Here is a 56,174-nt window from a genome sequence, read left to right on the forward strand (position 1 = left end):
AAACTGTGATAGTGGAAGAGTTAGAAGACCACTAATAGTAGTAAAAGACGGAACTCCATTAGTTACCAAAGAAGACGTTGAAAAATTAAAAAGAGGCGAGATGTCATTTAATGAACTCGTTGACCAAGGGAAAATAGAATTCTTAGACGCTGAAGAAGAGGAAAATTCATATATAGCATTAGATCCAGATAAATTAACTTCAGAACATACTCACTTAGAAATATGGTCTCCTGCAATATTAGGAATTACAGCGTCTATAGTCCCATATCCAGAACATAACCAGTCTCCTAGGAATACATACCAATCAGCCATGGCTAAACAAGCTCTAGGTCTATATGCTGCTAACTATCAGCTTAGGACAGATAGTAGAGCACATTTACTTCATTATCCTCAAAAACCTATAGTTCACACTAGAGCTCTTGAAGCTGTTGGATATAATGATAGACCAGCAGGAAGTAATGCTATATTAGCAGTAATGTCATTTACTGGATATAATATGGAAGATGCAATAATAATGAATAAATCTTCAGTAGAAAGAGGAATGTTCAGATCAACCTTCTTTAGATTGTATTCAGCGGAAGAAATTAAATATCCTGGTGGCCAAGAGGATAAAATTGAAAAGCCAGAAGAAGGATTAAAGGGCTATAAGGGGAAAGAGTATTATGAGCTGTTAGACGATAATGGAATAGTGCCTCCTGAAGTTGAGGTTAAAGGCGGAGATGTACTAATAGGTAAAGTAAGTCCACCTAGATTTTTGCAAGAATTTAAAGAACTTTCACCAGAGCAAGCTAAGAGGGATACGTCAATAATAGCTAGACATGGAGAAAAAGGAATAGTTGATTTAGTATTAGTTACCGAAACTGCAGATGGAAATAGACTTGTAAAAGTTAGAGTTAGAGATCCAAGAATACCAGAATTAGGAGATAAGTTTGCAACTAGACATGGGCAAAAAGGAGTTATAGGAATGTTAATATCGCAACCAGACATGCCATATACAGTAAAAGGAGTAGTTCCTGATATAATTTTGAATCCTCATTCTTTACCATCTAGAATGACGTTAGGCCAGATTATGGAAGCATTAGCAGGAAAATATGCCGCATTATCTGGGCACGTAGTAGATGCTACGCCTTTCTACAGCAAGCCAATAGATGAGTTACAGAATGAGATACTTAAATATGGATATTTAAAGGATGGATCTGAAGTTGTATATGATGGAAGAACTGGACAGAAGATAAAAGGCAGAATCTTATTCGGTATAGTTTATTATCAGAAACTTCATCATATGGTTGCTGATAAAATGCATGGAAGAGCTAGAGGTCCAGTTCAAATACTAACTAGACAGCCTACTGAAGGAAGAGCTAGAGAAGGCGGATTAAGATTTGGAGAAATGGAAAGAGACTGCCTAATAGGTTATGGAGCCGCTATGGTAATAAAGGATAGACTATTAGATAACTCAGACAAAGCCACAGTGTATGTCTGTGAACAATGTGGATATATAGGTTGGTATGATAGAAATAAAAATAAGCTAGTATGTCCAATTCATGGCGACAAGACAAACTTGTATCCAGTTACAATTTCATATGCTTTTAAGCTCTTATTGCAAGAGCTTATGAGCATGGTAATCTCTCCTAGGTTAATTCTAGGGGATAAAGTAGATATTAATGGTGATCATAATGAGTGAAAAAATAATAAAAGGTATAAAATTTGGTATTTTATCTCCTGACGAAATAAGAAGAATGTCAGTAACGGCAATAATCACACCAGATGTCTATGACGAGGACGGTACTCCGATAGAAGGAAGCGTAATGGATCCTAGATTAGGAGTTATAGAGCCCGGACAGAGGTGTCCTACATGTGGGAATATGATAGGTAGCTGTCCAGGACATTTTGGTCATATAGAATTAGTTAGACCTGTTCTGCATGTTGGTTATGTAAAACATATTTATGATCTTCTTAGGGCCACATGCAGACGTTGCGGAAGAATAAAAATGAGTGAAGATGAGATAGAAAGATATTCTAGAATTTATGCAGCTATTAAAAAAAGATGGCCGTCTGCTGGTAAAAGAGTTATTGATTATGTTAAGAAAACATCTATGAAGGCTGCTGTATGTCCACACTGTGGAGAAAAACAGCTTAAAATAAAGCTTGAAAAACCTTATAATTTTTATGAAGAAAGGAAGGAAGGAGTTGTTAGACTAACTCCAGTAGATATTAGAGATAGATTAGAAAGAATACCAGATTCTGACGTGGAATTACTAGGTTATGATAGACAATCTAGTAGACCAGAATGGATGATTCTTACAGTCCTACCAGTGCCTCCAATAACTATAAGACCTTCTATAATGATAGAAAGCGGAATAAGAGCTGAAGATGATTTAACTCATAAATTAGTAGATATAGTAAGAATAAATGAAAGATTAAAAGAGAGTATAGATGCAGGTGCACCTCAGTTAATAGTAGAAGATTTATGGGATTTATTACAGTATCATGTTGCTACATATTTTGATAATGAGATTCCTGGACTTCCTACTTCTAAGCATAGATCTGGAAGACCATTAAGAACATTAGCACAAAGGCTAAAAGGAAAGGAAGGAAGATTTAGAGGTAACTTATCGGGTAAAAGAGTTGACTTCTCTGCAAGAACAGTAATTTCACCAGATCCAAATATTAGTATAGACGAAGTAGGAGTTCCAGTGGATATTGCCCAAATATTAACAGTTCCAGAAAAGGTAACTAAATGGAATATTGATAGATTAAGAGAATATGTCATTAACGGTCCAGACAAATGGCCAGGGGCTAACTATGTTATAAGATCTGACGGTAGGAGAATAGATTTAAGGTATGTTAAAGACAGAAAAGAATTTGCGTCTACATTAGCGCCAGGTTTTACAGTAGAAAGACATTTAATTGATGGAGACGTTGTAATTTTTAATAGACAGCCTTCTCTACATAGGATATCTATGATGGGACATAAGGTTAGAGTACTTCCAGGTAGAACGTTTAGGTTAAATCTTTTAGTGTGTCCACCATACAACGCAGACTTCGATGGAGACGAAATGAATTTACATATTCCACAATCAGAAGAAGCTATTGCTGAAGCTAGAGAAATAATGATAGTTCATCGTAATATACTAACGCCTAGATATGGGGGGCCTATAATAGGTTCAGCACAAGACTACATAAGCGGAGCATATTTGCTTACAGTAAAAACTACATTAATAAGCGAAGAAGAAGTAGAGACTATACTTGGCGTAGCCGATATTCATAAAGAACTGGGAGAGCCGGCTATTCTAGCTCCAAAAAGAATGTACACAGGAAAACAGATCTTAAGTTTATTCTTACCCGAAGATTTCAATTTTCATGGTCAAGCCAATATATCCAGTGGTCCAAGAGCATGTAAAGACGAGGATTGTCCACATGACTCCTTTGTTGTAATAAAAGAAGGTAAACTCTTAGAAGGTGTATTTGATAAGAAAGCATTAGGAAACCAACAGCCTGAAAGCATTCTACATTGGCTTATACGAGAATATTCAGAGGATTATGCGTTATGGTTAATGGATAATATCTTTAAAGTATTTGTTAGATATATTGAGTTGCATGGACTTACGATGACATTAGACGATGTTACAATTCCACAAGAGGCTGTGCAAAAAATAGCTGAAAGATCTAAACAAGCTAATGAGGAAGTTTCACAACTTATTGAAAAATACAATAAAGGTGAATTGGAGCCGATTCCTGGTAGAACGATAGAAGAAAGCCTAGAGAATTATATATTGGATTCCTTAGATAAGTTAAGAAACGACGCTGGAGAAATAGCTACATCATACTTAGATCCATTTAATAATGCTTACATTATGGCAAGAACAGGAGCTAGAGGTAGCGTACTTAATATAACGCAAATGGCAGCAATGCTAGGTCAACAATCAGTAAGAGGAGAAAGAATATCTAGAGGATATTATAGAAGGACTTTGCCTCATTTCAAACAAGGCGATATATCTCCAGAAGCTAGAGGTTTCGTATATTCCTCGTTTAGAATTGGGTTAAATCCTATAGAAGTGTTCTTCCACGCTGCAGCAGGTAGAGAAGGTCTAGTAGATACTGCAGTAAGGACGTCTCAAAGTGGATATATGCAAAGGAGACTAGTTAATGCACTGTCAGATTTAAGAGTTGAATATGATGGTACTATAAGGACATTATATGGCGAGATGATCCAGGCATTATACGGTGGTGATGGAGTGCATCCAATGTATAGTGCTCATGGTAAGACAGTAGACGTAGATAGAATTTTGGAACGCGTAGTTGGTTGGAAGAGGTGATTATGTATGATTCAAAAAGATGTAGAACAATATATGGACGAACAATTATCTAAAATAAAAGATATTGTTCCGAGTACAGTAGTAGATAAGTTAAAGAAGAGTATAGAGAACTATCCAGTAGAAATTACAAAAGACGAAATAGATAAGATAATAGAGCTAGCAATAGCAGATTATAAGAACTCTCTTATAAATCCGGGTGAAGCGATAGGCGTAGTAGCAGCTCAGTCAATAGGCGAGCCAGGTACTCAGATGACATTGAGAACTTTCCACTTTGCAGGCGTTAGAGAGCTTAACGTAACTCTAGGATTACCTAGATTAATAGAGATAGTAGATGCAAGGAAGACTCCTTCAACTCCCATGATGACTATTTATTTAGATGAAGAATATAGAACAGACAAGAGTAAGGCTCTTGACATAGCTAGAAAACTTGAATATACTAAAATTGAAAGTGTAGTAGACTCAACTAGTATTGATGTAGCATCGATGTCAATAATAATTCATTTTGACGAAGATATGTTAAACGACAAAGGTGTAACAATAGATGATGTAGAAAAAGCAATTAAGAAGTTAAAATTAGGCGATTATGTAATAGACAAGCCAGACGAATTAACTTTGTCCATTTCTTTCCAAAATCTAGATAATATAACAAGTTTGTTTAAAGCTAGAGAAAGAATTTTAGGAACTAAAATTAAGGGAGTTAAAGGAATAAAGAGAGCTATAGTTCAAAAACGTGGAGATGAATATGTAATAATAACTGATGGATCTAATTTAGAAGGTATCCTAGGTATAAAAGGTATAGACGTAAGTAAGATTGAGACCAATAATCTTCATGAGGTTGAAAATGTGCTAGGAATAGAAGCTGCAAGAGAACTGATAACAAAAGAAATAAAGAAAGTTTTAGATGAACAAGGTTTAGACGTTGATTTTAGACATATAGAATTAGTGGCAGACATAATGACCAGAACTGGAGAAGTTAGACAAATAGGAAGGCACGGTGTTACTGGCGAGAAAACTAGTGTATTAGCTAGAGCAGCATTTGAAGTTACAGTAAAGCATTTGCTGGACTCCTCAGCTAGAGGAGATTTGGAAGAGTTTAGAGGAGTAGTAGAAAATATTATTATTGGGCAACCCATTAAACTAGGAACTGGAATGGTAGAGCTCTTGATGAAACCCGCGTTAAGGTGATAATATGTCTCAAAATATAACTTTTGAAACAGAATTAAAAAATCTTTTAAAATCAGGTAAAGTTATTTTTGGAAGTAAAAAAACATTAAAGAAACTAAAACTTGGTAAAGTTAAAGCAATTATAGTAGCATCTACATTAAAGGGCGATATTATGAATGATATAATACATTATGCTAAAGTTTCTAGCATACCTATATACAAATATCCAGGCAGTGGATGGGACTTAGGTACATTAGCTGGTAAGCCTTTTATGATTTCTACAATAGGTGTTGAAGATCCAGGAAATTCAAGAATACTTGATATAGCAAAGCTAGTAAGTTAAGGTGGTAATATTTGCCTGAAATTAAACTTACTCAAGAAGAAATGAATTATATGTCACTTTTTCAAGATGTTACTAAAGTTACAGTAAGGGATTGTATTATAGATACTGAAAATAATAGAATAATATTTTTAGTCGATCCTCAATTTATGGGAATTGCTATAGGAAAAAGTGGCTTAAATGTAAGAAAATTAAGGAAAATTATAGGTAAAGATGTAGAAATAGTAGCATATAGCGAAAATTTAGAAGATATGGTAAAAAATTTAATGGCTCCTGCTAGAGTTAGAAGCGTAAAAATAGTAGATAGTGATTCGAAAAAATCAGTATATATTACTGTAGATCCACAAGACAAAGGTTTAGCAATAGGTAAAAGTGGTAAAAATGTTACTAGGGCTAAATTAATTTTAAAAAGATATATGGATATAGACTCTGTAGTTATAGTTTAAGAGGGTGTAAAATTGTCAGGAAAATCTCCTAAAGGTTTATTTGCAGCCAGGAAACTAAAGCTTAAAAGATTAAAGTTTAGATGGAGTCAAAGAACTTTCAAAACTAGGGTACTACAGCTTAAGAAACGTTTCGATCCGTTAGAAGGATCCCCTATGGCTAGGGGAATAGTTCTTGAAAAAGTAGGTATAGAATCTAGGCAGCCTAATTCTGCAGTAAGAAAATGCGTAAGAGTTCAACTAGTTAAAAATGGTAGAGTAGTTACGGCATTTGTACCCGGAGACGGTGGTGTTAACTTCATAGACGAGCACGACGAAGTAGTAATAGCAGGAATAGGTGGAACGTTAGGTAGATCAATGGGTGACTTACCCGGAGTTAGATTTAAGGTTGTAATGGTTAACGGAGTTTCCTTGGACGCTTTATATAAAGGAAAGAAAACAAAGCCGGTAAGATAGGCTATTTCTTTTGTTGTTCCCTGTCTTTTTCTTGGTCTTCAACAAGCTTTTTCTTTACAAATATTGGTTTATTTGATACTAGCGCGAGATATATTGCATGGCTAGGTATCATTCTCTTTTGAATAATTACTCCATCAAATTTCAACTCTATAGTAGCTATATATACTGTATCCATTATATCGTCTATAATAACTTTATTTATATGCTTACTAAGTTCCTCGGTAACCTCAGGTACAAAAGAGATTACGTCATATATTGTTTCTCTTTTATCTAAAGATATATTCTCTTCAGTTTGTTTCTTAATCTTGTTTATCGCTAGTACGACCTCCGCTGGAACATAAAATAGATCAAATTCCCTACCATCTTCTAAATAACATACTATTACAGATATTCCATTGATAGGATAAAAGAAAGCATCTACATTATTGACCTTTACGTACTCATTTTGTTCTGACATCAATATATTATATTCCCTTAAAAACTAATAAACCCTATATGAATAGATATATAATCTACTTCTACTTATGTGATTCGAATAGTTATGGAGTATGATCTGAGTCAATTAGATATAAAAATATTTGGAAAATGGAATACCAAAGTTGAAGTAAGAGATCCTAGTTTAAAAAAATATATTTCACTAATTCCAGTTTATTTACCTCATTCTGGAGGAAGACATGAACATAGAAGATTTGGTAAATCAAGACTTAACGTTGTTGAAAGACTAATTGATGAGCTAATGAGACCAGGAAGAAATAAGGGAAAGAAAATGCTTGCGTATAATATAGTAAAAGCATCATTTGAAATAATTTTCGCTAGAACTGGACAAAATCCTTTACAAATCCTAGTTAAAGCTATTGAGAATGTAGCTCCTAGAGAAGAAGTTACAAGAATTATGTATGGAGGTATAGTATATTACGTTGCAGTAGACGTTTCACCAGAAAGAAGAGTAGACTTAGCTTTAAGACATTTAGTAGAAGGTGCTAGAGCTGCCTCATTTAACAATCCAAAGCCTATAGATGAATCCTTGGCAGAAGAGATAATTGCAGCATCTTCATTAGATACTAAAAGCTATGCATTAAGGAAAAAAGAAGAAATGGAAAGGATAGCTCTAAGCTCAAGATAAATAGCTAAACTTTTATTAACGCAATACATTAAAATGCGTTGAGGAGTGTGTAATAAAAATGTCTCAGAAGCCACACTTGAATCTAATAGTTATAGGGCACGTAGACCACGGTAAGAGTACTTTAGTAGGAAGATTATTAATGGATAGAGGATTCCTAGACGAAAAGACTGTAAAAGAAGCAGAAGAAGCTGCCAAAAAGCTAGGTAAAGAATCAGAAAAATATGCATTTCTATTAGACAGATTAAAAGAAGAAAGAGAAAGAGGAGTAACAATAAACTTAACATTCATGAAATTCGAAACTCAGAAATACTTCTTTACTATAATTGATGCTCCCGGTCATAGAGACTTTGTAAAGAACATGATTACTGGAGCTAGTCAAGCCGATGCTGCAATACTTGCCGTATCAGCAAAGAAAGGTGAATTCGAAGCAGGAATGAGTGCAGAAGGGCAAAGCAGGGAACACATAATATTAGCTAGAACTATGGGAATAGACCAAATAATAGTTGCCGTAACTAAAATGGATTTGACTGATCCCCCATACGATGAAAAAAGATTCAAGGAGGTTACAGATGTAGTAACTAAATTTATGAAGAGCTTTGGGTTCGATATGAGTAAGGTTAAATTTGTCCCAGTGGTTTCTCCGACAGGAGAAAACATAACACATAGGTCAGAGAACATGAAATGGTATAACGGTCCAACACTAGAGGAAGCACTAAATATGTTAGTAGTACCTCCTAAGCCTATAGACAAACCATTAAGGATACCTATTCAAGAAGTATACACAATTTCTGGAGTAGGTACAGTACCAGTAGGCAGAGTAGAAAGTGGAGTTCTAAAAGTTGGAGACAAAATAGTATTTATGCCAGCAGGTAAATCAGCAGAAGTAAGGTCAATTGAAACTCACCACACTAAAATGGAAAAAGCCGAGCCTGGCGATAACATAGGATTTAACGTTAGAGGTATAGAAAAGAAAGACGTAAAAAGAGGTGATGTAGCAGGACATACCACGAATCCGCCAACTGTTGCAGACGAATTTACAGCAAGAATAATAGTTATATGGCATCCAACAGCTTTAGCAGTAGGATATACTCCAGTTTTGCACTTACATACAGCTAGCATAGCTTGCAGAGTATCTGAAATAGTATCTAGATTAGATCCTAAGACAGGTAAAGAGGCAGAAAAGAACCCACAATTTGTAAAACAAGGAGACGCTGCGATAGTAAAGTTCAAGCCAATAAGGCCATTATGTGTAGAGAAATATAACGACTTTCCACCCTTAGGAAGATTTGCAATGAGAGATATGGGAAAAACTGTTGGCGTTGGAGTAGTAACTGACGTTAAGCCCACAAAGATAGAAATTAAATAATTTTTTATGGTGTTTTTATGCCTACAAAAGCTAGAATTAGACTTTGGAGCAGTAATGTCAATGACCTTACTTATGTAATAAATCAGATAAGAGCTATTGTAGATAAGACTGGAATAAGTATGAGAGGCCCAATACCTTTGCCTACAAGAAGACTAGAAGTACCTATTATGAAATTACCTCATGGTGAAGGAAGGAAAAAATGGGAAAAATGGGAAATGTCTATTCATAAGAGAGTTATTGATATTTCCGCTGATGAAAGAGTAATGAGACAATTAATGAGAGTTAGAGTTCCAGAAGATGTTTACATAGAGATAGAACTTGTATAACTTTAAATATGAAGTTTTTTAAATAATTTCGAGTGCCGGGGTGCCCGAGTGGACTAAGGGGCTGGCCTGGAGACTAAAATCCAGCTAGCCAGTGGGGGTAATCCCTGCGCGGGTTCAAATCCCGTCCCCGGCGTAATAAATTGAAAAATTATTTTGTTTGGTAATATTTTATTTTTAGAGAATATAGAGCGTGAGAATATTTAATACTTGAAGATTATTCTTCTTCTGAATCTTCACCTTGAGGACAGGGATAAAGATTATACCTACTACAATAATTGCCCATCTTATTCAACAAGTACATCTTAATCTCATTCTTCTCTCCGGTAGCATTAACAGTAGCCATCAAATAATTAAGATCCTCACTACATTGTTGTACATAAATAATCTTCTCGTTCCTAGTCAAATTAGGCAAAGAATCTATATAAGAAGACACTATTCCAAGAACTTCATCATAAATCTCCTTCAACTTCTTCACGTACACCTCACTATCCCTAATTATCTGATCAACATCTTGCGTAGCTTGTTGCTATTGCTGGGTATATTTGTATTTCATTGTTCTTGTATTCCCATCCTGCTCTTCCTAGTAGGCATTTTGTTTGTTGGTTTAGTTCTTGTAGTTCTTCTTGTGATATTTTCCCGTATTGTTTGTTTACTAGTGCTGTTCTTATCTTGTCTTCGTCTTCTTGTGTTATCTCGTCTTTTAGTTGTTGTTGTAGATAGTAGTATTCTTCTGATGTTTGTGTTATTTGTTCTTCTGTATTTGTATAAGTTCTTGTTGTGACACATGTAATATTCTTTATGATGTTTTTTTAAATGTTTTCAATAGATATATATGTTGTCTTATATCCTTCCATTACCTAATTTTTTAGTAAGCCCCAATGCTCTTTATAATCATGAACAGAATCTATTATTACTTAATAATCACTATAAACTCTTTTATTTTCTGATTTTTCTCAGTTAGCTTTACTATATACTTTCTAAGGTATTAAAGGCAAGATGGTACTGTAAATCTTATAATAAATTATGCATTATAAGCTAGCATATGAATAATGATCTTGGTCTTTAGATTCTAATAAAATATAAAATTATTCAATGATTCATATATATTTAGAATATTAAAATAATATATATACTAAATTATTCAAGTAGTCAGAAATTATTTAATTTATATGTAGATAATAGAAAAATTTAAGATAAGGAAAATCCATAAAGGCTGTGTTGACTAGTTAATTTTCTTATAGACTTTCTACGAAAATCCTTTGCAGTATTACGTATCGTTAAAAATAATTTAATATAATAGAAGATAAGTAAAATTATTTACTGTAAAGCCTAAAATACTATCATCTAAAATAGATAAAATTTATTTCATTACATATTAGAATGAAAATATTTAAGTAAGAGAAATTTCCGTAAAAACTACTATTCAGGTCTAAAGAGAAGCAAGAATAAGAAGTAATAATGACGTTACGATTTAGAATTTTTATTCAGTAAACTGGAGAGGTTATTCTAGACTACATCTTTAATAACCTCTTTGAGAAGTTTATACAAATGAGAATTGTTGAGGATAAGTATGGTAATAGGTTTCTAGAGATTGAGAATAAAATAGGGCTAAGGAAAACGCTAATGACCGTAAACCGTCTTATGAGACTCAATCTCCCAAATGAAAACTATACAGTTTTTTGAATCAACACTGTAAAGTATCCTTATATCTCCAGTTACTTCTATGGAAAACATAGAATTTTCATATATATCTTTTTTTCCAACTTCTTCTTGGGATATTTGAAAGGGTTTTCTTGGAACAACTCCAATTTCTCTAAAATTAGTATAAGCAATTTATCACTAAATTCATCAGTAGCGAATTCTACGAATGACAGTTTACGAGTTCTCTTTCGTTTAAACAATTTCTTGATTCCTCCACACTCGTAAATTCTTCTTATCAACCTAGAGAGCCTCTTAGCTCCTATTTAGTATTAGCTTCCTCTGTTGTTCGTCCAGTTTAGAAATGCCAATTGGCGTATAGTTCTACCATACTTATAAGAAAGTGGCGCTGTTCCAAAAATAAGGATGTCTGTTCCATTTACGCCTTTATATAGGGAACATAAATATCTTAAATTTTACGTAAAATTAGCGCCGCAGCCGGGATTTGAACCCGGGTCAAGGGCTCGACAGGCCCTCATCCTAGACCGGGCTAGACTACTGCGGCATATGAATATTATTACAATCACTATTTAAAGTTTACGCAAATTTAGGAGTTACATTGCTGTTATTAAGCCTTTATATACTTACCAAAAATACGTTATCCTTATAACTATTGGCTATGAGTCGATTTATTCTAGTATTTTGGTGCTTAAAACTAAAATAGATACCATTAGCACTTCCATAAAGTTATTATTTATTAAGCTATCGGAAACTTTTATATTAATGAGATAAAAACTAATTGGAAGTGCTACCATGAAAATTATATATTATCTGGATTCCAAAATGCAAGGGAAATTTACTTTAATATTGAAGTTCACTGTTAACATAGCTATTTGCACTATAGATAAGGCCTACTAGCTTGATTATTAGTGAAAGATTTTTCTGATTTTAACTTTAGATTCAGAATTTATCAAGCTATAACTGGTTTTAAGACTAAGAATAGATACTGAAAAGCATTCGACCTTCATTTCGAACACTATTATAGATTATCTACATGGTTTATCTGGTTTATATCCTTATACTTATCTTGGGATAATTGACCCAGACTTCCCATACGCGTCGGTTTACGGATACCCAGAACAGTTATTCTTAGGAATTGAAAAGATAGTTACGATAAACCCTTTCTACACTTCAATCTACAAGTTAAGCAACATAATATATCCAGAGGTTTATAATTATTTATCTGGGAGATTGTTCTATATTAATAGTGCTTCTGTTGGTTGTCCTGTTTTTATGAGTGCTTTTGATCATAATGCTGATGATGATTGTACTTATCTTGGTCTTGTTGGTCTTGTTAGTGGTGTTTTGAATAGTTTTGAGAATAATAAGGACGATGTTTATCTTGGTATTTATTATTTGCCTGTTGTTCTTCCTCCTAATAGTTTTAGCGTGAAGGACGTTCTTGATTACGCTAGGATGTTTTGTAGTAATGGCGTTTGTCAGGATTCTGCTTTCTCGTACTTGTTGGATAGGGTTAGGAGTGCTAATAGGGCTATGTCTTCTTTGATATCTGCTGGTGTTCTTTCTGGGATAGCTTTTGCGGCTGTTCTTGTTGTTGATTGGTATGATGTTGATCAGATAATTAGGGATAGTGAGGTGTACGTGAAGAAGTTGAAGGAGATTTATGATGAAGTTCTTGGAATAGTGTCTTCTTATATAGATTCTTTGCCTAATTTGACTAGGAACGAGAAGATTATTTATGTACAACAATGTAGTGAGGATCTTAATTATTTGATGGCTACTGTTAATGCTACCGGAGAGAAGAATGAGATTAAGATGTACTTGTTGAATAAGATGGGCAATTATTGTAGTAGGTATAATCTTTATCCCTGTCCTCAAGGTGAAGATTCAGAAGAAGAATAATCTTCAAGTATTAAATATTCTCACGCTCTATATTCTCTAAAAATAAAATATTACCAAACAAAATAATTTTTCAATTTATTACGCCGGGGACGGGATTTGAACCCGCGCAGGGATTACCCCTACTGGCTTTCTAGTAGGCTCTCAAGGCCAGCCCCTTAGTCCACTCGGGCACCCCGGCAAATTCTGTATTAGTCGTAATAGTATAATAATTTAACCTTTATCAGGCTATCTTCTTATCATGATTATAGAATATCCTTTTTGGTTCTTTATTATCTGTATGTTGGAGAAATATTTTCCGAATATCTTTATCACGTTATTCTCTCCTTTATATACTACTAATTCTATATATCCATCTTCAAGTTTTTCGTTACTTTGTTCGGCTAGTTTTTCTAGGAAATCTACTCCTTTAGACAATGGGGGATTTGAGAATATTGCATTAACTTTTTCTGGAAGATTATCTAGAACGTCACTTTTTAGTACTGTTATTATATTATTCAAATTATATCTTTCTACATTATATTTAGCCGTTTTTACTGCTATTGGGTTTATATCTAGCATGTATATTTTTAGGTTATTGTTTTTTAACGCTATATAAATGCCTATTGGTCCATAGCCACAGCCTACGTCGGCTACTTTACCTTTTTCTGGAATAGTTAAATTTTCTAGTAATATCCTTGTTCCTGTATCTAGTTTTCTTTTAGAGAATAAGCTAGTATGACTTACTAAGCTTAATGGTATGCCATTTACTACTTCATTGACTATAAAATAGCTCATTTCCAGCTTCTTGGGTATAAATCTTTTTGTATTAAAACTCTTTTTGGTTTTATTGCTTCTCCTTTTTCAAGACTAGATAGGTTTTTCGAATCTACTAAGGCTATACCTACCGCTACAGCTTCTCCCTTTAGCGTTAGTATACCTACTAAATCGCCTTTTTTAAAGTTTTGAAATGCCACTATTCCAGGTATCATTACTGATGCCCCATATGCTATAGCGTCAACAGCATTATCGTCTATTACTATTTTAGGAATTCCGCAAAATGCCATTTCCATTGGTATAAGTATTTTTCTTAAATCTTCTTCATCTTTACAGCTTTTCCACATGTATAATGCTTCCGAGACCTCTTGAAGCGTAACTAGATTTTTTTCTGTGAATATTCCTGATCTAATTCTTCTAAGTTCTCTCATATGCGCTCCACAACCTAGTAATATTCCTGCGTCGTGGCAGATTTTTCTCATATATGTTCCTGGCTCTGAAGATATTCTGAGTAGAGCCATTCTATTATAAGTTTCCAAGAGTTCTATTTCATTTACTGTTCTAAACCTTAATCTTCTTTTTACTGAAGATCTTACTGGGGGCCTTTGGTATATTTTTCCTTTAAATTTCTCTATAATGCTTTTTAAAAGATCTTTTTCAATATCACAATGAACTTGCATTACACATATGTATTCTTTTCCTGCTTCTGTAACATAATTCATAATTTTTGTAGCGTTCTCTAGACCTATAGGTAATACTCCGGTTACTTTGGGATAGCCCCGCCTTTTAAGGCTCTAGGGTCCCTCCATGACCTACTTTGTTAATGTTAAACATTTTTTTAACCCAGAATGCTACTTCATGGCTTGTAGGTCCGGGCGGTTTATCTAGGTTGATTATCGAGTTTTTTATTAATAAGTTGATATCTCTTTTATCTGGGTAAACGCCATATTTGTCTGATGTGGTTTCCTCTTTTTTTATTTCCCAAGAATTATTATAAGAACAAAATTCATCTATCTTATAAATAAAATTATAAAAATTCATTTAAATCACTGGTATTTTTATCTTTATTTTTTCTTTAACGAAGTCTGTTAGACCTGCCTCTTGAAGCTTTTTCTCTATTTCTTCGTCAGTTGCGCCTTTTTGTATATCTATCTTTTTATCTGTTGGTTCTAGATGGGCTATATTTAATCTTCTTCTTTTTATTCCTGAGACTTTCTTAGGTCCTGTAACTAAAACGAAGTTATCGTCTATTATATCTACTATTACACATTTACTTCCTGCTTCTCTACCTCTTGTTTTTACACATATTCTTCCTATTTCGATGACTGGCATTAATAACTACCTAAAAATCAAATTCTTGTCTATAATTTAAACTTACTGCCAGTATTTTCTATTTTTTAAGAACTTTTTCTCTACATTAAAGAGATTTTGGTAAAAAGACTCTTCTCCTTCACTAAGTTTACTTAGTGCTTTTCCTAGATTTGTAGAACCTACTCCTCTTGCAGATAGCGCTATTAATGCGTATTTTTTATACTGAGAGAAAAGAGATGCTATTATTTTTAGTTCTTTAAGCTTTTTCATTTCTGTTTTAGATAATTTTTTACCTCTAATATTTTTATTAATAATATCTATTGAATCTCTATCGTCTGGAAACGTTGCTGTAAGAAATACTGATTGGCATTTTTCACATTTCTCAGGGGAATACTCTATTGATACTTTTTTATTCCATCCGCATACCATACACAGAACTCTTACTTCTTTTGATAGTAATCTTCTCTTGAATACCTCTAGCATTACGGGTGCTTCTTCACTCTCTGTAATTAACAATCTGTCCAAAAATTCTTTAGCTAATGGAGAAGGAGAGGGAACTTCTACAATTTTCCAAGTATATTTTTTAATTTCTGTTAATACTGAAAGATCATGATTTTTAATCAACATTTCTCTTGCGGCTTCTTCGCCTACAATTGTATCTGAGAATTGTCTCAAAATTGCAGAGCTTATTATCTCTTTTGAATTAGAATCTATATTTCCAAATCTTTCTGCCTCTATGTATAACTTCCATTTAAATTGAGGAGATTCTTTTATAGCATCTATAACTATATTTCTTGCGTCGATCTGGCTTAGCTTATTAACGTAAGTTATTGTTTCTTCTATGTCTTTTTTTGAAATAGGCAATACTGATGCTATTACTATATTGTAGGGATCATTTCTAAAAGATGTCCTTATACCCTTGATTTTATTTAGGTAAAATGATAAAATCGATCCTAATGTATTATTTCCTTTACTTCCAAATGGGCTATGTACTACAATTAGTTCTCCATTTATGATCTCTACTAGGATATCATTATTAGATAATTCTGGATATCCTCTTTTTTTATATTCCTGAATTATATCATTTATTTCATCGAATTCATAATTTTTACCTTTTATTGCGTCTATTAGATAACTGTAAACCCTTTCTGAAACTTCTTTTTCTACTGGTATAGATTCTCCGAACCAGCTTGGTAATATTCCTCTTTTTAATTCCGCTCTATCCACAAATATTTTCCCATCTTCTATTGATACTACTTTCCATAGTTTTCCACCTAAGACAAATATGCTCTCTTCGTCTATCATAGCTACAAAATCTTCATCTAGTTTTCCAAGTTCTAGATTGTTTGCCATGTTTATAACTGAGTAACTTCTTATTGAATCTGGAATCATATTAGTGCCATAATAGTATTTCCATGCTCTATAAGAAGGCAAAAGCTGATTATCTTTTTCTTTGAGTATTCTAGAAGATTTTAAGAGCTGTACGACATTTTCTAACTCATCTTTGCTTAAATCTCTAAAATAAACACTATTTTTTAATATATCTAAAATATCTTCTTTATTTCTTACTCCTTCTAAAACCATTCCAGTTATTTCGTGAGCTATAACATCTAGTGCATTAAGTTCTATGTAGGGTTGTTCCAAATACCCCTCACGGGATAATTCTATAATGGATTTGCACTCAAAAATGTCATAAATATAGTTACTTGGTATAACTATTCCTTTAGATACTTTATTTAATGAATGACCACTTCTTCCTATTCTTTGTAATAATCTTGTAACTTCTTTAGGGGACATGTATTGTACTACTAAATTTATATTTCCTATATCTATTCCAAGTTCTAAACTTGAAGTAGCTATTATTGCGTCTAAATTTCCTTGTTTGAAATTGTTTTCTATGTTTATTCTTATATCTTTAGATAGAGATCCATGATGAGTAGCTACTTTTAGATTGTATAATGCTTGTAATTCGCTTGCTAGGAATTCTGCAGTTTCTCTTGTATTAGTGAAAATTATAATTGGTTTGTACGTTTCTATTATTTGCTTAAGCTTTTCGAGTCTAGATATTACATATGGATCCAGATTTAATTCAATAGCTTTTTTTGGAAAATCGTTTATATCTGGAATAATTAGATCAATATCGTACTCCTTTTTTAGATCAACCTTGGCTACTTCAACTTCTGCGTCACTTAAATATTTTTTAGCTAATTCTATATTTCCTATAGTTGCCGATAAACCAATCATTTGAATTTTATTTTTATTAAATTTTTTTAATCTAGAGATAACTACAGATAACTCGTATCCTCTTTTTTCGTCTAACATTTCTTGTAGTTCATCAATTATTATCCATTTAAGATTTGAAAGTAAATCTCTATATTTTTGATTTATTATTAGATACTGTAAACTTTCTGGTGTTGTTATAAGTAGGTCTGGAGGAGATTTCAGTATTTCCTTTCTTTTTCTTTCTGAGGTATCTCCATGTCTAGTTCCGATGGTTATACCCAGGGCATTTCCTAGATTTTTTAATCTTAGTTCTAAATCTCTGTTGAGTGCCTTTAAAGGTGTTATGTATAGTAGTGATATTTTTTCTGGTCTACTATTCCATATTTTGTAAAATAAAGGTATTATAGCAGCTTCGGTCTTACCTGATCCAGTAGGGGCTATAATTAGTGTATGTTTCCCAGAAATGATTTTAGGTATGGCTATACGCTGTATAGGAGTCAGTTTAGTATATCCTAAACTATACAATACTTTTCCGAAATCAGCTGCTGTGAGCATAAAGATATTTTAATTATAATTTTCACCGTTATAAAAGAATATGCAAGACTTCAGGCATGTTTTTATTATATTGCTTTCTATTGCAGAAGCTGTTCTATTATCTGTATATTTTAAATCAGACGTTATAACACTAGTAATAGAGAGAGACTTATTTATTTTGATAATAATATTTGTAAATTCAATATTGATATATCTACTTTTTTCGTCAATTGTTATGTCGATAGTATATTATTTCTCATTATATATTATCTTTATATTCATAAATATTAATTTATTATCTATCACATATTTTCTTTCCTATATTATTGGTGTTTCTTTTGCGTTATTTGGGTATTTCTTCATTAATAGATCGTTTAATGATAATTTTATTTTAAATCTAAGAAATTTCAAACCGCGTATTAATACATTTTCTATAATATTATCAGTTATTTTTGTTATTATTGTATCGCTTTTTGTTAAAAACCCACTAATTTTGATAGGATCTATATTAAATCTTCTAATATTGTCGATAAGTGGCGAGATAGTCTTATCGCCTTTAACTTTAGCTAGTTGGCTAGCAACTCCTTATTTGTTATCACAATTAGGTGAGATAAGAGTAAATAAAGGTTTATGCATAGGTAAGATTAATGGTATTTTAAGAAGATCTACGTTTGAATTAGGCAGAGTTAAAACAAATGCTAAATACAAATGGGCAAACATAAAGTCTGATTTTTGTATTGATCTAGATAATAGTAAGAACTATAATATGATTATCTTGGGTACAAGTGGATCTGGAAAATCTTCATTAGCAAAGACAATTGTTTCTAAACTTAATGTTAGTTATCTAATATTTGATATTCATGGCGAGTATTTTACTGAAGCAAAAAGAATAGATGCGTCTTTAATTTCTGTAAATCCGTTATCTCTATTTGGGCAATCTCCTAGGCAAAGAGCATTAGAAGTAGCATATATGTTAAAATCTATATTTAATCTTGGTAACCTTCAAGTAATAGATCTTTTTAACATTATTTTTGAAACATATGAGGAAAAAGGTATTTATGAAGAAGACAGCAGTTCTTGGAATAATACACCTCCTAATTTTAGAGATGTGATTTTATTGTTAGAAAGAAAAAAGAGGTATATAAATAACTCTACTGAGCTAAATAAAATACAATCGCTCGAGCCATATTTAAATTTCGTTTCTAATAGTATGTTTAATACAAATAGTATAAACTATAATGACATATTTGAAGATAATTACATTTTAGATTTATCAAAAATTACTATCCCAGAAATTAAATATATAGTAATAGAGACTATTTTGAGATCTTTAACGTCGTTTATGTATTCTACTGGAACTTCGAAATTAAGAAAGATGATAGTTATTGATGAGGCTCCATTTATTCTCTCTAAGGAAAGCGGACAGTTACTTGTGGAAAGATTGTTTGCTGAAGGAAGAAAATTTGGGATAGGATTTATTCTTATTTCTCAAACATCGGAATACGTTAAAAAATTGATATCAAACTCAGCATATTTATTTGCTCTTAATTTAGTAGAACCTGCTGATCTAGATTATGTATCAAAAATTATTAGCGGACCAGATCAAGATATATATAAATCTATCTATGACAGTTTACATAAGTTAGATAGAGGATTGATTATAACAAGAAATATATTGCAGGATGAAATATTTTTGGTTCGCATACAACAATAGGTGAAAATTATGTCAGATGAGTATAATAATGGAGAAGAGAATGAGGAGACAACTAGCGAGGAAAAAGAGCCAAGAGAAGAAGATTCTGAATTTCCTGCAGTATCTTTACAAGATATAGAGCTTCTTATGAAGAATACTGAAGTATGGTATGAATTACTTAATGGTAAAATATCATTGGACGACGCAAAAAAGCTTTTTGAACAGAATATTTCTTCTATGCCTTCTCAATCTGAAGGTAAAAAAGCTAAGAGAAAAGCTCCAGCAAAAAAGGTTAAAAAGGAAAAGGTAAAAAAGTGAATTAAATGTTTAAAGCAATTTATCCAAGTTCTAAGGATTTTTATTATTTGATTAATGCAATGAGTAAACTTTCTGATTCTATAATACTCAATTTTACTCAAGAAGGAATAATATCTAGATATTTAACCGATGATAAAGTACTTATGGGAGTTCTTAATATTCCAAAGGATAGTTTAGAAGAATATAGCATAGAAAAAGAGGTTTCTGTAAAACTTGACTTAACTAATATGAAGAAGATTTTAGGAAAAGCTAGATCTAGTAAGTCTAGACTAGAAATCACAGAGACTGATGCAGGAATTAAAATAGTTATAGTTGATGACAAAAGTGGAACTAGGAGTAATATTTATGTTAAAGGTGAAAAAGGCGAAATTCAGAACTTGAAAGAACCTAGCGTCTCTCTTACAGTTTCGGCTGCATTTTCTGGAGATATACTAAAAACTATAATAGATGACGCTGAGGAAATTTCGGAAGAAGCAGAATTTAGTGCAGAAGATGATTATATAAAAATTTATGTAGAAGAATCTGGTAAAACATATACTGCTTTTTTGAAAAATAGTAAACCTTTATCTAGTTTAGAAATAGAAAAACCATCTAAATCAATATATAGCTTAGAGGTATTAAAAACTGTAGCCTCTGCTGCCAATTTTTCAAGTAGCTTAAAGCTTAATTTCGGTACTAATTTGCCTATGAAAATTGAGGCATCTGGAGAAAAAGGTGCGTCCTTATTTTTCTGGGTAGCCCCTAGAATGTAAATCTAGAATATAAGATATTATATCCTCTTTTTATAATAGCTTGATAAAGATTATGGGATCTAAAAATTCCAGATCTTTCTCCTTCTATTATGATAAATCTTGCCGGTAATCCTTCATTTATATAATTTTTAAACAATATTCTCGAAATATTTGTAGTAGCTGCTTTAAGAATTTCCTTAGAATAGTTACTTAGAGGTTTTCTTATTCTAGTTATTAATAATGCTAATTCCATGTCTTTCCAAATATTCGGATCTATCCATGCACCGTTGTCAGTTCCTATAAGTAAATTAACTTTACTATCTATCATTTTATCTATTCTAGGTATCCCGTTAGAAAACCATAGATTACTTCTTGGACATGTTACTAAACTAATATTTCTATCTTTTAGTTCTAAGAAATCTTCTTCAAAAAGATGCGTACCATGGATAATAATTTTAGGTCTTATTACTTTCAAGATATATCCAAGGTCGTTTTGTAGGCCTTGTTTTAGAGTTTCTGAAATATGTATTGCTATAATTTTATCATGAAAAATATTGTTAATTTTAATTAAATCTGCTTTATTATATGTAGTTGAGCTTGATATCCCATATCCGTCAGAAAGTTCAAAAAGAGTTTTTAATCTTATCTTGCTTATTTTTTTATCTAGTCTGGATAATATAATATAATTTAATTCATTCGCCAATTCGTCTTTTATCTCTTTTGCTAGTTTGGCTCCAAATATATCCTGTTCTCTAAAATCCATAATAGTAAAGATACCAAATTTTTTTGAGTACTCAAGAAAATCTTTTATATATCTTTTAATATCTATAAATTTCAATTTATTAAAGAATTTATATTTTATACTTTTAGGATCACTAACTAAGTCTCCTATAGGTTTATCTATACCTATTTCAGGAAATGAAAAATCTCCAGCATGTACATGCGCATTTACAAGTGTCGGTATTAATATAGCATTTCTATAATCTTTCCCTTTAGAGTCAAAACCATTACCTATATGTACTATTTTATTATCTGAGATTTCTATATTTACATTTCTTTTTACTTGCAAATTTTTGCCTATTAATACGTAACCTAAATTGAATATTTCGGAACTATTCTCCATTTACAGTTCCTCAATTCTCGTATTTTCTCTAAAGCTTCAGTAGAATTCTTAATTGATATTCTAGCATTAGAACCTATTCCTATACCTACTTTTATGTCTTTCATATCTTCTACAATATTTAATATATTTTTGACATTGTTTTTATCGGTAAATGCTAATATGTTATCTCCTCCCAAATATTGTGAGATACCGCCTAACTCATATATTTTTTCGCTTAATATGCTATATAACTTATTTATATCTATGAATGCTTTATAAAACGAAATATCAGTAGATAACTTAGTAAAATTATCTATATCGAAATGACATGAGACTATTTGCTCATTATCATATTCGCCTATTCCAATATTTTCTGGTTCAGTATTTTTGATACATTCTGCAGCATTTTGTTGAGCTTCTATAAATGTGCGTCCATAACCTACGCATGCTCTAGGTCTTACTGGAGATAAACGTTTTATTTCATTAAATATGAACTTTATATGCGAATTTCTTATACCATCCACAAGAATTATAAAAAAATCATATCTTAATGGTAGTAGAAAAGCTCCAAGTTCTGCAGACAAAGTATTTATTTTATAAGCTAAGCTATGTTGCTCGTTTTGAATAATCCATTCTCTATCTAGTCCTAGACTTTCTGTCCAGTCTTTATATTTGTAAAGTTCTACAGCAAGAATTTTCACTCTATTATCACCGTGGATTCCGACGATATCATCTCCATTTTTTTCATTCTTTTTGCCATTTTTACTGAAGCTTCTACTGCTCTAGTTGAATATTCCTCTATTCTTTCTACAGCTTGTTCATGAGATACTCCTGGGCCTATTATACCTAATCCTATAGGCTTCTCATATTCTAGTTCTAAATCAGATATTAGCCTAGCTACTTGATTAGCTATTAACTCATCATGTTTTGTTTCTCCTTTAATTATTGCACCTAAGGCTACTACGCAGTCTATATAATCTTTTTTTAGCAATTGTTTTATTGCCAACGGTATTTCATAAGATCCAGGTACTTTAAGTATAACTTGAACTTTAGCTCCTAGAAATTCCGCATGAGAAATAGCTCTTTGTAGCATTAAATATGTTATATCATAGTTAAATTCTGCAATAACTATACCTACTCTAATCGATTGGACCTGCATCTTTATATCCCTGCCTCAAACCTTTTCCTGCAAAAGGAGTAAGCGAATTTTCTCCATCTCTTATTAACTTAACAAGATTTTTAGAGTGCTTAACTACCCTATCTATAGCTATTTCTTTCAACTTATCTATATCATCAGCCTCGTCCTCATGAATAGTTACATCTATAATATGTTTTGATGTTAATATCTGAACAGTTATTAGACCTATACTAGCAGCAAGATAGCTATATTTATCTAACATTGTCTTGCCAACCCAACCTAATGTTATAACACCATCGCATCCTTTCTCAATTAGCTTTTTAGCGGCTACTGGCGTATCTTTTATCCCAGGTACAGTATATCTTATAACTTCTGAGTCAAGGTCTTCTTTCTTTATTGTCTTTATTGCTATATTACCCATATCTATTCTAGAGAAAGTAGTATCTACTATTCCGTATTTTCTCATGCTATAACCTCATTTAATATTTCTTTACCTTCTATGAATAACAATCCGTTGTTTTTAGCAAATAGTAATGCTTTATTCTTCTTTAGACTAACTTTTTCGTCAAGCATTTCAGCAAAAGCTACGCTCTTTTCTAATCCTAAAAATGACATAAGCGTAGTAGATAGTTCTGTATGTCCTCTCCTTTTTGTTATATCTCTACTTATTAGAAAAGGTACATGACCAGGAGCATAGAAATAGGTATAAAAGTTCTCTTTAGCTTCTAGAGGATTCTCATTAATAGTTATTATTACTTTGTGTAATTCTTGAATAGTTTTAGCTCTATCGTAATCAGATATTCCAGTAGTAGTATTTACATGGTTAACCCATATAGAAAAAGCAGGTTCGTCTTTATATGATGGTATCTTCACTAATTTTTTATAAATTGTGTTATCTCTTAGTATATCTGTCTGAAATCTTAATCCTAAAATGTTGGCTTCTTTACTTCCAGTTGCGTAGCATATTAAACCTCCAGCACTTGTTCTAAGTGTATATATAGATTTCCAATTTATTGCACCAGCATAGAAAATCATATCAGTTTCTTCTTCTCTTCCATCAAAATCATAAATTAATATTGGAAGTCCAGATTCTAAATTTTTCCTTATTATTTCTTTGCTTATCATTAAGTAAATGATATGATAATAGTATATAAGCGTATTTACTTATTGTGTTTTCTATACCTTAATAGTAATGTACTGATAACCGATATTATTACTATAATAGCATACGGATAATAACTAGTTGTAGATATTTTATCTGAACTTTTTATATTAATAGTAGAATTCGGTATTGTAATCGACGAATTATATATCAATCTCACATTTATTAGAATTATAGCTATTTCCCTTGTGATATTATATATTATAATACGATACGAATTATTTGAATTAAAATTTAAATATAAAATATTATAAATTGCAGTGTTATTGATATAATATTTCTCTATATATAGATTAGAATCACTAACAAGAGTGTAATTATTTAATATTGACAATTGAATACCATTTATTGATTTATTAATTGAGATAGAGATATTATGTAAATATATTACTGTAATATTTATTTTATCAAAACAGTCAGTAGTTTGTTCAATAGTAAAAACGTAGTTATTAGACATGGAGTTGGTTACTATAGTGGAAACTAGTATTAGAGGTAAGAGTAATGATAGCATTAAAAACGTTACTTTATACATGCTTAATAATATAAATATGTGATTTTATAAGTAAGATAGTAATGTCTTCAGTAACACCAAATCCGTATAGTTGGAAATATGTGCTATTAAGCCAAGTTTATCTAATTGTAATCTCCGTAGTGTTAACATATTATCCGCAGTATTTCATAGAAGCTATAGTAACGTACTTTATCGTGATGATGGGTGTCATGTTTTACAGTATGTCAAAATCTAATCCTATGTTTAGAGACAGGAAACTGCTTTATGAAATAAATAATTCAAGGCTATTGTATGAGGAAAAAAATGCTTCAGAACTAATTAACAAGGATAAGGAATATACGGAGGAATATACTAAGTACGCTAAAAAAAGCTTTAGTATGTTAGGCATCTATTTAGTTTACATGATCGTATTATATTTTCTCTATACATATATTTCTAAAATAGCAATTTCCCAAGCAAGTTCGTTTGACAGATTATTAGTCTACTTAATATATTTTGAAGTCATTTATCTATTTGCGTTTTTTGTATTCAGGAAAATAGTGAAACCTGCAATGTTAAATATAATGGCACCATTTTCATATAAAATTACAGAAAAAGGCATAGTAGGTTCTGGTGGGATGTCTACATTTCTTCATGCTCGACATTTATTAGATGCCAACATTTCAGTGAACAGGGAAAAACATTATGTGGAAATAGATTCTGCTCAAGCCAAGTTACCATATAAGCTTAGGCTTTACTCTTCTGACGTTGATAAAGTTCTAGATTATATAGAGAGAATAAAAAGAATAGAACTTAGAAGACAGTCCTCTTCTCAACAGTAGAAAAATGTAAATGCGAGTATAAAGCGATAGTGTTATAATTATTTACTCCGTCTTTTTTATCTATAATTCCTTTGCCTTGATTATTTTCGAATAGAAAACTTTTTTCTCCAACTCTAATAGGCTGTGAGATATGAAATTCATGACCTCTTATTATGTCATTTTTATTTGCTATAAATGAGTCTCTTATTGCCCTTAGTTGAGTGTATCCAAGAGTTAATTTACCAGAAGTATTTATATCAATATCAAATATACCTATCATTTTGTATTTTCTATCGTTTTGTATGAGATTTTTTGATAAATACATTAAGCCACCACATTCTCCTAGTATAGGAGTTCCTTTTTCTGCCTCCTTTTTTAACCAGTTAGTTGTTATGGAAGATTCTAGTTCGTTTAAGTATAATTCTGGATATCCTCCTCCAAGATATATAAAATCAATATTCTCAATTTTTTCGTTATTTAGAGGACTAAAGAATTTAATATTATACATAGTATTTATTCTATCAATATTTTCTTGATAGTAAAAATTAAACGCCGCGTCATAAGCAATTGCTGCAATTTTCTTTCTGTAATTACTCGTATATTCATTATAATTACAATCTAATTCATTTGCATCGTTAGCTATTTGTAATAGAGCGTCTAAGTCAATATAATCTTGAATTAATTTAGATATATTATTAATTACTTTTTCTGCTTCTTTATAGCTCTCTATTGTGAAAAGACCTAGGTGTCTTGATGGTATTTCTAAATCTTTTGAATATGGTATATATCCTAAAACTTTTACTCCATCAATGGAGTTTTTACAGTATGAAAAATGTGTAGGAGAAGCTACTTTATTTAATATTACTCCTTTTATATTGGCATTTTTATATTCAATTAGTCCTTTAATTATAGCTCCTACAGTACTACTTAAATTATAGCAGTTAATTACTAGAATAATAGGGCTTTTTGTTACTTTAGATAGCTCGTATGTACTATATTCTGTATTTATGCCATCGTATAATCCCATTACTCCTTCTATGATGGAGATATCAAAGTTTTTTGAATATTTACATAAACTTCTTATCACATTGTCTTTTCCCATTATAAATAGATCTAAATTAATAGATGGAAAAGTAGTAGCTAATTTATGATATCCAATATCTATAAAATCTGGTCCAGCTTTAAATCCTCTTACCTTTAATTTTTTACTTAAAGCTTTCATTAATCCTGCAGAAACTAATGTTTTTCCTGAATCACTTCTATCAGACGCTATAATTATTCTAGGAGAATGCATTTCAATATTATTGATCTAGTCTTCTTAACTAATCTTTCTTTTATAGGACTACAAAAAAGATATATAATCTTTATAGTAGTTGCTAATAATGAAAGTCTCTTATGATGACGTGAGATACTTTAAAGCAATAATAGAAGCATTATCTAGACTTGTAGACGAGGCATCTTTTAAAATTAAACCAGATGGTATAGAGTTAGAAGCTATTGACAGGGCTCATATATCTTTAATTAAGATAAATTTACCAAAGGATGAATTCAAGGAGTATGATGTGCAGGAAGATATGAACTTTGGATTTAGTACACAGTACCTTTTAAAAGTACTTTCTACTTCAAAAAGGAAGGAAGAATTAGAAATAGAATCTCAAGACGTTTCTACGATAATAATTAGAATCAATGGTGAGTATCCTAGGGTATTTGAACTAAGAAATATGGAAGTCTCTCCACCAGAATTACCAGAGCTAAAAATAGAATTTGATGTTAAAGCTACATTAAAATCTGAGGCTTTTAGGAAGGCTGTAAGTGAGATTGCTACAGTAAGTGATGTTGTAGATATAATTGCGGACGAAAATGGGATTAAGGTTAAAAGTAAAGGAGAAGCTGAAGCTGAAGTAGAATTAAGTAAAGATTCTGGCAGTATACAAGATATTGAAATCTCCAAACCTATAGAATCAAGCTATTCTACAGACTATTTAAATGATATTTTAGTTCTTACTAAACTTTCAGGAAATACAAAAATGTCTTTTGCAGAACAGAAACCTTTACAGTTAGAGTTTAATACAGAATCTGGTGGTAGTGTAATATATCTATTAGCTCCTCAATTGGGGTGATAAAATTTAGAATTTCAATAGTAGGAAGTTATCCTAAGCCTATATCTTTAGGAAAAGTAATATCTAGATTTAGGTCTAATAAAATACCTAAAGAAAGATACGAGGATTATTTAAAAAAAGAGACATCTAAGTTTTTTCAGCTTGTTGGTTCTATTGGTGCTGAGTATACTACTGATGGAATGTTTAGGTGGGACGACATTGTTGATATAACATTTTCATATTTAACTGGCGCTGAAAAAGGGGATTTAATGAGATTTTATGATAACAATTTCTACTATCGTAGGCCTATAATTAAATCTAAATTAACATCAAATATGGAATATATTAATTATTTATCAATATCAAAAAATATATTAGTTGAATCAAAAATAAATACTAAACTTAAGGGAGTGTTCTTAGGTCCTTTAAGTTATTTGCGCTTTTCAGAAAATAATTATTATAAGAACGATGACGAATTATTAAGCGATTATGCAAGGGAGACTAACAAGGTAATTAGAGAAGCTCAGAATATTGTAGATGCTATAGAAGTTCATGAACCTGCTATTTTTGACAAAGGAATTAAGAAAGATTTGCTAGATCGTATTCCAAAAATATATGACGAATTATTAGAGAGTATTAAGATACAAAAGCATCTAATAACATATTTTGATATAAATACAAAAAGGTTAGATATTCTCTTTAATTTACCTGTTGATGTAATAGGCCTTGATATAATAGAAAACAAAAACAAAGTCGGAAATATATATAGAAACTTTAAGGATAAAAATGTATTTTTAGGCGTATTGAATACTAGAAATACAAAGCTCGAAAGACCCAGTAGCATAATTAGATTTGTCAGAAATGCGTATAATAAAGGGGCAAAAGATGTCCTTATTGGAAACGCAAGTTTAATGGATTTTATTCCAGAAATTATAGCAAAAAGGAAAATAAAATTATTAGGTAAGGTGAGGTCGACATATTATGGCTGAATTACCCATATTACCTACAACTGTTATAGGGAGTTATCCGAGACCTAAATGGTTAAGAGAAGCTATAAGACTAAATAAAGCAGGTAAATTAAGTGACGAAGAACTTACTGAAGCGTTCAATGATGCCGCTCTTTCAGTTCTTCATGACCATTATGTAGCAGGAATTGATGTACCAACTGATGGCGAAGTAAAGAGAGACGAGATGGTAGAGTACTTTGCAGAAAGATTAAAAGGGTTCAGATTTTATGGACCGGTTAGAGTTTGGGGTACAGCTTATTATGTAAAGCCTGCAGTAGTTTCTAAAATAGAATATCTAAGGCCTTTATTAGTTGATGAGTTTCTCTATACTAAATCAATTTCATATACCGACAATTTCAAAATAACAATAACCGGTCCCTATACTCTTGCATATTGGTCTTATAATGAATTTTATAGGACTAGAAAGGATTTAGTGTTTGATCTAGCTAAGGTCATTAATCAAGAATTACATAATCTAGTAAACGTTGGGGCAAAGATAATCCAGATAGATGAGCCAGCTATACATTCTACCAAAGAAGATATTGACTGGGCTATAGAAGCTGTTAATGAGTCACTAAAAGGTATTGATGCAAAATTAGTTATGCATATATGTTATGGCGATTATAGAATAATTGCTCCTTATTTAAACGAGTTTAATGTAGATCAAATAAATTTTGCCTTAAAAATATATGATTATAAATATTTGGATTTATTTAAGAAATACGATTATAATAAAGAAATAGGCGTAGGAGTTATCGATGTACATAACAGAAGAATTGAAAGTCCTGAAGAGGTAAAAAAAGATATACTGAGTGTAATAAATTACTTTGAACCGAATAAAATCTGGATTAATCCTGATTGTGGACTAAAATTATTACCTAGAAGTATAGCTTTTCAAAAAATGGTTTCAATGGTGAAAGGAACGCAAATGGTTAGGGAAGAACTTAAAAAGAAGGGATATACAGATACTATAAGTTTAAGGTGATTTTATGAATAAGAAACGTGCAAGGGGTAAATCTCACTCTACTAGGCCAGCTAGAGCTGGAGCACCTAAGTGGGTTAGATTTACTAGAGAAGAAGTAGAAATGCTTATTGAAGAGCTATACAAAAGAGGTTATTCTGCGAGCATGATTGGCGTAATATTAAGGGATCAGTATGGTATACCATTAGCAAAACAGATAACTGGTAAGAAAATAACTAAAACATTAGAAGAAAAAAATCTTGCACCTAAGATCCCTGAAGATTTATTTAATTTGATACGAAAAGCAGTAAATGTAAGGAGGCACTTAACTGAATATCCTGCCGATAAATTCTCTAAAAAAGGTTTAGAGGAAATAGAATCTAAAATAAGAAGATTAGTATACTATTATAAACAAACTGGTAAGTTACCATCTAATTGGGCATATGATCCAGCAACTGCAGAACTTTTAGTAACATCTTCGTCTTAGTTACATCCAACTTTTTTTAATTTCCCCTCTAGGGCTAGTTTGTAAGCTACTCTTGTTAAATGGTCAGCTTTTTTGTTCATTTCTCTAGGAATCCATTTTATCTCTATTCTTTTAAATGTTTTAATAACTTGATTTATCTGATCAAATAGTTTTACTAATCTATGCGATTTTATCTTATATATACCGTTTAGCTGATTTATCACTAATTGGCTATCTCCATATATTAATACTTCTTCGATTTTTAGTTCCCTAAGCTTAGTTAAAAGACATAGTAATCCTGTATACTCTGCAACGTTATTTGTGGCATCACTACTCCATGGTTCAGCAGCTAATCCAAAACCTTCAATATTATTATGATCAGTTTTTATATAATACCCATATGTAGCTATTCCGCCTGGATTTTTTGGTTCACACAATCCATCAAAATATCCTTCAATCAATTTTGCTCAACATTTGATACTTCTTCAATTCTTTCCTTAAGTATTTCTGCTACTCTATTGTCTATTCCTATAGGTTTAGCTATAATTATTTTTATTTTCTTATTTTTAGTTTGTATAAATCCGTTTTCGTCTACTCCTAATAATTTTGGAATGTCTCGTAAAAAATGTCTACCTGCAGCAAAAAGTAAAGGAACAGCTATTATTTCGTCTACTCCTTTATTTGCAAGATTTTCTGCACTTTCTCTTAATGTAGGTTGATTAAACTCTATAAATCCATATTCTACGTTATCAAAATATTTTAATAATAAGTCTTTATATTTTGTAGCAACGTCTGTCCATTCTTCTACTCTACTTCCATGTAAAACTAATAATACGCCTATCATAAGGTGTTTAATTAACTGCGAGTTTATATACTTGTGCTAACATTAGCATTTTGAGGTAGTTACAATTGCCAGATTTTAAGGTCGTTGTATCAGATCCAGAAGTAAAAAATGTAAAACAATTAAAGGTTAAGGTAAAGGCAGTAGATTCCATCCCGTCTATGGAAGGAGAGAAAGAAAACAGAACTTTACCTATGGCTAAATTAAGTTCAAAGCTAAAAGAGCAATTAGGATTAGAAAGCTTACTTACTTTGCAAGTTATAAAGCAAGAAGGAGATAAGAAGAATAAAATAAAAGTTCACTTTACTGTGCAAGTAGACGATTCCGCAGGCGATTATGTTCTAATAAGCAAATCCGCAGCCGAAAAATTTGGAAGCGAGGAATTTGAGGCTACGGCTTATAGAACTAAAGCTTTTCAGATCAATATAGATCAAAATAAGATAAACTTATTAGGTCTTAAACTAGGAGATACATTTACAATAAACATCAACGGTATTAATTTTAAGTTAAAAATAACTGGAGGTTCAGATAACACAGGATTTGCCATGAGAGCAGATGTATTAGGTGCAGCTAAAAGAAAGATATTTTTAGCAGGACCTCCAGGCTATAAACCATTAGAAGATGGAGAAAGAAGAAGAAAGATCGTTAGGGGTAATATGATAAGTAACGAGATAGTTCAGATTAATTCTATGATTATAAGGTGATTTTTTGCCCTGGCCAAAGGTTCAGCCTGACGTGAACATAGGTGTAGTAGGTCATGTAGATCATGGTAAGACAACTTTGGTTCAAGCTCTTACTGGTATTTGGACCTCAAAACATTCTGAAGAATTAAAAAGAGGTATGACAATTAAGCTTGGATATGCAGAGGCTAGTTTTGGGTATTGTAAGTCATGTAAAACGCCAGATGCCTATGTAAATGAAGAGTCTTGTAAACAATGCGGTAGTGATGAAGATCCTGAATTTATAAGACGAGTATCATTTCTAGACGCTCCAGGTCATGAAATTCTAATGGCTACTATGTTATCTGGAACGGCAATATTAGACGGTGCAATACTAGTTGTTGCTGCAAATGAACCATTTCCACAACCTCAAACGAGGGAGCATTTTGTTGCATTAGGAATTGTTGGAATTAAAAACTTAATTATAGTCCAAAATAAAATTGATGTAGTTAGTAAGGATCAAGCTATAGAACAATATAGGCAAATAAAAGATTTCATAAAAGGCACTTGGGCAGAGGGATCTCCTGTAGTTCCAGTAAGTGCGTTGCATAAAATAAACATAGACGCTCTAATAGAGGCATTAATAACTCACATAAAAGCTCCTCAAAGAGATCTTACTAAGACACCTATTATGCTCACTGTAAGAAGCTTTGATATAAATAAACCAGGTACCTTGTATAGTGAACTTAAAGGTGGAATTATAGGCGGGAGTATTGTACAAGGAGTATTTAAAATAGACGAGGAAATAAAAATATTACCAGGATTAAGAGTTGAAAACAAGGGGAAAGTATCGTATGAGCCCTTATACACTAAGATAGCATCATTAAGATTTGGAGATTTAGAAGTTAAAGAAGCTAGACCAGGAGGATTAGTAGCAGTAGGAACATACTTAGATCCGTCTATAACTAAAGCTGATACGCTAGTAGGTAATATAGTTGCAGATTCAAAAGCTAATGTTCCAGTTTTATGGAAATTAGATATTATTTACAATTTGCTTGAAAGAGTAGTAGGAAGTCAGCAGTTAATTAAAGTAGAACCTATTAGAAATAAGGAGACTCTTATGCTTACAATAGGATCATCTACTACTCTTGGAATAGTTACATCGTCTAAATCTGATGAGATTGAAGTAGAACTTAAGAGGCCAGTAGCTGTATGGGATAATAATGTAAGATTGGCTATTAGCAGGCAAGTAGGAGGAAGGTGGAGATTAGTAGGATGGGGGCAAGTTCAACTTTAGGAGTATTAGTAGATACAAACATTTTGCTATACGTATACGATAGAATAGACCCTTTTTGGAAGGTTATAAATTTCTTAGATTATAAACCAAGATTTTATGTTCATAAACAGGTTTTTAATGAATTGTCTACATTGGAAGGTAGAAATAGGAATTCGTTTGTAATGAATGCGAGAATCAGATTAGCTAGAACTTATCTTGATATTCATAAGAGTTTTTGGGAAGAAATAGATTGTTGTTCTGAATTAGAAACAGATAAGGCATTACTCTGTACAGCAAAAAAATATAATCTCTTAATCTTTACTAATGATAGGGAGTTAAAGAAGGAAGCATTAAAAATTGGTATAGGAATAATTTTCTTATTGGATAAAGGTAAAATTATAAAGTCTTTCTATCCAATCTAACTTGGTTTGCAATGTTTAAGCTTGTTAAGGCCAGAGGAGTAGTAAGAATTCCACCAGAGGATTTTGGACAAGAATTGGATCAAGTAGCTATAGAAATATTGAAAAAAGAATATCAAGAAAAATTATTTAAGGATCTAGGTTTAGTTTTAGCCGTATTAAGTGCAAAAGCAAGTGAAGAAGGTATGATAATTTTTGGTGATGGTGCTACATATCATGAAGTAGAATTTGAGCTATTAACATATGTTCCTGTAGTTCAAGAAATAGTAGAAGGAGAAGTGACACAAGTTGATAACTATGGACTATATGTGAATCTTGGTCCTATTGACGGATTAGTCCATATCTCACAGATTGGTGATGACAATTTTAAATTTGATCCTGTTAGAGGTATACTAGCTGGAGAAAAAACTAAAAAAATATATCAAAAGGGCGATATAGTAAGAGCAAGAATAGTAACTATTTCTTCAGCATCTGTAGGCAAATTACCTAGGATAGGATTAACTATGAGACAGCCTACTTTAGGTAAAATAGAGAAAAAGAAGTGAATAAGAATGGCTAACATATTAAAAGCTTGCAAAAATTGTAAAGCCTTAGTTCCAGAAGATCAAGACGTATGCCCTATATGCGGTGGATCAAGTTTTACCAATGATTGGGAAGGAATGGTAATAATAATAGATAATAATTCAGAGATAAGTGATTTAATAGGTGCAAAAAAACCTTGGAAATACGCGATAAATCTAAAGTGAATTTATGTTTTCAAGCACCTTCTTATTTAAGAAAGGAATTATCCAGACCATATGGAATTCTATTTACAAAAACTAATAGTTTAATAGATTATGTATCTAAAAAAAAAGAATTATTTCAGTAGGTGATGTAGTTACAGAAATTTTAATTCAAAATAACATTATGCCATTTCTTAGTATAATAGATGGTAAAACTAAAAGAATTGTAAAAACTAAAGAGAGTATTAAACCTACTTACTATATTAAAAACGAACCAGGTATACTTAGGATAGAGTCTATTGATTTAATAAATAGAGTATTAATGTCTACTTCATCTTCAGTAGTTTTTGTAGACGGTGAAGAAGATTTGTTTGTTATTCCCTTAGTTCTTGCAGGAGAAAAAGGAGATTTAGTAGTTTATGGCCAGCCTAACGCAGGCGCAGTAGTTTTAGAAGTATGCGAAGCTACTAAGTGGAGGGTTAATGATATTTTTAAAAAATTTCAATTAAAAAACTGTTAAAATCAGACCTGCGCGAGTTCTTCACCAATCAGCCCTTTCGAGCTTCGTCATCTTTACGCTCCATATTTACTAGCTCTATTAGAATAATTTAATAATAAATTCATTACATTTATTCCCATTATTTTTAAGCTACCTTTTTTAGCCTCTCGTTCATTGAAATCCTTTATATCATCTGCTATTATATTTTCTGGAACATAAATCATTATTGGTACAGGATCTCCAGAATGCTCTTTTAATTCCACTGGAGTAGCATGATCTCCAGTAAAGGCTATTACTATTTCTGAGCTATAATTATCCAGTATTTTACCTACCATATTATCTATTTTTTCTATAGCTTTTACTTTTTCTGTAACGTCTCCATCATGCGATGCAGCGTCTGTAGCTTTTATATGCAAAAATACTAGATCGTATTTATCGGATTTAAGGAAATTGATCACCTCGTTAGCTTTGGCATCATAATTAGTATCAATACCGCCTGTAGCACCTGGTGGAGTAATAGTCTCCATTCCTAATGATCTACAGATACCTTTAATTAATGGAGTTGCAGTAACTGCGGCTGTAGTTAACCCTGTATAATCCTTTATTTTGGGTAGTTCCCTATGTACGGCTACTCCTCTTAATAGAATAATATTAGCTGGTAACTTATTTTCTGATAATCTAAGTTTATTTATCTCAGAAGTAGATAAGACTTCATATATTTTTTTAGATAGTTTATTTACTATTTCAGCTGTTCTTGAGGATGCTGGAGAATTATCTAATGGTTTACTTTCTTTAATTTTTAATCCAGTTTCGTGCGGATCTGTATCTGATATCTTATCGCTTAGATTATCTCCAGATAAAACTACTGAAACTCTATGTTCAGTTCCTTTATAAAATCTAACTTTTACACCATCTATTTCTCCTATTTTAGAATTTAATTCATTTATTAGCTGTTCTGCTTCATCTATTTTCCTACCAGCTCTCCTATCTACTACTCTCATTTCATTATCAACTGTAGCAAAATTTCCTCTAAATGAAATGTCTCCTTCTGTCAATTCTGCGCCAGATCCTAATGCCTCAAAGCTTCCTCTTCCCCTATAATACTTATGAGGATCTATTCCAAATATTGCCATATGAGATGTATCGCTTCCAGGAATAATTCCTGGTGATATTGGATCCATTAAACCTACTAGTGAAGATTTTAATAGGCTTTTTATATTAGGTTTATCGGCAGTTTCTAGTGGAGTCTTATTGTTTAGACTCCTTACCTGTCTATCACCTAATCCGTCAGCTATTATTAGTAATATCTTATATTTTTTCATACTGCGACACTTCTTTTAAGCTCAGACGCCATTCTTTCGTATCTTTGTATATCAGCTTTACTAAGACTAGGAGTTACTACTTTTAATGCATCTTCGAAATCTTGCATTGTAACTTTAGCGTTAAGATTATTCATGCAATTTCTCATGAAGTTGTCATAGCATGTATTATTTCCCTTACATTCTGCCATGGCCTTATTATTGCACTCATTAGATAACTTTCTTAACATTATCATAGTAGCTTCTCTAACTAAAGCCTCGAGATCTGCTCCAGTATATCCTTCTGTTTTGTCAGATAATATATCAGCCATGCAATACTTTATTTTCTCATCTTTACACTTTTCATCTTTGCATTCATTTAATGCAAGGTTAATACATTGTTGCGTGCCTTCTATGGGTACTCCCCTCATGTGGATCATGAGTATCTCTTTTCTTGCTTCCTTGTCTGGTGGAGGTACATAAATTAGCCTATCAAATCTGCCAGGTCTTAGTAATGCTGGATCTAATATATCTGGTCTATTAGTTGCAGCTATTACTACTACTTTACTTAGCGGGGTAATACCATCCATTTCAGCTAGCATCTGATTTACAATCCTTTCAGTAACGCCACTATCATGAGAAAATCCCCTCATTGGAGCTATAGCATCTATTTCATCGAAGAATATTATAGTAGGTGCAGTTTGTCTAGCTCTTTTGAATATTTCTCTTATTGCTTTTTCGCTTTCTCCTACCCATTTGGATAGTACTTCTGGTCCTTTTACTGCTATGAAGTTTGCTCCGCTTTCTGTGGCAACTGCTTTGGCTAACATTGTTTTACCTGTTCCTGGTGGGCCAAATAATAGTATACCCTTTGGCGGTCTTATTCCAGTTTTTTCAAATATACCGGGATATCTCATGGGCCATTCTACGGCTTCTCTAAGTTGTTGTTTTACTAGATCTAGTCCACCTATATCTGTCCAGTGTACTGTAGGTACTTCTACATATACTTCTCTAAGTAATGTTGGTTGTACAGTTTTCATAGCTTCAGTAAAATCGTCCATGTTTACTTTCAATTCCTTTAATGTTTCAGGTGGTATTTGACCTATATCCAAGTTTATCTTCCCTGTATTATCCTTAAGGAATTTTCTTAATGCACTCATTGCTGCTTCTTTAGCTAAAGCTGCTAAGTCTGCACCAGTATATCCGTTAGTCATTTCAGCTATAGCATCCAAATTTACGTCATCAGAAAGGGGCATATTTCTCGTATGTACTTGTAATATTTCCTTTCTGGCCTTAGTGTCTGGTGGCCTTATCTCTATTTCTCTGTCAAATCTTCCCGGTCTTCTAAGAGCTGGATCTAGTGCATCAGGTCTATTAGTAGCACCTATTACTACTATTTTTCCTCTTCCTTTGATTCCATCCATTAATGTAAGCAATTGAGCTACTACTCTTTTTTCAACTTCTCCAGTAGTTTCCTCTCTCTTTGGCGCTATAGCGTCTAATTCATCAATAAACACTATAGACGGAGAATTTTTCTCAGCTTCTTCAAAAATTTCTCTTAGTCTTTGCTCACTTTCACCGTAAAACTTACTCATAATTTCTGGTCCATTTATTGTATAAAATGATGCACCTATTTCACTTGCAAGAGCCCTTGCTAGCAAGGTTTTACCTACACCTGGAGGTCCAAATAATAGTATTCCTTTAGGAGGCTCTATACCCAATCTTTGAAAAAGCTCTGGATGTTTCATTGGAAGCTCTACAATTTCTCTTATTTTTTCCTTAACATCTTCTAAATCTCCTATATCTTCCCAACTAACCTTTGGATAATTGCTAACTTCCTTTACTGGTTCTTCTTTGATTTCTATTTCTGTATTAGAACTTACATATACATTATTTGACGGTGATGTAGATGTTACTATTAATTCTATTTGTCCAGTGTAAATAGGTATAGGTATTACTTCGCCTTTGCTTAACGGTTTATACAATAAATAATCTTTTACGTAATCAACAAAAGACTGATCAAATCTAATTGGTTCAGTAGGAGCTAGAATAATTTTCTTTGCTTCGTCAACTTTAGCTTTTTTTACGCTAACTTCGTCGCCTATCGAGACACCTATTGCGCTTCTTACGTAACCGTCAATCCTAATTTCTCCATTACTTAAATCGTACGCTGGCATAGCTTGAAGCAAAGAAGAATTAGAGTTTCCTTTTACTTCTATATAATCTCCAGTTTCAATTCCTATTTTTCTCATGGAATCTTCTGAGATTCTGCCTATTTTTCTGCCTACATCTCTTTGTCTAGCTTCTAGAACCTTAAGTTTAAGCTCGGAGGACATGCTACATACTATTTATTTAAAACAAAAATAAGTCTTTGCTAGTAGCTAATATGCCTTAATTGTCAACATTTTCTATAACTTTTAATTTTTTATTGTTAATTTTTGATATATTGTCAAATTATTTCTAATATCTATAGTATATTTGTACTAATCAAAAGTTTATGGAATTAATTTTAAGTTTAATAGAATTTTTCAATAAGCTCGAGAGCAATCTTTTAAATAACTCTTTGCTCACAAAAGTAATAATGGCTTTAGATTACGATATCCCAAATATTATTTATATGAACTCTTGCCCTAATTGTGGTAGTAATATTTCATCATTAAGGTTATATAAGGGTTCTGCGTGTGAAAAATGTATAAAAGAGGATATTGTGTTTAATGATCTTAATAATCTTATACAATATCTCAATTCTAATAGTAATTTAGGACTATTAAAGGATTTTAAAAATATACTAGATAATTATAATAAAGTAGTAGTCTTATTTAATAAGATTCTTAATTCTCCTCCTTTGGGTCCTCAAAAATCATGGATCTTAAGAGCACTAAAAGGAGATAGTTTTGCCATTGTAGCACCGCCTGGCTTAGGTAAAACTACATTCGGTATTCTGATGTCGCTGTATTATTCCTCAAAAAATATTAAGTCTTTGATGGTCTTCCCTACTAGAACTTTGGTACAGCAAGTAACTCAAAGAATCCAACAAATGAGTAAAGATCTGGATAATGTACCAAAGCTTGCTTATTATTTATCTAATCTTACTCGTTCCCAGAAAGAGGAATTAAAAAAATCCCTAGACGCGTCAGATTTTGATATATTTGTAACTACATCAAGATATCTTATTAATAATATAGCCGATATTAATCCAGAACAATATGGATATCTATTTGTAGACGACGTTGACTCAGTTCTTAAATCCAGTAAAAGTTCCTCAACTATTCTTAAGCTTATGGGATTTAATGATACTGACATACAAAACGTTAAAGAACTTCTAAGAAAAGCAAGAAACGATGATACAGTATTTGAGGAAATTAAAAAAATAAGAGAAAAAAAGATCGGTAAAAAAATTGCTATTTTCTCATCTGCTACTATAACTAAGGGTAATCCTGTATTTTCCTCCCTTATGGGCTTTAAACCGGGCAGTGCTGTAATATACCTAAGGAATGTAATAGATTCCTATATCCAATCCAATGATATTATAAGCATTACAAAGTCAATAATAGATAGGTTAGGTTCTGGTGGATTAATATATGTTCCAATAGATAAGGGAACATCATTTGCAAAAGAACTAGCTACTGCGTTAGATGGTAATCTTAAAGTTGATGCGATATCTTCATCTTCTACTTCAAAATTAGAAAAATTTGAAAAAGGAGATATAGACATACTTATAGGTGTTGCAACACATTATGGTATACTAGTAAGGGGCATTGATATACCATGGAGAGTAAAGTACGCTGTATTTGCAGGTATTCCAAAATTTAGATTTAAAATTGGAGAAAAAATGCATCCGTTAGCTATGTTGCGAATGCTTACTTTAATTTCTTTGGTATTAAAGGATCCAGAAATCTCCAAAATATTAAGAATAGTAAAGTTTAGACTAAGAAATATATCACCGGCAGCACTTAATATTTTGGCAAAGAACGTTAAAGACGGTACACTTAATGATCAATACATGTTAAAGGCATACGAAATAGTTAATAAATATCTTAAAGATAAGGAATTATTGGAAAAAATATCAGAAATAGGAGAAATTTCTATTAATGGTGATTTCATATCTACTCCTGATTATTTAACATATATTCAAGCTAGTGGAAGAACCTCAAGAATATTTGGTGGAGAATTAACCACTGGTCTTTCCATATTAATTGTTGACGATACTAAATTATTTGATCTATTAAATAGAAGATTGTCTCTAGTGCTAGATGATATAAATTGGCATCAATTTGATATTGAAAATGATAAGATAGGAAACTTGGAAATAGATAAGATATTAGAGAAAATAAATTCTGAAAGAGATCAAATAAGGAAAATAAAAGAGAGCGGATTTTTGTCTGCAAGTTCTGTACAAAAAATAAAGACAGCATTATTCATCGTTGAGTCACCTAATAAAGCTAAAACAATATCTAGCTTTTTCTCTAGACCTAGTGTGAGAGAATTTGACGGATTAAGAGTCTATGAAACTGTAATAGGAGATAAAGTTCTTATGGTTACAGCTAGTGGAGGGCATATTTATGATCTTACAACAAAGGATATAGGCATACATGGAATAGAAGTAAAGAAAAATGGGAAACTTTCTTTTTATGCATATTATAATTCAATAAAACGTTGCTCTAATGGTCATCAATTTACCGAATATTCAGAAGATAACTCTTGTCCATTGTGTGGTAGCAAAAATGTCAGGGACAAAATGTCTACTCTAAATGCTTTAAGACAGTTAGCATTAGAAGCAGACGAAATATTTATAGGTACAGATCCTGATATAGAAGGAGAAAAAATAGCATGGGATATATTCTTAAATTTACGACCTTATAATTCCAATATATCTAGAGCAGAGTTTCACGAAGTTACAAGAAGGGCTATTATAGAGTCTTTAAATAATCCTAGAAAATTTTCTATACCGCTTCTTCAGTCTCAACTAGTTAGAAGAGTAGAGGATAGATGGATAGGCTTTAAACTGTCCAAAAAACTTCAGACAGAATTCTGGCCAATAGAATGTAAAAATCTGGGTAAACCCTGCGTTGAAAACAAGAATTTAAGTGCAGGAAGAGTTCAGACTCCAGTCTTAGGCTGGGTTATATCTAGATTTAATGAGTATAGTAAAACTAAAAAAACAGTATATGTTGTAAAATTTTTAGACAGTTTTACAATTTTAATACCGCGTCAATCTAAATTAAATAAAAATACAAAGCTAAAAATTGTGATAAATAATATAGCGGATTCTAAAGAATCTTTCGGACCATTACCTCCATATACTACAGATTCTATGCTTGCTGATGTATCTAACTTCTATGGAATTTCAGCTTCAGAAATTATGAGAATAGCTCAAGATCTCTTTGAAATGGGTCTAATAACATATCATAGAACAGACAGTACTAGAATATCTAACGTAGGAATAAGCATAGCAGAAACCTATCTTAAGCAGACTATAGGAGATAACTATAAATCTATTTTTAAGCCTAGGAGTTGGGGAGAAGGAGGAGCTCATGAAGCTATAAGGGTTACTAAGCCGCTAGATTCTGATCAATTAAGAGCAATGATAGAAGAAGGGGAATTAGAACTACCTAAAAGACTAACTTTTAACCATTATAGAGTTTATGATTTAATATTTAGGAGATTTATAACTAGCCAGTTAATTCCAGTAATACTTGAGAAGGAGATTGTGAATTTAAGTGTTAAGACAGAAAATAATGTAATGTTAAATATAGAAAATAATCCAGTAGAATTTGTATACAATGTAACATTACCAGGAGATACGCATTTTTCTAAACTTTATGTTCCAATGAAAACTTCAGGTAAACCAATAAAGTCTAAAATAAATTGTATTCCTGGAAAAGACTGTGAATTTGACGCTAAAGTGCAATATTCTTTTAGTAAGAGTGATGTTCAGTTATATACTCAAGGTACTCTTATTACAGAGATGAAAAATAAAAAAATAGGAAGACCTAGCACATATGCTACTATAGTGTCTACATTATTAAAAAGGGGATATATGATTGAGAGTAAAAATGTTAAAAGACTTGTTCCATCAAAACTAGGTATAGATGTTCATTCCTTTCTAGTAACTAGATATCAAAAATTTGTATCTGAAGATCGTACTAGAAGTTTATTAGAACGTATGGACATGATAGAAGACGGAAAAGAAGACTATAGACAAGTATTAAAGCAATTATATGAGGAAATACAAGATATTGGGTGATAATTTGTGCTAATCTCGTTAACTTACCTAAAAATGAAAGAGATGTCAAGAAAACATAATATTGAGAAAGCTAAAAAACTAATAAAGACATCCAAAGAAAGAGGAGCAAAACTAGTAGTTTTGCCGTCTTTATTCCCAGTAGGTAATTCTTTTGAGCTTTACAATAACGAGAAAAAAATGAGGAGTATGGTAAAAAATTTGGCTGAAAAAATTCCAGGAAGCTCTACTGATATTCTAGTTAAGTTAGCTATGGAAGGAGAAGTACATCTAATAGCGGGTCCATTGTTAGAGCAGGCAGGACCAAAAATTTTCTTAACTACATTAGTTATCTCTCCAGATGGCGAAATAATAGGTAAATATAGGAAAATAGTAGTATCAGAAAAAGATATTAGACTTGGAATATCAGGAGGTAAGGAACCTATTTATGTCGTGCTAGATAACAAATATGGTATAATTTCTGAGGACGATTTAATGTCACCCGAAATAAGCAGAATATTATCATTAGGTGGTTCACAAGCTGTAATAGGCACCATGAGAGCATTAAATAAAAAACAAGAGATAGTTAAACATCTAGCTATATCAAGAACGATAGAAAACGGTATATCTTATTTAGTAACTGGTGAAATGATAGAAAACGAGGATGGTGAAATAATAGGTTCTTCTCCTACATTTATTACTACGCCGGAATCTCTAATTTATAAAGAAGCGGAAGAAGAAGATTCTATGATACTAGTAGAAAGTTCAATAATAACGCAGAATAAAGAGAACGCCTTCAGTAGATTAAGCAATATGGAAACCATAATAAACGGATTATGTAAAAGTATCAAAAAGAATAGAATTCTTAATGAAAAAGCAATAACTAGTAAAACTTCTGAAAGTTAAGCTGCCATATAGACTGCTGTTCTCCTATTTTTGAAACTTTCCTTTATAAGACCTTGCGAATTGAGCTCTTTCAAGATTCTTTTAGCTACGCTAATAGTGATATTAGACTTAGTAGCTAATTCGTAAGGAGTTATAATTTTTTCCTTTTTTATTTCGTCTTGGACCCTTTTTATCATTTCGTTTGAAATCACTATATTTTTTGAAATTACTTCACTTCCAGTTTTGCTTGTTTTCTTTCCAGAAGCTTTCTTTTGTTGAGCTTCCATTTCTTTTTTCATTCTCTTTTCAACGTTGCTAATAGGTTTCTTTGATACTCCGCCCATTTTATTCACCTGATAATCTTTAATGTAATATAAGAATATAATATTTATGACTGAAAATCTGGTAGATGATCTTCTATCTAGAGTTTCTAGATTTGCATCAGTATTAGGAATTTCGAGAACAGAGCTACGAATATATTCTACATTGTTGCTTGAAGGTCAAATGTCAGCTAGGGAAATTTCAGAGAAACTTGGGATCTCGTATACTAAAGTATATAGTATATTAACGAAATTGGAGGAAAGAGGATGGATAAGAAGAACAGGTAAAAAGCCAGCTTTCTATAATGCAATTCCAATAAGAGATTTATGGGCTAATATAAAAAAGCTATTAGAAAATAGAATTGATGAGTTTGAAAAAGAATTTATAGAACCATTATCGGCTATGCTTTCTTCCTCATCTACGTATAATATCATTGTCATCTCATCAACAGATTTAAAGAAAACAATTTTTGACTTACTTAATGAGGCTAGTAGTAAATATCTCATAGCCATATCGTATCCAGAAATTCTTACTAAGGAGATATTAGACGTAATATATACGAAATCTTTTAGTAATGAGGTAAAATTAATAGTTCCAAGTTCTGTAAATGTAGAAAAAATACCAAATGTTAAAAAGGCAGATAATATGTTTGGCAGCGGTATTATTACTTCTTCTGCAGTTCTTTTAATAATAAAAAACAATGATAGACTATCTGGTCTTTTGTCAAATCATAAGTATTTTGTAGATATTGCAACTGTATATTTTGATCATCTATGGGAGAATGTATGTAAATAGCACCGTGCAAAAATTCTTAAAAATAATATTCATGGAATTCCTTATACAGACCTTAAATGAAAATAATAACAGTTAAGCTACCAGAACAGTTCTTGGAAGCAATAGATGAATTAGTAAATACAGGAAGATATGAGTCTAGAAGTGAAGTTATAAGAGCAGCAATAGGTGATTTTATTAGAAAAGAATTATGGGTTAAAGAATAGTGATGAAGGCTGGTATTAATGATAAGAGAGATGATTTAAGACACCAAAACTGATAAGATAAGGTTTTTTATATTATAGTTATCTTCAACTGTTGTGGCATTAAAGGAAGGAGACATTGTAACGATTTGGATAGATAGTAAGAGGGTATTTCTGTTAAAGATAACTAAAGGTAAAAAATTGGAAACCGATAAAGGATATATATTACATGATGATCTAATAGGTAAGGAGTATGGCGATTTAGTGAAAATGTCTAGGGGTTCTGCATATTTATTGAAACCTTTTTTAGAAGATATATATTTAGATTTAAAGAGGCCATCCCAAGTTCTTTATCCTAAAGACGTTGCGTATATGATATATTCTTCTGGAATAAAGCCTGGAGATAAGGTAGTAGAAGCTGGTACTGGTTCTGGATTTCTCACAATATCTTTAGCATATTTCTTGGGTAAAGAAGGCAAAGTAGTAACTTATGATATTAGAAAAGATATGCAAGAAACTGCTAAATATAATGCTTATATACTAAATCTTACTGATAGAATAGAATTTAAAAATAAAGATATCAAGAACGGTATAGATGAAAGTGATGTAGATGCAGTATTCTTAGATATGCCATGTCCTTGGGAAGTTGTATCAAAAGCTTATGAGGCACTTAAACCATCAGGCGCATTAATAGTTTTTGTTCCTACAGTAAATCAAGTAGAAAAATCGTATTTGGAAATGGAAAAGTATAATTTTATAGAAATTCACGCTGAGGAACTTTTATTGAGAGAGTATAAGGTTAAGGAGGGTGCTACAAGACCAAAAAATATAGGCGTTGTACATACAGGGTTTATTATAAGGGGAAGAAAATCAATAAAACCTTTATAGGAAATAGTAGAGTAAATATAAAATGAGTGAAACTAAGCTTAACATATATGCTAAACTTATAGTAAATTTTGAAAAAGATATTAAAAATGTAAAGTCAGAGATAGCTAATGATACAAAGAACCTAATATTGCTTTCCCAAAATTTATCCCAACAATTCAATAGTGTAGCAGAATCGTCTTTAAAAGAAATTTCTAAGTCAATCGACGAGGAAAAGAATTCTGAAATAAGTAAAATTAGACAGAAATATAGTGAGGATAGAGAACAGAAACTGCAGCAAATAAAATATAATGCTGAGAAAAATTTTGAAAAAGCTGTTTCTGAAGTATTGTCTGCCTTAAGTGGGGCATTTAAATGAGTTCAGCTTCTTTGGCATATTTATCCTCAATCTCACGAAATTTTAAGTCAAAGACTTTGACCAAAGGTCTTATAAATGAATTATTAGCAGAAACTGAATGGAAAAATGCTGTAAATATATTGAAGGAAAGAGGATATTTTGAAGAAGTTAGCTATAATTTTGATGATATGGAATACCTTATTAAGAGTAATGCTATTCAGAATTTGCTTCTATTAATGAATCTGAGTATGTCAGTAAAAACGTCGTACTATATAGCTAGCTTATATTATTATATATTAACTTTAGACGAATTCGAAAATATTATATCTGCAATATATAATAAGGTCAATATCCAAAATACTAGAATATTTCAGAAAATAATGGAATCCAAACCAGAAAATCTTAATGAACTTGTTAATTTGATTAGAGACTCTATTCATGGTAAAGCGTTACAGTACGCTCTATCTAAAAATCCACATGATTTATCACAATTGAATTCGTATTTAGACTACTATTTTATTCTTGAATTATCTAAAACTATAGAAGGTTTAAGGGGAGATTGGAAAGCATCTGCTGACAGTATAGTATGTGGATACAAAGATTATTACACAGTTAGCATGGCTATCAGGCAAAAAACGCAGGAAAACGTTGTGTGTAAAGTTAGTTTAGATGTTATAAAAGACTTAGTTAATTCTAGATCTTCTACTGAAACTATAGATATACTTAGAAGAATATCGTATGCTAGGTCTATGGAATTTACTAATGTCTATTCTGCACTATCTTCCTTATATAGGGAAGTTAGGGTTTTAGCACGGAAAAATGCGTTAAATGCATTTATGGGAAGTCCATTTACTCCTGTTACAGTTCTTGGCATTTCAGAAATATTACGATTAGATAAAGAAGACCTAATTTCTATTTTAAATGGAATAAAACTAAAAATGAATCCTGATAAGATAAAGTCTAAGCTATCATTTGAAATGGTATAATAGTTTTTCATCTACCAAATAATCATTGTTATCTTTTATTATAGTAAACTCAGGAAATTTTGGTGGATCAGGCATTTCGTTAACTGGTTTTTCTTTCCCTAAATATATCCATTTTAACTTTCCATTTATTTTTTCTAGTTTATACCAGTATTTTCCTATATAGAAATATTTTTTACCATTTTTATGGACTACATGAAACGGTTTTAAATATACATCGTAAACTTTTATTTTGGAGTTATAATCATATACTAACTCTTTGAATTTAGTGATAATGTTATCAAATTGTTTCTCATCTATTTTTATAAACATAATAGAAGATAGACGTTTATTTTGAAAAGATTTAATATAATAATAGTGGTATGACAATGAAGACTAGGAAAGTAGGTCATACGAATATAGAAGTTTCTGAAATAGGTTTAGGTTTATGGAGTTTAGCTACTGATTGGTGGGGCAATCCATATAAAGGTGAAGATGTTATTAAGGAGGCTTATAACAATGGTATAAATTTTTATGATACTGGGGATATTTATGGTGAAGGTAAAGCAGAAGAAATAATATCAAAGACTCTCTCTAATAAGAGAGATAGTATAATCATATTAACTAAAATTGGATATGATTTTTATCACAAAGTAAATAACAAGTCTATACAAAAGTTTTCTATTGACTACTTAGAATACGCTTTCAAACAGTCATTAAAAAGGCTCAATACTGATTATATAGATATTTTAATGTTACATAACCCTAAAATAAATGTAATTAGAGATAAAGAAATACTAGATTTCATGATATCGTTAAAAAATGATGGAAAAGTAAGGGCCATAGGTGTAGCCCTAGGTCCTACATTAGGTTGGGGCGAAGAAGGTAAAGAAGCTATACAAATGGGATATGAAAGTCTTGAGCATATTTATAATATGATAGAACAATATCCAGGGAAAGAATTATTAAAGTATAATATAGGTCATTTTACAAGAGTTCCCCACGCTTCTGACGCATTAAACGAAGATAAATGGCCAATAGTAGAAGATAAAAAATTACATAGAAGCCTTAAGAATATAAATTGGATAAAAGAAGCAGTAGAAAAAAGCCAGGAGATGCATAACTTTGCTAAAAGTAAGGGAATAAAGTTATCTCAATTAGCTCTAAAATTCGTATTATATAATAGTAACGTTTCGAGTGTAATTCCAAATATAACTACTATAGACGAACTTAAGGAGTTTATTCAAGTTGAAGGAATTCCAGATTTAACAGATGATGATATAAAATTTATAGATGATTATTATGATATTAAATATAAGAAATTGAACGAAGAAAGTATAGAAGAGACTAAGATCTATAAGTAATATAGAAGTCTAGAAATTTTTTAAATGCAGCGGCTCTATGTGAATAGGTATTCTTTTCCTCAATTTTCATTTCCGCAAAAGTTTTGAAACTACCATTTGGGACAAATATTGGATCAAATCCAAAACCTTCAGTTCCTCTAATATCTGATATTATAGTTCCATTTACTTTACCTGAAAATATTTTTGTTATTTTATCATCAATATAGCAAAGAGCTGTTTCAAAATATGCTTTCCTATTTTTAATTCCTGATAATAGTTTCAGTATTCCTTTATTATCTAATGTACGTTTAACGAAGTTAGTATATGGACCTGGAAATCCATTAAGCTCCTCTATAAATAATCCACTATCATCGACTAATATTGGCGATTTGAATATAGAATAGAATATGGAGGCAGAGTATCTTACTATCTCTTCCAAAGAGTCAGCTTGAATTTCTAATTTTGGTGCATTTATCCATTCTAGATTAACATTATTTCTTTTTGCCATCTCATCTAATTCGTCAAATTTATGCTTGTTACTAGTTATTACTTTTATTACGCCGTTCTTCAACATATCTACCTCTCATTCTAATATCGTTCACAGTTTTCAACACATCCATGTAATTTTCGACTATTTGTGAGTATCCATTCCTAAATCCATTGAATATGATGTCTTTTTTGTCTGGATGTATACTTTCTAACGATCTTAAAAACACATGTATATCTGTGGCTAAGTCTTCAATATCATTAGATCTTTTAGCTAAACCAAAATCTATCATAAATATGTCATTTTTAGAATTTATAATTAGATTATTTGTTGTAAGATCACCATGAGTTATGCTAGCCTTATGTAACTTCCCTGTTAAAACTCCTATTTTATATCCTATGTCGTATAAATTTTCTGTATTATTACGTATTAAATCCTTAACTACTATTCCTTCTATATATTCCATAATTATTGTAAAATTATCAATATCTATGAATAATATTGCAGGCACATTAACGTCTGATTTTAGCGCATCATACATTATTCTTGATTCACTAATTGTTCTTTCAGAGTTTATTTTATAATCTAATTTAGAATCTCTATATGATTTACTTACTCTTTTCTTGAATATTGAATGTACACCAAGAAAATATCCTTCATAGATGATTGATTCAGAACCTCTTTTTAGTATTTTCAATTTCTCCAAGGTATACTTACCTCATCTATCCTCCATCTAGGTCTTATGACAGACTCTTCTATAGGTATGTATATCCCAGATTTTGCTGCTAGTAATCCAGCATATGCTATCATAGCCCCATTATCTCCTGAGTAATTAGGAGGAACTATCTTTATTTCAACTCCCCAATCGTCACCTAGTTCCTTCATCTTTTTTCTTAAACTCACACTTGCTGCTACACCACCCACAACTAAGATTTCCTTCTTTGAAGTTAAAGCTAAAGCTCTTTCAGTAGCTTCCAGAAGCATATCAAACGCTATTTCCCTTATACTGTAACAAATATCATGGATGTTATACTTCTTCCTAGCTCTTAAGGCGGCTGTTAAAAGTCCAGAATATGACATATCCTGTCCTTTAACCACATAAGGTAAATCTATTAACTTTCCATTTTCGTCTGCACATATATCAATTACATGCTTTCCGTTTATTACATACGGAGGAGCAAGTCCACTTTCTCTTACAAATACATCCATCATATTTCCTAGGGCAATATCTAATGTTTCACCAAAAATTCTAAATCTGCCATTATAGAACGTAGTTATTATAGTATTTCCACCGGATAGATAAAGTATTAGTGGATCTATGGCTTTTGTTGATAAGTAGCCTATTTCTATGTGGCCTATTCCATGATTAACAGGAACTAATTTTTTATCATACTTTAAACTGAGAGCTCTGGCTATGACTGCGCCTACTCTTAATGCTGGGCCTATGCCTGGACCCAAAGATATTGATATATAGTCTATATCTTTTAGAGTTAATTTTGCTTCGTCTAAAGACTTTCTTATTATATCTGCGGCTACTAATGCATGGTGTCTAGCTAAATCAGTTGGTTTCATCCCACCAGATTTTGGGACATAAGTATCTTTAACATTGGATAAAATAAAAGGCTCATTATCTGTTGCTATTCCAACTCCAAAAGTATGAGCTGTTGATTCTATCCCTAAAGTTATCATTTCTTATTTTTTCCCCGTGACAAACTCAGTATATCCACATTTTCCACAAGCCCATCTTTCTTTAGGTTTTAAATGATGGGCCATAACGCTTCCACATCTGGGACATTTTTTATTCTTTAATTTAACTTTACCATTGTCTAATTCATAATAAGTTCTTACTATAGCCTTAACTTGATTTTTGTTCTTGGCTGGCATTTTGTTCACCTTCTTTCTTCTTTCCTATTCCTCTACTTAATAAATGCTTAGGTTCATATTTCTCTAAAATTTCTTTTTTATTATAAATATGAACTTTAGCTACGCTTATTCCAGCTCCGTAGCTAGTATATATTTTTCTTATAACAATTTTATCTTCAGGAGCGTTTATTAACTGAGATAATGATTTTATTAGTTCTTGTCTTGACGGAGTTCCAGTTCCTATATGAAAAAGTTTTATAGTTAATTCTCTTCTATCTACAACTTTGTTTGAAAAGTCTCTTTCTATAACTCCCTGTACTTTATCCGAAATTTTTATTTGTTGAGCTTGACTCATCATTTTAAATATAAAAATGTTGATTTTAAGAGTTGTGCAAGTCGTTTATTATATCTTCAGCAACTTTTTTGCCAGAAAGAACCATAGCTCCAAATATAGGTCCCATTCTAGGTAAAGCTTTAATCTCACACACTGCCATACCTGTAGTATATAAACCTGGGGCTACTTTCCCAGCATTATTAACTACTAATTCTTCTGCTATTTCGCTATAAGCTGATTTTTCTCCAGGTATCGATATTCCAAGTTCTGGAATTTTTCTTGAAGCTACAGATAGAATTTCGGCATCATGACCTGTAGCATCCACAACTGCCTTTGCAGAAATGAATAATGGATCTACGTGAAGTCCAGACATTTGTGTTGAGGTCCATTCAACTGCTACTCCGGCTACTCTTAGTGGGTCTTCTCTAAATATTACATCATCTACGTTTATTCCATGAATAATTTTAGCTCCAGCGTCTATTGCCGAAGCTCCAAGTTTAGCCATGAATTCTGCAGAATCTACTATATATATACCTTCTTCTGCTTTTTGTAATTTTATATTTAATTCTTTCAATACTTCATCTGCAGGACTTTCTATAACTATTTTATGAAAATTCATTGCTCCACCACCAATTCCACCACCAAAACTTAGTCTTCTCTCAAATACTACAGTTTTTAGGCCTTCTTTTGCTAGAAAATATGCTGCTGTCATCCCTGAAGGTCCAGCGCCAACTATAACTACATCGCTATCTATGATATTATTCCAATCTTCAAATGTATACTTTAAAATATATTTACTTATCTTTATTTCATCTACTTGCTTTATATTTATAGTTTGCATATGTAGAATACTTATAAGATACTTATAAACCAATTTATAGTAGTTTCATTACGGCAATATATAAATAATGTTATAGAACTAATTAGATTAATGCCATTTCAAGTCGAGAACAAATATGGAAATTATAGATGTGATTGGTGCGGAAAAATAATAAACACAAATCCAATAGTAGTAAAAACTTGTTGTAATAATAAGCCATGGACTTTTTGTAGTAGTCAGTGTTATAATCAGTGGATGAGAGAGTGGCTAAAGAGACAAGAGCAGAAAACTGGAACAAAAAGAAATCAATTATTGTAGGAATAACTGGGGCCAGTGGAATAATATATGGAATAAAATTTGTTGAAAAATTAGTCGAAATGAATTATAAAGTTTATGTAATAGTAAGTGAAGGAGCTAAGAAAGTCGCTGAACGAGAAAACGAATTTAATATATTACAGATCCTTTCTAATTATACTTCTAATATTTTTTCAGAAAAAGATATAGATGCTCCTCCATCTAGTTCAAGCTTTACTGTAACAACTAAGGGTATGGCAATAATACCATGCAGTATTAAAACTTTAGCTGAAATAGCAAACGGTATAGCGTCTAATTTGATTTCTAGAACGGCTATAAATATGATTAGAACTAGAAAGAAATTAGTCCTAGTAATAAGGGAAACGCCGTTAGGTCCCTTAGAATTATCTAATGCATTAAAGCTTTCAAATCTTGGTGCAATTATACTTCCAGCTTCACCTGCATTTTATACTAAACCTAAAAGTATAGACGACATAATAAATTTCATAATTGGAAAAACATTAGATTCCTTGGGAATATCTAATTCAGTATATAAACGATGGACTAGATGAGATCTACATCTTTTTTACCAAGTTTCTTGGATATTAACTCTTTTACTTTATTTTCGTAATCGTCCTCTTCCTTGAGCTCCTTTTCTAGATCGTCTTTGTTTCCGTCCTTTTTATTTACTGCAAAGGCACATTTATTACCAGGTAAGAGTGCTCTTTTTTCACAATACGCATATTGGCAGTCTCCTGTAATGCAAGTATCTCCAACCCATCTGCAAAATCCTACTTTGTAAGGACTACCCTTCGCATATTTTGTTTGTATCATTAATGCTCTCTTATTGCATCTAAAATATGGACATAAGTAGTTACATTTTTCACCCAAAGGAAGGGGCTTAGGTTCATTATCTGAAAATTGATTTCTCTGTGGTTTGAATCCTCTTTCGTTGAAATTACTTCTCAATACAAACCCCCAAAGTCTTTTTCTATAAAATAGTTACATTTTCACCCATTTAAATATTATGTATCTTACGCTTCTTGTATTTAAATTAACTAATCCTAATACTAGTTTTTTCTTAGTGCTATGCGATACACGTCCAAAGCTCATTAATTCATTAGCCATTAATTTGGCATTTTCGTCTAAGGCAATTATGACATATGGTGCATGTTCTATTCCAGGACCCAGCGTGTATATCGCAAAATCAGCACCAAATTTTATTCCAGATCTTACTATAAAGCCTTTGTTTCGTAAATCTTCATATACTGCATAAAGAATATCAAATCTATTTATTATAGATTTGGCATATTTTTCTAGATCATTTTCATCCATTTTATTGTCTATATTATAAACCTCTATTTTCCCTTTTTTTACTAAATAAAGTCCCTCAATTAACGAGACTTCTAATGGTCTTTTTAGATCTTCGTCTTTTTTTGGCTTTGCTATTCCCAAAGGTTTGCCATAAAATCCTGATTTATAAACGCTCATACCTTCTTGAGGATTAGGTATAACTATACGGTCATAAAATAAAACAGCATGTATAGCCATTTTATATTCTCCCAAATGCTATATACGTAATATCATTAGCCGAATCTCTAATTAAGTCCTCACTATCCTCTAGCCTATCTACTATATCTTTCATAAGCATTACATATATTAGATCTTCATATTTTCTTTCAAATAATTTTAATTCAACATTTCGATACAAATCATCAACTTCTTCTTCTAGTTTTAGAATATTTCTTGCACTATCTATAGATTTTTTTGCATCAGTAGATAGGCTCTTTATACTTTCAATTAAATGTGTTAATGAAGCCAATATTTTTTCTGAAATTATAATAATTAGCTTATATGTAAGATTGTCAATTTCAGTATTTCGAGTCCTCAATACACTTAATCTATAAGCTCCCGCGTCAAGATTTTGAGATATCTTCTCTAGCCTATCTAGTATGTTAATATATAAATCCTTATCATCTAATCCTTCTTTAATTTTTATAATATATTCACCTAGTAAGTATTTTTCATTTTCTACACTATTTTTTATTCCGTCTATTTTGGCATATAATTGCATAGGATTCTGACTTTTTACAGTTAAGAACTCATAAAACGCGCGTATTTCATCAATTAATTTTAGACTTATCTGCTGTAATTTTTCCTCTAATGTTAAATGAGCTATACTCATTAATAGACAACAGTAGTTATTGCTTAAAAACTAAGCTTTGAGAGCGAGGCTATGGCACCATCTAGTTGTTCTATATCACTTTGAATATCAAGATCATATCCAGATTTTTTAACTAGTTCGTTTAAACTTCTAAGTAAATCTTTTTCGTCTTTTAACCCGATTAGTTGAAGATAGCTTACTATTCCAATACTTTCCTCTTTAATATTTGGATCTTTAACTTCGGATATATTTTGAAGAATTATAGAAGTTCCTTCTAGGATATTTTTCCTAACCCTTCTTATTCTTCTTACTATTCTTACTGCTCTATTATAATCTGGTTCTGCTATAGCTATCATATTTTCTAGCTCCTCTAGATATTGTGAATGATCTTCAATAAATTCTTCAAAATCTTTTAATACTTTGAGTATTTTTAGTTCTCCTTCATTCATTGAATTACCCTTAATGTCACAGTACTATTGTCTTCGAGGCCTAATTTTATCATATCTTCAGGATTAGCCCATACTTCTATTTCTTGCAATCCGTCTTGAGGAATCGTTTGAAATTCCATTCTTTTTCCTTTTACAGAGATTTCTGCTTTACTCTTTATCTTCATCTCGTTATAGAGTTTTATTGAAATTATTATTGTTCCTTTTTCTACTTCTGGTTTTTTCTTTATCTTTACTCTTTTTTCTCTAATTGTGGCTCTTTCTCCACTTTTTAACGCAGACGCCGGAGGAATTACATTTACTAATGATTTTATATCTACTTTCTTTTCATTATCTTCGTCTTGTTTACTCATTTTCTTCACCTAACTTATTAAATTGCTCTCCACTAAATAACTTCTCTAATGAAGTAGTTAATTTATCTTCCTTAACCCTTATTTGAGACCAGCTATCTCTTTCTCTTATCGTTACACTATTATCTTCAAGAGTTTGGGGATCTATAGTTATAGCATAAGGTACTCCTATTTCATCTACTCTAGCATACCTTTTTCCTATACTTCCTGAATCATCATATATTACATCAAACTTATCTTTCAAAATGTCATAAATTTCTCTTGCTTTTTTTATAAGATTTTCTCTATCTAGTAAAGGGAATACTGCAACTTCATAAGGCGCGATAGACTTAGGTAAAGATAATATTACTCTATCTTTTTTCTCAGTATAGGCATTAGCTATTGATAAGAACAAGCATCTTTCTACTCCAAATGACGGCTCAACCACATGAGGGAAGAACTTTTTACCAGTTTCCTTTTCTTCTCTCTCACTTACCGTTATGAATTCAGAAATCTTTTTGCCATCTATAGAATATCCACTATTTATCATTTCTTCTATTTCTTCTACAGTATGTGACATTACATTCTTCATGAATTCTTTAGTGAAATTTGATCCTTCCTTATTTAACTTATCCTTATTTATGATTGTAATTTTTTTCTTAACGATTCTAGGAGAGTCGTATTTCTTGAATATTGTTAAATCTTCTCCACTTACCTTTGAATGTCTACTTAGATCATAATCTCCTCTATAGGCATGTCCAGATATCTCTACTTTTTCTCCTTTAACGACAACAATCTGATCAAAAGTTTGCTTAGAATAGTGAGCTCGTTCTTGTGGTAATTTTTCCTCAAAATAGGTATTTTGTATTCCTAGATAGTTCACAAATCTATTTGCTGTAGCCATCCAAAATCCCATCCATGGATTTAAAATTATTTTTTCAGATATAAGCTCCTTTAGTTTATATTGCACTGGATTTTCCTGACCTTTAATTTTTTCACTTCCTAAAAGTACATTAATAGAGTCATCTTCAAACTTATCTAAAGGAACTTCTAAATCTTCTGGATCAAAGAAAAATTCTATTTCCATGATAGTAAATTCTCTCATTCTTATTAGACCTTGTCTAGGCGATATTTCGTTTCTAGCTACTTTACCTACTTGAGCAATTCCTAGAGGCAGTCTTTCTCTAGTGGTTCCATATACTCTCTTAAACGCAGTAAACATACCTTGTGCAGTTTCTGGTCTTAAGAATCCTGTATTCCCAGAATATGGACCTATATTCGTCGAAAACAATAAATTGAATAGTCTAACTTCTCCTAAGTCTCCTCCACAAACTGGGCATTTAATATTTTTATCCTTTATTATTTCATTAAGTTCTGATACTGAAAATCTTTCTGCATTAATTTTTATTTGCTCTTCAATCAAATGATCGGCTCTAAATATTTTATGGCACTTTGTACATTCTACTATAGGATCAGTAAAGTTTTGTACATGACCACTAGCTTCTAAGACCTTAGCAGGTGTTATTATTGGAGTTTCTATTTCTACTACAAATTCTTTATTATTTTCAATAAAGAATTTTCTCCATATATTCAATATTTTATTTCTTATTCTAACTCCTACTGGACCTAAATCATATAATCCAGCTACTCCTCCATATATCTCATAAGATGGCCAAAATATGCCTCTCCTTTTAGCTAACTCGATTACCTTATCTACTTCACTCACAAGACCTTTATCAGTAAAGCCAAACTTATAAATTTCTTCAACCCGTTATGAGGTATGGAAGATCCTAGATTACTTTATCTATACGATTCAAGAAAATTTGCTGGTTTTAATAAGCCAGCATCTCCGTTCATTGTATTAGGGATTCCTATGGATATAACAAGCA

Annotated in this window: 66 protein-coding genes, 3 tRNA genes and 2 pseudogenes (2 of these 71 cut by a window edge); 36 read left to right on the forward strand and 35 right to left on the reverse strand. The window is 31.6% G+C overall.

Going from position 1 to position 56,174, the window contains the following annotated elements; genetic code table 11:
• The 6 genes in view from DFR85_RS23595 to DFR85_RS23620 are tightly spaced (at most 12 nt apart) and all read left to right on the forward strand, a layout consistent with a single transcriptional unit that may run on beyond the window.
• On the forward strand, positions 1 to 1,681 hold the final stretch of the coding sequence (locus tag DFR85_RS23595; protein WP_110271825.1) for a DNA-directed RNA polymerase subunit B. 1,694 nt of this gene lie to the left of the window's left edge; 1,681 of the gene's 3,375 nt are visible here — the last part of the coding sequence; its start codon lies beyond the left edge, outside the window; the stop codon is at positions 1,679 to 1,681.
• Positions 1,674 to 4,316 carry a DNA-directed RNA polymerase subunit A' gene (gene rpoA1, locus DFR85_RS23600; RefSeq protein ID WP_110270382.1) on the forward strand — a complete coding sequence of 881 codons (2,643 nt, stop codon included), beginning with the start codon at positions 1,674 to 1,676 and terminating at the stop codon, positions 4,314 to 4,316. Before DFR85_RS23595 ends, rpoA1 begins: the two co-directional genes overlap by 8 nt.
• A 6-nt stretch (positions 4,317 to 4,322) precedes the next feature.
• Positions 4,323 to 5,501, forward strand: a complete 1,179-nt coding sequence (rpoA2, locus tag DFR85_RS23605) for a DNA-directed RNA polymerase subunit A'' (protein ID WP_110270383.1) — start codon at positions 4,323 to 4,325, stop codon at positions 5,499 to 5,501.
• 4 nt (positions 5,502 to 5,505) lie between these two features.
• The gene (locus DFR85_RS23610) at positions 5,506 to 5,823 is read left to right on the forward strand and encodes a 50S ribosomal protein L30e (protein WP_110270384.1); all 318 of its coding nucleotides are present in this window, start codon (positions 5,506 to 5,508) and stop codon (positions 5,821 to 5,823) included.
• Between the two features lie 11 nt (positions 5,824 to 5,834).
• The gene (locus DFR85_RS23615) at positions 5,835 to 6,266 is read left to right on the forward strand and encodes a NusA-like transcription termination signal-binding factor (RefSeq protein WP_110270385.1); all 432 of its coding nucleotides are present in this window, start codon (positions 5,835 to 5,837) and stop codon (positions 6,264 to 6,266) included.
• A 12-nt stretch (positions 6,267 to 6,278) separates the two neighbouring features.
• Complete coding sequence (locus tag DFR85_RS23620) at positions 6,279 to 6,719, forward strand: 30S ribosomal protein S12 (RefSeq protein ID WP_110270386.1); 441 nt, start codon at positions 6,279 to 6,281, stop codon at positions 6,717 to 6,719.
• Between the two features lies 1 nt (position 6,720).
• On the opposite strand, the gene DFR85_RS23625 is transcribed toward DFR85_RS23620, so the two are convergent.
• Positions 6,721 to 7,176 (reverse strand): bifunctional nuclease family protein, encoded by a 456-nt coding sequence (locus DFR85_RS23625; protein WP_110270387.1) that lies wholly within the window; start codon positions 7,174 to 7,176, stop codon positions 6,721 to 6,723.
• Positions 7,177 to 7,260: 84 nt separating this feature from the next.
• Between DFR85_RS23625 and DFR85_RS23630 the strand changes: the two genes are divergently transcribed.
• The 4 genes from DFR85_RS23630 (at position 7,261) to DFR85_RS23645 (ending at position 9,667) form a co-directional block, all read left to right on the forward strand.
• On the forward strand, positions 7,261 to 7,842 hold the full coding sequence (locus DFR85_RS23630) for a 30S ribosomal protein S7 (protein ID WP_110270388.1): 582 nt from the start codon (positions 7,261 to 7,263) through the stop codon (positions 7,840 to 7,842).
• 58 nt (positions 7,843 to 7,900) lie between these two features.
• Complete coding sequence (tuf, locus tag DFR85_RS23635; RefSeq protein ID WP_110270389.1) at positions 7,901 to 9,208, forward strand: translation elongation factor EF-1 subunit alpha; 1,308 nt, start codon at positions 7,901 to 7,903, stop codon at positions 9,206 to 9,208.
• Positions 9,209 to 9,225: 17 nt separating this feature from the next.
• Positions 9,226 to 9,534, forward strand: a complete 309-nt coding sequence (gene rpsJ, locus DFR85_RS23640; protein ID WP_110270390.1) for a 30S ribosomal protein S10 — start codon at positions 9,226 to 9,228, stop codon at positions 9,532 to 9,534.
• Between the two features lie 34 nt (positions 9,535 to 9,568).
• Positions 9,569 to 9,667 (forward strand) — tRNA-Ser (locus tag DFR85_RS23645).
• Between the two features lie 81 nt (positions 9,668 to 9,748).
• On the opposite strand, the gene DFR85_RS23650 is transcribed toward DFR85_RS23645, so the two are convergent.
• From DFR85_RS23650 to DFR85_RS23660, 3 genes and pseudogenes are all read right to left on the reverse strand, one after another.
• Positions 9,749 to 10,009, reverse strand: a complete 261-nt coding sequence (locus DFR85_RS23650; RefSeq protein WP_110270391.1) for a hypothetical protein — start codon at positions 10,007 to 10,009, stop codon at positions 9,749 to 9,751.
• A gap of 1,145 nt (positions 10,010 to 11,154) precedes the next feature.
• Positions 11,155 to 11,435, reverse strand: a pseudogene (locus tag DFR85_RS31910) (type II toxin-antitoxin system RelE family toxin).
• 227 nt (positions 11,436 to 11,662) lie between these two features.
• Positions 11,663 to 11,737, reverse strand: a tRNA-Asp gene (locus tag DFR85_RS23660).
• A 728-nt stretch (positions 11,738 to 12,465) separates the two neighbouring features.
• Between DFR85_RS23660 and DFR85_RS23665 the strand changes: the two genes are divergently transcribed.
• Entirely contained in the window at positions 12,466 to 13,095 is a 630-nt protein-coding gene (locus tag DFR85_RS23665; RefSeq protein ID WP_162582723.1) for a hypothetical protein, read from the forward strand.
• Positions 13,096 to 13,176: 81 nt separating this feature from the next.
• Here DFR85_RS23665 and DFR85_RS23670 read toward each other — a convergent pair.
• The 6 genes from DFR85_RS23670 to DFR85_RS23695 form a co-directional block, all read right to left on the reverse strand.
• Positions 13,177 to 13,273 (reverse strand) — tRNA-Ser (locus DFR85_RS23670).
• Positions 13,274 to 13,320: 47 nt separating this feature from the next.
• On the reverse strand, positions 13,321 to 13,869 hold the full coding sequence (locus DFR85_RS23675; protein ID WP_110270393.1) for a class I SAM-dependent methyltransferase: 549 nt from the start codon (positions 13,867 to 13,869) through the stop codon (positions 13,321 to 13,323).
• On the reverse strand, positions 13,866 to 14,570 hold the full coding sequence (locus tag DFR85_RS23680) for an RNA-guided pseudouridylation complex pseudouridine synthase subunit Cbf5 (RefSeq protein WP_246253054.1): 705 nt from the start codon (positions 14,568 to 14,570) through the stop codon (positions 13,866 to 13,868). Before DFR85_RS23680 ends, DFR85_RS23675 begins: the two co-directional genes overlap by 4 nt.
• 64 nt (positions 14,571 to 14,634) lie before the next feature.
• A complete protein-coding gene (locus DFR85_RS23685) occupies positions 14,635 to 14,889 on the reverse strand; it encodes a tRNA pseudouridine synthase A (RefSeq protein ID WP_110270395.1) in 255 nt (84 codons plus the stop codon).
• Positions 14,890 to 15,180, reverse strand: a complete 291-nt coding sequence (locus tag DFR85_RS23690) for a 50S ribosomal protein L14e (protein WP_110270396.1) — start codon at positions 15,178 to 15,180, stop codon at positions 14,890 to 14,892.
• Between the two features lie 42 nt (positions 15,181 to 15,222).
• Positions 15,223 to 17,937, reverse strand: coding sequence for a DEAD/DEAH box helicase (locus tag DFR85_RS23695; RefSeq protein WP_110270397.1), 2,715 nt, complete (start codon positions 17,935 to 17,937; stop codon positions 15,223 to 15,225).
• 40 nt (positions 17,938 to 17,977) lie between these two features.
• Here DFR85_RS23695 and DFR85_RS23700 point away from each other — a divergent pair, with 40 nt between their 5' ends.
• The 3 genes from DFR85_RS23700 to DFR85_RS23710 are packed head-to-tail and all read left to right on the forward strand — an operon-like array spanning position 17,978 to position 20,679.
• On the forward strand, positions 17,978 to 19,630 hold the full coding sequence (locus DFR85_RS23700; RefSeq protein WP_110270398.1) for a helicase HerA domain-containing protein: 1,653 nt from the start codon (positions 17,978 to 17,980) through the stop codon (positions 19,628 to 19,630).
• Between the two features lie 9 nt (positions 19,631 to 19,639).
• A complete protein-coding gene (locus DFR85_RS23705; protein ID WP_110270399.1) occupies positions 19,640 to 19,927 on the forward strand; it encodes an RNA polymerase subunit Rpo13 in 288 nt (95 codons plus the stop codon).
• A 5-nt stretch (positions 19,928 to 19,932) separates the two neighbouring features.
• Complete coding sequence (locus tag DFR85_RS23710; protein ID WP_110270400.1) at positions 19,933 to 20,679, forward strand: DNA polymerase sliding clamp; 747 nt, start codon at positions 19,933 to 19,935, stop codon at positions 20,677 to 20,679.
• Here the strand turns inward: DFR85_RS23710 and DFR85_RS23715 are convergent.
• The 6 genes from DFR85_RS23715 to DFR85_RS23740 are packed head-to-tail and all read right to left on the reverse strand — an operon-like array spanning position 20,669 to position 24,592.
• On the reverse strand, positions 20,669 to 21,781 hold the full coding sequence (locus DFR85_RS23715; protein ID WP_110270401.1) for an amidohydrolase family protein: 1,113 nt from the start codon (positions 21,779 to 21,781) through the stop codon (positions 20,669 to 20,671). The genes DFR85_RS23710 and DFR85_RS23715 overlap by 11 nt on opposite strands.
• Positions 21,751 to 22,461: a GTP cyclohydrolase IIa gene (locus tag DFR85_RS23720; protein ID WP_162582725.1), complete on the reverse strand. Its 711-nt coding sequence runs from the start codon at positions 22,459 to 22,461 to the stop codon at positions 21,751 to 21,753. The genes DFR85_RS23715 and DFR85_RS23720 overlap by 31 nt, the downstream gene beginning before the upstream one ends.
• Entirely contained in the window at positions 22,458 to 22,919 is a 462-nt protein-coding gene (gene ribH / locus DFR85_RS23725; RefSeq protein WP_110270403.1) for a 6,7-dimethyl-8-ribityllumazine synthase, read from the reverse strand. The genes DFR85_RS23720 and ribH overlap by 4 nt, the downstream gene beginning before the upstream one ends.
• Positions 22,900 to 23,364 (reverse strand): riboflavin synthase, encoded by a 465-nt coding sequence (gene ribC / locus DFR85_RS23730; RefSeq protein WP_110270404.1) that lies wholly within the window; start codon positions 23,362 to 23,364, stop codon positions 22,900 to 22,902. The genes ribH and ribC overlap by 20 nt, the downstream gene beginning before the upstream one ends.
• Positions 23,361 to 24,023 (reverse strand): 3,4-dihydroxy-2-butanone-4-phosphate synthase, encoded by a 663-nt coding sequence (locus tag DFR85_RS23735; protein WP_110270405.1) that lies wholly within the window; start codon positions 24,021 to 24,023, stop codon positions 23,361 to 23,363. The genes ribC and DFR85_RS23735 overlap by 4 nt, the downstream gene beginning before the upstream one ends.
• Positions 24,024 to 24,058: 35 nt before the next feature.
• Positions 24,059 to 24,592, reverse strand: a complete 534-nt coding sequence (locus DFR85_RS23740; protein ID WP_168367146.1) for a hypothetical protein — start codon at positions 24,590 to 24,592, stop codon at positions 24,059 to 24,061.
• 41 nt (positions 24,593 to 24,633) lie between these two features.
• Between DFR85_RS23740 and DFR85_RS23745 the strand changes: the two genes are divergently transcribed.
• On the forward strand, positions 24,634 to 25,392 hold the full coding sequence (locus DFR85_RS23745; RefSeq protein WP_110270407.1) for a DUF2208 domain-containing protein: 759 nt from the start codon (positions 24,634 to 24,636) through the stop codon (positions 25,390 to 25,392).
• Here the strand turns inward: DFR85_RS23745 and DFR85_RS23750 are convergent.
• Complete coding sequence (locus tag DFR85_RS23750; protein ID WP_110270408.1) at positions 25,364 to 26,665, reverse strand: cobyrinic acid a,c-diamide synthase CobB; 1,302 nt, start codon at positions 26,663 to 26,665, stop codon at positions 25,364 to 25,366. The two genes, DFR85_RS23745 and DFR85_RS23750, sit on opposite strands and share 29 nt — an antisense overlap.
• Before the next feature lie 88 nt (positions 26,666 to 26,753).
• Between DFR85_RS23750 and pcn the strand changes: the two genes are divergently transcribed.
• From pcn to DFR85_RS23770, 4 genes are read left to right on the forward strand one after another with little or no spacing between them, the layout of a single operon-like run.
• Positions 26,754 to 27,491, forward strand: coding sequence for a proliferating cell nuclear antigen (pcna) (pcn, locus tag DFR85_RS23755; RefSeq protein ID WP_110270409.1), 738 nt, complete (start codon positions 26,754 to 26,756; stop codon positions 27,489 to 27,491).
• A complete protein-coding gene (locus DFR85_RS23760) occupies positions 27,488 to 28,459 on the forward strand; it encodes a uroporphyrinogen decarboxylase/cobalamine-independent methonine synthase family protein (protein ID WP_110270410.1) in 972 nt (323 codons plus the stop codon). The genes pcn and DFR85_RS23760 overlap by 4 nt, the downstream gene beginning before the upstream one ends.
• Positions 28,449 to 29,462, forward strand: a complete 1,014-nt coding sequence (locus DFR85_RS23765) for a methionine synthase (protein WP_210433956.1) — start codon at positions 28,449 to 28,451, stop codon at positions 29,460 to 29,462. The genes DFR85_RS23760 and DFR85_RS23765 overlap by 11 nt, the downstream gene beginning before the upstream one ends.
• Positions 29,463 to 29,466: 4 nt before the next feature.
• Complete coding sequence (locus DFR85_RS23770; protein ID WP_110270412.1) at positions 29,467 to 29,925, forward strand: 30S ribosomal protein S15; 459 nt, start codon at positions 29,467 to 29,469, stop codon at positions 29,923 to 29,925.
• Here DFR85_RS23770 and rnhA read toward each other — a convergent pair.
• Together rnhA and DFR85_RS23780 are read right to left on the reverse strand one after the other, a co-directional pair.
• A complete protein-coding gene (rnhA, locus tag DFR85_RS23775; RefSeq protein WP_110270413.1) occupies positions 29,922 to 30,365 on the reverse strand; it encodes a ribonuclease HI in 444 nt (147 codons plus the stop codon). The two genes, DFR85_RS23770 and rnhA, sit on opposite strands and share 4 nt — an antisense overlap.
• A complete protein-coding gene (locus tag DFR85_RS23780) occupies positions 30,362 to 30,748 on the reverse strand; it encodes a CbiX/SirB N-terminal domain-containing protein (RefSeq protein ID WP_110270414.1) in 387 nt (128 codons plus the stop codon). Before DFR85_RS23780 ends, rnhA begins: the two co-directional genes overlap by 4 nt.
• Positions 30,749 to 30,813: 65 nt before the next feature.
• Between DFR85_RS23780 and DFR85_RS23785 the strand changes: the two genes are divergently transcribed.
• The 6 genes and pseudogenes from DFR85_RS23785 (at position 30,814) to DFR85_RS23810 (ending at position 34,341) form a co-directional block, all read left to right on the forward strand.
• Positions 30,814 to 31,449, forward strand: a complete 636-nt coding sequence (locus tag DFR85_RS23785) for a 30S ribosomal protein S6e (protein ID WP_110270415.1) — start codon at positions 30,814 to 30,816, stop codon at positions 31,447 to 31,449.
• A 4-nt stretch (positions 31,450 to 31,453) separates the two neighbouring features.
• The gene (locus DFR85_RS23790; protein ID WP_110270416.1) at positions 31,454 to 32,701 is read left to right on the forward strand and encodes a translation initiation factor IF-2 subunit gamma; all 1,248 of its coding nucleotides are present in this window, start codon (positions 31,454 to 31,456) and stop codon (positions 32,699 to 32,701) included.
• On the forward strand, positions 32,680 to 33,102 hold the full coding sequence (locus tag DFR85_RS23795; RefSeq protein WP_110270417.1) for a type II toxin-antitoxin system VapC family toxin: 423 nt from the start codon (positions 32,680 to 32,682) through the stop codon (positions 33,100 to 33,102). Before DFR85_RS23790 ends, DFR85_RS23795 begins: the two co-directional genes overlap by 22 nt.
• An 11-nt stretch (positions 33,103 to 33,113) precedes the next feature.
• The gene (locus tag DFR85_RS23800; RefSeq protein WP_110270418.1) at positions 33,114 to 33,644 is read left to right on the forward strand and encodes a DNA-directed RNA polymerase; all 531 of its coding nucleotides are present in this window, start codon (positions 33,114 to 33,116) and stop codon (positions 33,642 to 33,644) included.
• A 6-nt stretch (positions 33,645 to 33,650) separates the two neighbouring features.
• A complete protein-coding gene (gene spt4 / locus DFR85_RS23805) occupies positions 33,651 to 33,845 on the forward strand; it encodes a transcription elongation factor subunit Spt4 (protein WP_246253055.1) in 195 nt (64 codons plus the stop codon).
• A pseudogene (locus tag DFR85_RS23810) lies at positions 33,818 to 34,341 on the forward strand (GTP-dependent dephospho-CoA kinase family protein). Before spt4 ends, DFR85_RS23810 begins: the two are co-directional and overlap by 28 nt.
• Positions 34,342 to 34,394: 53 nt before the next feature.
• Here DFR85_RS23810 and DFR85_RS23815 read toward each other — a convergent pair.
• Both DFR85_RS23815 and DFR85_RS23820 read right to left on the reverse strand, forming a co-directional pair.
• Positions 34,395 to 35,642 (reverse strand): 2,3-bisphosphoglycerate-independent phosphoglycerate mutase, encoded by a 1,248-nt coding sequence (locus DFR85_RS23815; RefSeq protein ID WP_110270420.1) that lies wholly within the window; start codon positions 35,640 to 35,642, stop codon positions 34,395 to 34,397.
• A complete protein-coding gene (locus DFR85_RS23820; RefSeq protein ID WP_110270421.1) occupies positions 35,639 to 37,954 on the reverse strand; it encodes a CDC48 family AAA ATPase in 2,316 nt (771 codons plus the stop codon). The genes DFR85_RS23815 and DFR85_RS23820 overlap by 4 nt, the downstream gene beginning before the upstream one ends.
• Positions 37,955 to 38,199: 245 nt before the next feature.
• Here DFR85_RS23820 and rgy point away from each other — a divergent pair, with 245 nt between their 5' ends.
• Both rgy and DFR85_RS23830 read left to right on the forward strand, forming a co-directional pair.
• Positions 38,200 to 41,865, forward strand: a complete 3,666-nt coding sequence (rgy, locus tag DFR85_RS23825) for a reverse gyrase (RefSeq protein ID WP_110271826.1) — start codon at positions 38,200 to 38,202, stop codon at positions 41,863 to 41,865.
• A 6-nt stretch (positions 41,866 to 41,871) separates the two neighbouring features.
• Positions 41,872 to 42,747: a carbon-nitrogen hydrolase family protein gene (locus DFR85_RS23830; RefSeq protein ID WP_110270422.1), complete on the forward strand. Its 876-nt coding sequence runs from the start codon at positions 41,872 to 41,874 to the stop codon at positions 42,745 to 42,747.
• Here DFR85_RS23830 and DFR85_RS23835 read toward each other — a convergent pair.
• The gene (locus tag DFR85_RS23835) at positions 42,744 to 43,070 is read right to left on the reverse strand and encodes a 30S ribosomal protein S25e (RefSeq protein ID WP_110270423.1); all 327 of its coding nucleotides are present in this window, start codon (positions 43,068 to 43,070) and stop codon (positions 42,744 to 42,746) included. The two genes, DFR85_RS23830 and DFR85_RS23835, sit on opposite strands and share 4 nt — an antisense overlap.
• A gap of 46 nt (positions 43,071 to 43,116) precedes the next feature.
• Here DFR85_RS23835 and DFR85_RS23840 point away from each other — a divergent pair, with 46 nt between their 5' ends.
• The 5 genes from DFR85_RS23840 to DFR85_RS23860 all read left to right on the forward strand — a co-directional run bounded on the left by DFR85_RS23840 (position 43,117) and on the right by DFR85_RS23860 (position 46,229).
• Positions 43,117 to 43,842 (forward strand): TrmB family transcriptional regulator, encoded by a 726-nt coding sequence (locus tag DFR85_RS23840; protein ID WP_110270424.1) that lies wholly within the window; start codon positions 43,117 to 43,119, stop codon positions 43,840 to 43,842.
• A 56-nt stretch (positions 43,843 to 43,898) separates the two neighbouring features.
• The gene (locus DFR85_RS23845; protein WP_110270425.1) at positions 43,899 to 44,045 is read left to right on the forward strand and encodes a ribbon-helix-helix domain-containing protein; all 147 of its coding nucleotides are present in this window, start codon (positions 43,899 to 43,901) and stop codon (positions 44,043 to 44,045) included.
• A 93-nt stretch (positions 44,046 to 44,138) separates the two neighbouring features.
• Complete coding sequence (locus tag DFR85_RS23850; protein ID WP_110270426.1) at positions 44,139 to 44,909, forward strand: tRNA (adenine-N1)-methyltransferase; 771 nt, start codon at positions 44,139 to 44,141, stop codon at positions 44,907 to 44,909.
• Between the two features lie 22 nt (positions 44,910 to 44,931).
• On the forward strand, positions 44,932 to 45,264 hold the full coding sequence (locus DFR85_RS23855; RefSeq protein ID WP_110270427.1) for a hypothetical protein: 333 nt from the start codon (positions 44,932 to 44,934) through the stop codon (positions 45,262 to 45,264).
• Positions 45,261 to 46,229: a V-type ATPase subunit gene (locus tag DFR85_RS23860; RefSeq protein WP_110270428.1), complete on the forward strand. Its 969-nt coding sequence runs from the start codon at positions 45,261 to 45,263 to the stop codon at positions 46,227 to 46,229. Before DFR85_RS23855 ends, DFR85_RS23860 begins: the two co-directional genes overlap by 4 nt.
• Here DFR85_RS23860 and ubp read toward each other — a convergent pair.
• A complete protein-coding gene (gene ubp / locus DFR85_RS23865; protein ID WP_110270429.1) occupies positions 46,212 to 46,538 on the reverse strand; it encodes a UBP family nucleoid-associated protein in 327 nt (108 codons plus the stop codon). The two genes, DFR85_RS23860 and ubp, sit on opposite strands and share 18 nt — an antisense overlap.
• A gap of 56 nt (positions 46,539 to 46,594) precedes the next feature.
• Here ubp and DFR85_RS23870 point away from each other — a divergent pair, with 56 nt between their 5' ends.
• Complete coding sequence (locus tag DFR85_RS23870; protein WP_110270430.1) at positions 46,595 to 47,569, forward strand: aldo/keto reductase; 975 nt, start codon at positions 46,595 to 46,597, stop codon at positions 47,567 to 47,569.
• Here the strand turns inward: DFR85_RS23870 and DFR85_RS23875 are convergent.
• The 6 genes from DFR85_RS23875 to DFR85_RS23900 are packed head-to-tail and all read right to left on the reverse strand — an operon-like array spanning position 47,553 to position 51,073.
• Positions 47,553 to 48,122, reverse strand: coding sequence for an XTP/dITP diphosphatase (locus DFR85_RS23875; RefSeq protein WP_110270431.1), 570 nt, complete (start codon positions 48,120 to 48,122; stop codon positions 47,553 to 47,555). The two genes, DFR85_RS23870 and DFR85_RS23875, sit on opposite strands and share 17 nt — an antisense overlap.
• Entirely contained in the window at positions 48,088 to 48,741 is a 654-nt protein-coding gene (locus tag DFR85_RS23880) for a Kae1-associated kinase Bud32 (RefSeq protein WP_110270432.1), read from the reverse strand. The genes DFR85_RS23875 and DFR85_RS23880 overlap by 35 nt, the downstream gene beginning before the upstream one ends.
• Positions 48,729 to 49,724 carry a KEOPS complex N(6)-L-threonylcarbamoyladenine synthase Kae1 gene (gene kae1, locus DFR85_RS23885; RefSeq protein WP_110270433.1) on the reverse strand — a complete coding sequence of 332 codons (996 nt, stop codon included), beginning with the start codon at positions 49,722 to 49,724 and terminating at the stop codon, positions 48,729 to 48,731. Before kae1 ends, DFR85_RS23880 begins: the two co-directional genes overlap by 13 nt.
• A 3-nt stretch (positions 49,725 to 49,727) precedes the next feature.
• A complete protein-coding gene (locus DFR85_RS23890) occupies positions 49,728 to 49,919 on the reverse strand; it encodes a 30S ribosomal protein S27ae (protein WP_110270434.1) in 192 nt (63 codons plus the stop codon).
• Positions 49,891 to 50,253 carry an eS24 family ribosomal protein gene (locus DFR85_RS23895; protein WP_432417906.1) on the reverse strand — a complete coding sequence of 121 codons (363 nt, stop codon included), beginning with the start codon at positions 50,251 to 50,253 and terminating at the stop codon, positions 49,891 to 49,893. Before DFR85_RS23895 ends, DFR85_RS23890 begins: the two co-directional genes overlap by 29 nt.
• A 25-nt stretch (positions 50,254 to 50,278) precedes the next feature.
• Positions 50,279 to 51,073: a sulfide-dependent adenosine diphosphate thiazole synthase gene (locus tag DFR85_RS23900; RefSeq protein ID WP_110270436.1), complete on the reverse strand. Its 795-nt coding sequence runs from the start codon at positions 51,071 to 51,073 to the stop codon at positions 50,279 to 50,281.
• A 90-nt stretch (positions 51,074 to 51,163) separates the two neighbouring features.
• Here DFR85_RS23900 and DFR85_RS32380 point away from each other — a divergent pair, with 90 nt between their 5' ends.
• On the forward strand, positions 51,164 to 51,370 hold the full coding sequence (locus tag DFR85_RS32380) for a TRASH domain-containing protein (protein ID WP_110270437.1): 207 nt from the start codon (positions 51,164 to 51,166) through the stop codon (positions 51,368 to 51,370).
• Positions 51,304 to 51,918 carry a UbiX family flavin prenyltransferase gene (locus DFR85_RS23910; protein ID WP_110270438.1) on the forward strand — a complete coding sequence of 205 codons (615 nt, stop codon included), beginning with the start codon at positions 51,304 to 51,306 and terminating at the stop codon, positions 51,916 to 51,918. The genes DFR85_RS32380 and DFR85_RS23910 overlap by 67 nt, the downstream gene beginning before the upstream one ends.
• Here DFR85_RS23910 and DFR85_RS23915 read toward each other — a convergent pair.
• Genes DFR85_RS23915 through DFR85_RS23940 form a run of 6 tightly spaced genes read right to left on the reverse strand, consistent with a single transcriptional unit; the run spans position 51,911 to position 56,011 of the window.
• The gene (locus DFR85_RS23915) at positions 51,911 to 52,315 is read right to left on the reverse strand and encodes a hypothetical protein (protein ID WP_110270439.1); all 405 of its coding nucleotides are present in this window, start codon (positions 52,313 to 52,315) and stop codon (positions 51,911 to 51,913) included. The genes DFR85_RS23910 and DFR85_RS23915 overlap by 8 nt on opposite strands.
• A gap of 33 nt (positions 52,316 to 52,348) precedes the next feature.
• The gene (gene endA / locus DFR85_RS23920) at positions 52,349 to 52,897 is read right to left on the reverse strand and encodes a tRNA-intron lyase (protein ID WP_110271827.1); all 549 of its coding nucleotides are present in this window, start codon (positions 52,895 to 52,897) and stop codon (positions 52,349 to 52,351) included.
• A gap of 1 nt (position 52,898) precedes the next feature.
• On the reverse strand, positions 52,899 to 53,531 hold the full coding sequence (locus DFR85_RS23925; protein ID WP_110270440.1) for a DUF47 family protein: 633 nt from the start codon (positions 53,529 to 53,531) through the stop codon (positions 52,899 to 52,901).
• Between the two features lie 23 nt (positions 53,532 to 53,554).
• A complete protein-coding gene (locus tag DFR85_RS23930; RefSeq protein ID WP_110270441.1) occupies positions 53,555 to 53,959 on the reverse strand; it encodes a hypothetical protein in 405 nt (134 codons plus the stop codon).
• Entirely contained in the window at positions 53,956 to 54,309 is a 354-nt protein-coding gene (locus DFR85_RS23935) for a hypothetical protein (RefSeq protein ID WP_110271828.1), read from the reverse strand. Before DFR85_RS23935 ends, DFR85_RS23930 begins: the two co-directional genes overlap by 4 nt.
• Complete coding sequence (locus DFR85_RS23940; RefSeq protein WP_110270442.1) at positions 54,302 to 56,011, reverse strand: glycine--tRNA ligase; 1,710 nt, start codon at positions 56,009 to 56,011, stop codon at positions 54,302 to 54,304. Before DFR85_RS23940 ends, DFR85_RS23935 begins: the two co-directional genes overlap by 8 nt.
• A 54-nt stretch (positions 56,012 to 56,065) precedes the next feature.
• Here DFR85_RS23940 and speB point away from each other — a divergent pair, with 54 nt between their 5' ends.
• Positions 56,066 to 56,174: the 5' end (the start) of an agmatinase gene (speB, locus tag DFR85_RS23945; RefSeq protein ID WP_110270443.1), read on the forward strand. It continues 773 nt past the right edge of the window; the window shows 109 of its 882 coding nt (coding positions 1-109); its start codon is at positions 56,066 to 56,068; its stop codon lies off the right edge, out of view.

The sequence above is a fragment of the Acidianus brierleyi genome (genome assembly GCF_003201835.2).
GTDB classification, from domain to species: domain Archaea; phylum Thermoproteota; class Thermoprotei_A; order Sulfolobales; family Sulfolobaceae; genus Aramenus; species Aramenus brierleyi.

Bases quoted from the DNA above. Each gene is read 5' to 3' on its own strand.
- DFR85_RS23625 (WP_110270387.1), bottom strand. From the start codon at position 7,176: ATGTCAGAACAAAATGAGTACGTAAAGGTCAATAATGTAGATGCTTTC.
- tuf (WP_110270389.1), top strand. From the start codon at position 7,901: ATGTCTCAGAAGCCACACTTGAATCTAATAGTTATAGGGCACGTAGAC.
- pcn (WP_110270409.1), top strand. From the start codon at position 26,754: ATGAAAGTCTCTTATGATGACGTGAGATACTTTAAAGCAATAATAGAA.
- ribC (WP_110270404.1), bottom strand. From the start codon at position 23,364: ATGAGAAAATACGGAATAGTAGATACTACTTTCTCTAGAATAGATATG.
- DFR85_RS23845 (WP_110270425.1), top strand. From the start codon at position 43,899: ATGAAAATAATAACAGTTAAGCTACCAGAACAGTTCTTGGAAGCAATA.
- endA (WP_110271827.1), bottom strand. From the start codon at position 52,897: ATGGCTATACATGCTGTTTTATTTTATGACCGTATAGTTATACCTAAT.
- ribH (WP_110270403.1), bottom strand. From the start codon at position 22,919: ATGCAGGTCCAATCGATTAGAGTAGGTATAGTTATTGCAGAATTTAAC.
- DFR85_RS23815 (WP_110270420.1), bottom strand. From the start codon at position 35,642: ATGAAAAAATATAAGATATTACTAATAATAGCTGACGGATTAGGTGAT.
- DFR85_RS23675 (WP_110270393.1), bottom strand. From the start codon at position 13,869: ATGAGCTATTTTATAGTCAATGAAGTAGTAAATGGCATACCATTAAGC.
- DFR85_RS23695 (WP_110270397.1), bottom strand. From the start codon at position 17,937: ATGCTCACAGCAGCTGATTTCGGAAAAGTATTGTATAGTTTAGGATAT.
- DFR85_RS23875 (WP_110270431.1), bottom strand. From the start codon at position 48,122: ATGTTGAAGAACGGCGTAATAAAAGTAATAACTAGTAACAAGCATAAA.
- ubp (WP_110270429.1), bottom strand. From the start codon at position 46,538: ATGTTTATAAAAATAGATGAGAAACAATTTGATAACATTATCACTAAA.
- DFR85_RS23890 (WP_110270434.1), bottom strand. From the start codon at position 49,919: ATGCCAGCCAAGAACAAAAATCAAGTTAAGGCTATAGTAAGAACTTAT.
- DFR85_RS23740 (WP_168367146.1), bottom strand. From the start codon at position 24,592: ATGTATAAAGTAACGTTTTTAATGCTATCATTACTCTTACCTCTAATA.
- kae1 (WP_110270433.1), bottom strand. From the start codon at position 49,724: ATGATAACTTTAGGGATAGAATCAACAGCTCATACTTTTGGAGTTGGA.
- DFR85_RS23680 (WP_246253054.1), bottom strand. From the start codon at position 14,570: ATGAATTATGTTACAGAAGCAGGAAAAGAATACATATGTGTAATGCAA.
- DFR85_RS23715 (WP_110270401.1), bottom strand. From the start codon at position 21,781: ATGGAGAATAGTTCCGAAATATTCAATTTAGGTTACGTATTAATAGGC.
- DFR85_RS23925 (WP_110270440.1), bottom strand. From the start codon at position 53,531: ATGAGTATAGCTCATTTAACATTAGAGGAAAAATTACAGCAGATAAGT.
- DFR85_RS23895 (WP_432417906.1), bottom strand. From the start codon at position 50,253: ATGAGTCAAGCTCAACAAATAAAAATTTCGGATAAAGTACAGGGAGTT.
- DFR85_RS23870 (WP_110270430.1), top strand. From the start codon at position 46,595: ATGAAGACTAGGAAAGTAGGTCATACGAATATAGAAGTTTCTGAAATA.
- DFR85_RS23835 (WP_110270423.1), bottom strand. From the start codon at position 43,070: ATGGGCGGAGTATCAAAGAAACCTATTAGCAACGTTGAAAAGAGAATG.
- rpoA2 (WP_110270383.1), top strand. From the start codon at position 4,323: ATGATTCAAAAAGATGTAGAACAATATATGGACGAACAATTATCTAAA.
- DFR85_RS23840 (WP_110270424.1), top strand. From the start codon at position 43,117: ATGACTGAAAATCTGGTAGATGATCTTCTATCTAGAGTTTCTAGATTT.
- DFR85_RS23935 (WP_110271828.1), bottom strand. From the start codon at position 54,309: ATGAGTAAACAAGACGAAGATAATGAAAAGAAAGTAGATATAAAATCA.
- DFR85_RS23690 (WP_110270396.1), bottom strand. From the start codon at position 15,180: ATGCCAGTCATCGAAATAGGAAGAATATGTGTAAAAACAAGAGGTAGA.
- DFR85_RS23665 (WP_162582723.1), top strand. From the start codon at position 12,466: ATGAGTGCTTTTGATCATAATGCTGATGATGATTGTACTTATCTTGGT.
- DFR85_RS32380 (WP_110270437.1), top strand. From the start codon at position 51,164: ATGCCATTTCAAGTCGAGAACAAATATGGAAATTATAGATGTGATTGG.
- DFR85_RS23700 (WP_110270398.1), top strand. From the start codon at position 17,978: ATGCAAGACTTCAGGCATGTTTTTATTATATTGCTTTCTATTGCAGAA.
- DFR85_RS23610 (WP_110270384.1), top strand. From the start codon at position 5,506: ATGTCTCAAAATATAACTTTTGAAACAGAATTAAAAAATCTTTTAAAA.
- spt4 (WP_246253055.1), top strand. From the start codon at position 33,651: ATGGCTAACATATTAAAAGCTTGCAAAAATTGTAAAGCCTTAGTTCCA.
- DFR85_RS23750 (WP_110270408.1), bottom strand. From the start codon at position 26,665: ATGCATTCTCCTAGAATAATTATAGCGTCTGATAGAAGTGATTCAGGA.
- DFR85_RS23780 (WP_110270414.1), bottom strand. From the start codon at position 30,748: ATGATAGGCGTATTATTAGTTTTACATGGAAGTAGAGTAGAAGAATGG.
- DFR85_RS23630 (WP_110270388.1), top strand. From the start codon at position 7,261: ATGGAGTATGATCTGAGTCAATTAGATATAAAAATATTTGGAAAATGG.
- rpsJ (WP_110270390.1), top strand. From the start codon at position 9,226: ATGCCTACAAAAGCTAGAATTAGACTTTGGAGCAGTAATGTCAATGAC.
- DFR85_RS23710 (WP_110270400.1), top strand. From the start codon at position 19,933: ATGTTTAAAGCAATTTATCCAAGTTCTAAGGATTTTTATTATTTGATT.
- rgy (WP_110271826.1), top strand. From the start codon at position 38,200: ATGGCTTTAGATTACGATATCCCAAATATTATTTATATGAACTCTTGC.
- DFR85_RS23860 (WP_110270428.1), top strand. From the start codon at position 45,261: ATGAGTTCAGCTTCTTTGGCATATTTATCCTCAATCTCACGAAATTTT.
- DFR85_RS23900 (WP_110270436.1), bottom strand. From the start codon at position 51,073: ATGCAAACTATAAATATAAAGCAAGTAGATGAAATAAAGATAAGTAAA.
- DFR85_RS23705 (WP_110270399.1), top strand. From the start codon at position 19,640: ATGTCAGATGAGTATAATAATGGAGAAGAGAATGAGGAGACAACTAGC.
- DFR85_RS23855 (WP_110270427.1), top strand. From the start codon at position 44,932: ATGAGTGAAACTAAGCTTAACATATATGCTAAACTTATAGTAAATTTT.
- DFR85_RS23930 (WP_110270441.1), bottom strand. From the start codon at position 53,959: ATGAATGAAGGAGAACTAAAAATACTCAAAGTATTAAAAGATTTTGAA.
- DFR85_RS23735 (WP_110270405.1), bottom strand. From the start codon at position 24,023: ATGATAAGCAAAGAAATAATAAGGAAAAATTTAGAATCTGGACTTCCA.
- DFR85_RS23820 (WP_110270421.1), bottom strand. From the start codon at position 37,954: ATGTCCTCCGAGCTTAAACTTAAGGTTCTAGAAGCTAGACAAAGAGAT.
- DFR85_RS23745 (WP_110270407.1), top strand. From the start codon at position 24,634: ATGTCTTCAGTAACACCAAATCCGTATAGTTGGAAATATGTGCTATTA.
- DFR85_RS23770 (WP_110270412.1), top strand. From the start codon at position 29,467: ATGAATAAGAAACGTGCAAGGGGTAAATCTCACTCTACTAGGCCAGCT.
- DFR85_RS23685 (WP_110270395.1), bottom strand. From the start codon at position 14,889: ATGAATTTTTATAATTTTATTTATAAGATAGATGAATTTTGTTCTTAT.
- DFR85_RS23795 (WP_110270417.1), top strand. From the start codon at position 32,680: ATGGGGGCAAGTTCAACTTTAGGAGTATTAGTAGATACAAACATTTTG.
- DFR85_RS23800 (WP_110270418.1), top strand. From the start codon at position 33,114: ATGTTTAAGCTTGTTAAGGCCAGAGGAGTAGTAAGAATTCCACCAGAG.
- rpoA1 (WP_110270382.1), top strand. From the start codon at position 1,674: ATGAGTGAAAAAATAATAAAAGGTATAAAATTTGGTATTTTATCTCCT.